This window comes from Zhengella mangrovi, from assembly GCF_002727065.1.
Classification (GTDB): Bacteria; Pseudomonadota; Alphaproteobacteria; order Rhizobiales; family Rhizobiaceae; genus Zhengella; species Zhengella mangrovi.
Genome location: NZ_PDVP01000022.1, coordinates 1 through 49762, shown reverse-complemented (window position 1 = coordinate 49762; position 49762 = coordinate 1). Strand labels below are relative to the sequence as shown.

Annotated in this window: 50 protein-coding genes, 1 tRNA gene and 4 pseudogenes; 30 read left to right on the top strand and 25 right to left on the bottom strand. The window is 62.6% G+C overall.

Going from position 1 to position 49762, the window contains the following annotated elements; genetic code table 11:
- Positions 1-286: 286 nt before the first annotated feature.
- Genes CSC94_RS22490 through CSC94_RS22465 form a run of 6 tightly spaced genes read right to left on the bottom strand, consistent with a single transcriptional unit; the run spans position 287 to position 5150 of the window.
- Positions 287-613: a 2Fe-2S iron-sulfur cluster-binding protein gene (locus tag CSC94_RS22490; RefSeq protein WP_099308623.1), complete on the bottom strand. Its 327-nt coding sequence runs from the start codon at positions 611-613 to the stop codon at positions 287-289.
- Positions 610-1833: an acyl-CoA dehydrogenase family protein gene (locus CSC94_RS22485; RefSeq protein WP_099308622.1), complete on the bottom strand. Its 1224-nt coding sequence runs from the start codon at positions 1831-1833 to the stop codon at positions 610-612. Before CSC94_RS22485 ends, CSC94_RS22490 begins: the two co-directional genes overlap by 4 nt.
- Positions 1830-2930, bottom strand: coding sequence for a CaiB/BaiF CoA transferase family protein (locus CSC94_RS22480; protein ID WP_099308621.1), 1101 nt, complete (start codon positions 2928-2930; stop codon positions 1830-1832). Before CSC94_RS22480 ends, CSC94_RS22485 begins: the two co-directional genes overlap by 4 nt.
- Entirely contained in the window at positions 2930-3721 is a 792-nt protein-coding gene (locus tag CSC94_RS22475; protein ID WP_099308620.1) for a citryl-CoA lyase, read from the bottom strand. Before CSC94_RS22475 ends, CSC94_RS22480 begins: the two co-directional genes overlap by 1 nt.
- A 3-nt stretch (positions 3722-3724) precedes the next feature.
- Positions 3725-3928 (bottom strand): ferredoxin, encoded by a 204-nt coding sequence (locus tag CSC94_RS22470; RefSeq protein WP_099308619.1) that lies wholly within the window; start codon positions 3926-3928, stop codon positions 3725-3727.
- A gap of 7 nt (positions 3929-3935) precedes the next feature.
- On the bottom strand, positions 3936-5150 hold the full coding sequence (locus CSC94_RS22465; RefSeq protein ID WP_165784560.1) for a cytochrome P450: 1215 nt from the start codon (positions 5148-5150) through the stop codon (positions 3936-3938).
- A gap of 162 nt (positions 5151-5312) precedes the next feature.
- On the opposite strand from CSC94_RS22465, the gene CSC94_RS22460 reads away from it, so the two are divergent.
- Both CSC94_RS22460 and CSC94_RS22455 read left to right on the top strand, forming a co-directional pair.
- Positions 5313-6125 carry an enoyl-CoA hydratase/isomerase family protein gene (locus tag CSC94_RS22460; RefSeq protein WP_099308626.1) on the top strand — a complete coding sequence of 271 codons (813 nt, stop codon included), beginning with the start codon at positions 5313-5315 and terminating at the stop codon, positions 6123-6125.
- A 47-nt stretch (positions 6126-6172) separates the two neighbouring features.
- Positions 6173-6865 carry a TetR/AcrR family transcriptional regulator gene (locus CSC94_RS22455; RefSeq protein WP_099308617.1) on the top strand — a complete coding sequence of 231 codons (693 nt, stop codon included), beginning with the start codon at positions 6173-6175 and terminating at the stop codon, positions 6863-6865.
- Here the strand turns inward: CSC94_RS22455 and CSC94_RS22450 are convergent.
- The gene (locus CSC94_RS22450; RefSeq protein WP_342585972.1) at positions 6767-7330 is read right to left on the bottom strand and encodes a DUF3320 domain-containing protein; all 564 of its coding nucleotides are present in this window, start codon (positions 7328-7330) and stop codon (positions 6767-6769) included. The genes CSC94_RS22455 and CSC94_RS22450 overlap by 99 nt on opposite strands.
- 194 nt (positions 7331-7524) lie before the next feature.
- On the opposite strand from CSC94_RS22450, the gene CSC94_RS22445 reads away from it, so the two are divergent.
- Both CSC94_RS22445 and CSC94_RS24735 read left to right on the top strand, forming a co-directional pair.
- Entirely contained in the window at positions 7525-8751 is a 1227-nt protein-coding gene (locus tag CSC94_RS22445; RefSeq protein ID WP_099308616.1) for an ArsB/NhaD family transporter, read from the top strand.
- 267 nt (positions 8752-9018) lie between these two features.
- Entirely contained in the window at positions 9019-9189 is a 171-nt protein-coding gene (locus CSC94_RS24735; protein ID WP_165784559.1) for a hypothetical protein, read from the top strand.
- A 38-nt stretch (positions 9190-9227) separates the two neighbouring features.
- Here the strand turns inward: CSC94_RS24735 and CSC94_RS24345 are convergent, their stop codons facing one another.
- Positions 9228-10175, bottom strand: a complete 948-nt coding sequence (locus CSC94_RS24345; RefSeq protein WP_133123010.1) for a hypothetical protein — start codon at positions 10173-10175, stop codon at positions 9228-9230.
- 912 nt (positions 10176-11087) lie between these two features.
- On the bottom strand, positions 11088-13148 hold the full coding sequence (locus tag CSC94_RS22440) for a M13 family metallopeptidase (RefSeq protein WP_099308615.1): 2061 nt from the start codon (positions 13146-13148) through the stop codon (positions 11088-11090).
- 1020 nt (positions 13149-14168) lie between these two features.
- Between CSC94_RS22440 and CSC94_RS22435 the strand changes: the two genes are divergently transcribed.
- Genes CSC94_RS22435 through CSC94_RS22425 form a run of 3 tightly spaced genes read left to right on the top strand, consistent with a single transcriptional unit; the run spans position 14169 to position 16387 of the window.
- Positions 14169-14702: a hypothetical protein gene (locus tag CSC94_RS22435; RefSeq protein WP_099308614.1), complete on the top strand. Its 534-nt coding sequence runs from the start codon at positions 14169-14171 to the stop codon at positions 14700-14702.
- A gap of 24 nt (positions 14703-14726) precedes the next feature.
- Positions 14727-15323, top strand: a complete 597-nt coding sequence (locus CSC94_RS22430; protein ID WP_099308613.1) for a L,D-transpeptidase — start codon at positions 14727-14729, stop codon at positions 15321-15323.
- Positions 15324-15355: 32 nt separating this feature from the next.
- Positions 15356-16387: an amino acid ABC transporter substrate-binding protein gene (locus tag CSC94_RS22425; protein ID WP_099308612.1), complete on the top strand. Its 1032-nt coding sequence runs from the start codon at positions 15356-15358 to the stop codon at positions 16385-16387.
- 59 nt (positions 16388-16446) lie between these two features.
- Here CSC94_RS22425 and CSC94_RS22420 read toward each other — a convergent pair.
- From CSC94_RS22420 to CSC94_RS22405, 4 genes and pseudogenes are all read right to left on the bottom strand, one after another.
- Positions 16447-16614: pseudogene (locus CSC94_RS22420) on the bottom strand (IS3 family transposase); the annotation flags it as partial.
- A gap of 49 nt (positions 16615-16663) precedes the next feature.
- Positions 16664-16946, bottom strand: a pseudogene (locus CSC94_RS22415) (transposase); the annotation flags it as partial.
- Positions 16947-17303: 357 nt separating this feature from the next.
- The gene (locus tag CSC94_RS22410; RefSeq protein ID WP_099308610.1) at positions 17304-18752 is read right to left on the bottom strand and encodes a sulfatase family protein; all 1449 of its coding nucleotides are present in this window, start codon (positions 18750-18752) and stop codon (positions 17304-17306) included.
- On the bottom strand, positions 18745-19260 hold the full coding sequence (locus tag CSC94_RS22405) for a MarR family winged helix-turn-helix transcriptional regulator (RefSeq protein WP_099308609.1): 516 nt from the start codon (positions 19258-19260) through the stop codon (positions 18745-18747). The genes CSC94_RS22410 and CSC94_RS22405 overlap by 8 nt, the downstream gene beginning before the upstream one ends.
- A gap of 112 nt (positions 19261-19372) precedes the next feature.
- Here CSC94_RS22405 and CSC94_RS22400 point away from each other — a divergent pair, with 112 nt between their 5' ends.
- The 9 genes and pseudogenes from CSC94_RS22400 to CSC94_RS22360 all read left to right on the top strand — a co-directional run bounded on the left by CSC94_RS22400 (position 19373) and on the right by CSC94_RS22360 (position 27604).
- Positions 19373-20326, top strand: coding sequence for a tripartite tricarboxylate transporter substrate-binding protein (locus tag CSC94_RS22400; protein WP_205853390.1), 954 nt, complete (start codon positions 19373-19375; stop codon positions 20324-20326).
- A gap of 43 nt (positions 20327-20369) precedes the next feature.
- Positions 20370-20927 carry a hypothetical protein gene (locus CSC94_RS22395; protein WP_099308608.1) on the top strand — a complete coding sequence of 186 codons (558 nt, stop codon included), beginning with the start codon at positions 20370-20372 and terminating at the stop codon, positions 20925-20927.
- Complete coding sequence (locus CSC94_RS22390; protein WP_099308607.1) at positions 20924-22546, top strand: tripartite tricarboxylate transporter permease; 1623 nt, start codon at positions 20924-20926, stop codon at positions 22544-22546. The genes CSC94_RS22395 and CSC94_RS22390 overlap by 4 nt, the downstream gene beginning before the upstream one ends.
- A gap of 575 nt (positions 22547-23121) precedes the next feature.
- Positions 23122-23496 (top strand): annotated as a pseudogene (locus tag CSC94_RS25105) (EamA family transporter); the annotation flags it as partial.
- A gap of 133 nt (positions 23497-23629) precedes the next feature.
- Complete coding sequence (locus tag CSC94_RS25100) at positions 23630-24040, top strand: EamA family transporter (RefSeq protein WP_342585971.1); 411 nt, start codon at positions 23630-23632, stop codon at positions 24038-24040.
- A gap of 434 nt (positions 24041-24474) precedes the next feature.
- The gene (locus CSC94_RS22375) at positions 24475-25059 is read left to right on the top strand and encodes a permease (protein WP_099308606.1); all 585 of its coding nucleotides are present in this window, start codon (positions 24475-24477) and stop codon (positions 25057-25059) included.
- Positions 25060-25560: 501 nt separating this feature from the next.
- Entirely contained in the window at positions 25561-26850 is a 1290-nt protein-coding gene (locus CSC94_RS22370) for a hypothetical protein (protein WP_099308605.1), read from the top strand.
- 73 nt (positions 26851-26923) lie between these two features.
- On the top strand, positions 26924-27154 hold the full coding sequence (locus CSC94_RS22365) for a helix-turn-helix transcriptional regulator (RefSeq protein ID WP_099308604.1): 231 nt from the start codon (positions 26924-26926) through the stop codon (positions 27152-27154).
- Between the two features lie 138 nt (positions 27155-27292).
- Positions 27293-27604, top strand: coding sequence for a hypothetical protein (locus CSC94_RS22360; protein ID WP_099308603.1), 312 nt, complete (start codon positions 27293-27295; stop codon positions 27602-27604).
- A gap of 445 nt (positions 27605-28049) precedes the next feature.
- Here the strand turns inward: CSC94_RS22360 and CSC94_RS22355 are convergent.
- From CSC94_RS22355 to CSC94_RS22340, 4 genes are all read right to left on the bottom strand, one after another.
- Positions 28050-28126: transfer RNA gene (locus CSC94_RS22355), tRNA-Arg, on the bottom strand.
- A gap of 142 nt (positions 28127-28268) precedes the next feature.
- Positions 28269-29768 carry a sensor histidine kinase gene (locus CSC94_RS22350; protein ID WP_099308602.1) on the bottom strand — a complete coding sequence of 500 codons (1500 nt, stop codon included), beginning with the start codon at positions 29766-29768 and terminating at the stop codon, positions 28269-28271.
- Between the two features lie 21 nt (positions 29769-29789).
- Entirely contained in the window at positions 29790-31217 is a 1428-nt protein-coding gene (locus CSC94_RS22345) for a dihydrolipoyl dehydrogenase family protein (protein WP_099308601.1), read from the bottom strand.
- 22 nt (positions 31218-31239) lie between these two features.
- A complete protein-coding gene (locus tag CSC94_RS22340) occupies positions 31240-32025 on the bottom strand; it encodes a TVP38/TMEM64 family protein (RefSeq protein WP_099308600.1) in 786 nt (261 codons plus the stop codon).
- 328 nt (positions 32026-32353) lie between these two features.
- Here CSC94_RS22340 and rpmH point away from each other — a divergent pair, with 328 nt between their 5' ends.
- From rpmH to yihA, 6 genes are all read left to right on the top strand, one after another.
- Positions 32354-32488 (top strand): 50S ribosomal protein L34, encoded by a 135-nt coding sequence (rpmH, locus tag CSC94_RS22335; protein ID WP_099308599.1) that lies wholly within the window; start codon positions 32354-32356, stop codon positions 32486-32488.
- Positions 32489-32510: 22 nt separating this feature from the next.
- Positions 32511-32870 (top strand): ribonuclease P protein component, encoded by a 360-nt coding sequence (rnpA, locus tag CSC94_RS22330; protein WP_099308598.1) that lies wholly within the window; start codon positions 32511-32513, stop codon positions 32868-32870.
- Positions 32860-34683 carry a membrane protein insertase YidC gene (gene yidC, locus CSC94_RS22325; RefSeq protein WP_099308597.1) on the top strand — a complete coding sequence of 608 codons (1824 nt, stop codon included), beginning with the start codon at positions 32860-32862 and terminating at the stop codon, positions 34681-34683. The genes rnpA and yidC overlap by 11 nt, the downstream gene beginning before the upstream one ends.
- A 212-nt stretch (positions 34684-34895) precedes the next feature.
- A complete protein-coding gene (locus CSC94_RS22320; protein ID WP_099308596.1) occupies positions 34896-35543 on the top strand; it encodes a CatB-related O-acetyltransferase in 648 nt (215 codons plus the stop codon).
- Between the two features lie 113 nt (positions 35544-35656).
- On the top strand, positions 35657-36274 hold the full coding sequence (locus tag CSC94_RS22315; protein ID WP_165784558.1) for a fasciclin domain-containing protein: 618 nt from the start codon (positions 35657-35659) through the stop codon (positions 36272-36274).
- Between the two features lie 57 nt (positions 36275-36331).
- The gene (yihA, locus tag CSC94_RS22310) at positions 36332-36985 is read left to right on the top strand and encodes a ribosome biogenesis GTP-binding protein YihA/YsxC (protein ID WP_099308594.1); all 654 of its coding nucleotides are present in this window, start codon (positions 36332-36334) and stop codon (positions 36983-36985) included.
- Here the strand turns inward: yihA and CSC94_RS22305 are convergent.
- From CSC94_RS22305 to CSC94_RS22295, 3 genes are read right to left on the bottom strand one after another with little or no spacing between them, the layout of a single operon-like run.
- Positions 36966-38360: a sensor histidine kinase gene (locus tag CSC94_RS22305; RefSeq protein ID WP_099308593.1), complete on the bottom strand. Its 1395-nt coding sequence runs from the start codon at positions 38358-38360 to the stop codon at positions 36966-36968. The two genes, yihA and CSC94_RS22305, sit on opposite strands and share 20 nt — an antisense overlap.
- On the bottom strand, positions 38357-39016 hold the full coding sequence (locus CSC94_RS22300; RefSeq protein ID WP_099308592.1) for a response regulator transcription factor: 660 nt from the start codon (positions 39014-39016) through the stop codon (positions 38357-38359). Before CSC94_RS22300 ends, CSC94_RS22305 begins: the two co-directional genes overlap by 4 nt.
- A 1-nt stretch (position 39017) precedes the next feature.
- Entirely contained in the window at positions 39018-39359 is a 342-nt protein-coding gene (locus CSC94_RS22295) for a PepSY domain-containing protein (RefSeq protein ID WP_099308591.1), read from the bottom strand.
- Positions 39360-39489: 130 nt separating this feature from the next.
- Here CSC94_RS22295 and CSC94_RS22290 point away from each other — a divergent pair, with 130 nt between their 5' ends.
- The 3 genes and pseudogenes from CSC94_RS22290 (at position 39490) to CSC94_RS22280 (ending at position 42132) form a co-directional block, all read left to right on the top strand.
- Entirely contained in the window at positions 39490-39777 is a 288-nt protein-coding gene (locus CSC94_RS22290) for a PepSY domain-containing protein (protein WP_099308590.1), read from the top strand.
- A 79-nt stretch (positions 39778-39856) separates the two neighbouring features.
- A pseudogene (locus CSC94_RS22285) lies at positions 39857-40420 on the top strand (cytochrome b/b6 domain-containing protein).
- Between the two features lie 212 nt (positions 40421-40632).
- Entirely contained in the window at positions 40633-42132 is a 1500-nt protein-coding gene (locus CSC94_RS22280; protein ID WP_099308589.1) for an amidase, read from the top strand.
- Positions 42133-42138: 6 nt separating this feature from the next.
- On the opposite strand, the gene msrB is transcribed toward CSC94_RS22280, so the two are convergent.
- The 4 genes from msrB to CSC94_RS22260 form a co-directional block, all read right to left on the bottom strand.
- A complete protein-coding gene (msrB, locus tag CSC94_RS22275; protein ID WP_099308588.1) occupies positions 42139-42639 on the bottom strand; it encodes a peptide-methionine (R)-S-oxide reductase MsrB in 501 nt (166 codons plus the stop codon).
- 166 nt (positions 42640-42805) lie between these two features.
- On the bottom strand, positions 42806-43357 hold the full coding sequence (locus CSC94_RS22270; protein ID WP_099308587.1) for a fasciclin domain-containing protein: 552 nt from the start codon (positions 43355-43357) through the stop codon (positions 42806-42808).
- Between the two features lie 105 nt (positions 43358-43462).
- Positions 43463-44182, bottom strand: coding sequence for an anti-sigma factor (locus tag CSC94_RS22265; RefSeq protein WP_099308586.1), 720 nt, complete (start codon positions 44180-44182; stop codon positions 43463-43465).
- A complete protein-coding gene (locus CSC94_RS22260; protein WP_099308624.1) occupies positions 44179-44724 on the bottom strand; it encodes a sigma-70 family RNA polymerase sigma factor in 546 nt (181 codons plus the stop codon). Before CSC94_RS22260 ends, CSC94_RS22265 begins: the two co-directional genes overlap by 4 nt.
- Before the next feature lie 125 nt (positions 44725-44849).
- On the opposite strand from CSC94_RS22260, the gene argB reads away from it, so the two are divergent.
- The 5 genes from argB to CSC94_RS22235 all read left to right on the top strand — a co-directional run bounded on the left by argB (position 44850) and on the right by CSC94_RS22235 (position 49453).
- On the top strand, positions 44850-45749 hold the full coding sequence (gene argB / locus CSC94_RS22255; protein ID WP_099308585.1) for an acetylglutamate kinase: 900 nt from the start codon (positions 44850-44852) through the stop codon (positions 45747-45749).
- Positions 45750-45920: 171 nt separating this feature from the next.
- The gene (locus CSC94_RS22250; protein WP_099308584.1) at positions 45921-46940 is read left to right on the top strand and encodes a TRAP transporter substrate-binding protein; all 1020 of its coding nucleotides are present in this window, start codon (positions 45921-45923) and stop codon (positions 46938-46940) included.
- Positions 46941-47012: 72 nt separating this feature from the next.
- Positions 47013-47558: a TRAP transporter small permease gene (locus CSC94_RS22245; protein WP_099308583.1), complete on the top strand. Its 546-nt coding sequence runs from the start codon at positions 47013-47015 to the stop codon at positions 47556-47558.
- The gene (locus CSC94_RS22240; RefSeq protein ID WP_099308582.1) at positions 47555-48850 is read left to right on the top strand and encodes a TRAP transporter large permease; all 1296 of its coding nucleotides are present in this window, start codon (positions 47555-47557) and stop codon (positions 48848-48850) included. The genes CSC94_RS22245 and CSC94_RS22240 overlap by 4 nt, the downstream gene beginning before the upstream one ends.
- Positions 48851-48988: 138 nt before the next feature.
- Positions 48989-49453 (top strand): DUF3237 domain-containing protein, encoded by a 465-nt coding sequence (locus tag CSC94_RS22235; protein ID WP_099308581.1) that lies wholly within the window; start codon positions 48989-48991, stop codon positions 49451-49453.
- On the opposite strand, the gene CSC94_RS24730 is transcribed toward CSC94_RS22235, so the two are convergent.
- On the bottom strand, positions 49406-49762 hold a 357-nt coding region (locus CSC94_RS24730; RefSeq protein WP_165784557.1), incomplete at its 5' end, for a hypothetical protein. The two genes, CSC94_RS22235 and CSC94_RS24730, sit on opposite strands and share 48 nt — an antisense overlap.

Below are 49762 nucleotides of genomic sequence, written 5' to 3'. Positions count from 1 at the left end.
AGCCCATCGGAAACGTCCCGCCAGCAGAGGCCGAAGCAAACTTCTATGCAGCTATGGAAACCTCAGAAATGGCCGCGTAGCTTATATCAACCAGCCTCCGGCAAACCCGGTGCGGTTCAGAATTCATCTCGCAGTCCCTCCATTGCGAAGGTCCTGCGTTCCGGTCACCTGCTTCAGATCCCTCATGTTTTCCTCCCGTTTGATTTATCAGTCGGGCTTTTTTTTAGGCACTTCTCGTCTTGCGTCCGAGGTCTCTCCTTGTTCTCCCGTGTCCGCCGCAGGCCTGTCAGAGCCCTTGGGACGGGGGCAAACGCACGATTAGTCCGTCCATGTCTTCGGTTACCGTTATCTGGCATGTCAGACGGCTCGTCGGTTCAACGTCGAAGCAGCCGGCCTCGATCATTTCTGATTCATCCGGTGTTGGTGGTGGAACGCGATCCGCCCATTTCGGATCGACATATCCATGACACGTGGCGCACGTTCCCGCGCCACCGCAGTCGGCGACAATACCTGACACCATTTCATTGACCGCTGCCTGCATCACCGTCTCGCCCGGCTTTGCGTCGGCGGCATGATCGCGTCCGTTGCGATCGCGAAAGATGATCCTGGTCACTGCTTCATCTCCATTGCTGCGCGCGGCTCCCGGGGTTCCTTTCCCCTTTCGGCTTTCGTTGCGGACCAAGCCAGTTCACCACGAAGGGCTCGGCGGCCGGCAACGAGGTTATTGAGAACCGGCGTACCATCGACGACGGCCATCATGGCCGCATCGTTGGCCAGCCGGCGGATCGGATGCGACCGTTCCAGCGCGGCTGAACCGATCGTGTCGCTTGCCCACCGACACACTTCCACTGCCAGACCGCAACACAATGATTTTGCAGCTGATGCACCGGCTATCGCGTTCTCGGTGTCGAGTTCTTCTATCGACTTCAAGGCGAGCAGCCGGGCGGCATGACAGCGGCCGACAAGGCTCGCATAGCCGTCCTGAACCAGCGCGCTTGCCGACAGGGGACCGTTCGCAACCATCCGGTGGCGCAGGAAATCCCCGACGACATCAAGAGCGGCCCTCGCAATGCCGATCGACTGGAGGGCCGCGAGAACCCTCGCAATCGGAAATGCCTTCTTTGCGCCTGATGTCCCCTCTCCTTCCGCCCCCAACCGGAGATCCGGGGAAATTCGGCAGTTCTCCAGCGTGATTTCCGCGAACGTCAGGTGACGCAAGCCCCGTGGATCAAGCGGGCGGCGGATTAACCCCGGTGTTTCCACGGGCACGATGAACCGCGTCGGCATTGCTCCGCCGCCCCCGTTGTCCAGGCGCGCTAAAACGATGGCAAAGGACGCATGCATGCCGTGGGTGACCCACGTCTTCCTGCCATTCAATTCATACCCGTCGTCGATTCGGCGCGCGGTGGTTGCTAGACCGCCAAGGTTTGACCCCGCACCCGGTTCGGTAATCGCGATCGCCCCGATGTCTTGACCGGACAGCAAACCCGGCATGAAGCGAGCACGTTGTTCATCGCTACCAAATTCGTGGAGGTAGCGTTGGACACTGTGATTGCCGATCAGCGTCAGTTCGGGCGCGAGACCTTCGACCAGGGCGGCGAATTGAAGCGGGGTCAGAGGCGCACCGCCGGCATCGGCCGGCAGCAGCGAGCCGAGGTAGCCGAGCGCAGCCAGTTCCTGGAAAACCGCCGAAAGCTGCTTTGGTCCAAGAGGACGGTTAGCGCCAGGCGCATGACGGCGGGCAATTGCCCTGGCAGCATCGAACAGCTCCCATTCCCTGGCATCGTAGCCGAAACGGGCGGAGGTGATGCTGCGGGGTTGCGCGACGGTCATTGGCCGGCCCTCAACGGACGTGAAGGATGCGCTGGCGGCCTTGGCGCGGAAATCTTCAGTGTCGAGAACTCCAGGGGCATGGCCACCTGTAGGCTCCCCCCGTTTTCCGGAAGCCGGTAGAGCATTTCGCGCTCGTAGAGCGTGCGATCGCTTTCGACTTCTGCGTAGGAGCGTTCCGGAGCGCAGGGGAGCCGTTCGGCCCGCAGCCGTTCGACCCATTCGGTCCGCGTTCTCTTTCGCGTCATCGGATCGACGCGCGCTTCCAGTTCATTCTGCAATTCGCAGCGCTTTTCGTTGCTGTCGAACATCGCATCCTCGAACAGTTCGGGTGCCCCGATCGCGGTGCAGAAAATCTGCCAGTGGCGATCATGCAGGATGGTCGCCATGAAGCGTCCGTCGCTGGCCTGGAACATCGGCGTACAGGAGACGACCGAGTGGTTGCCGTTCCGCCGAACGGTGGCTGGCGATGCGTCATGCATCGTGACATGCGGGTATTGAAGATAGAGACAGGCGTCGGCCAGCGAGGATCGGATCTCGTCGCCCATCCCAGTCTGTCGACGGTTTTCGAGTGCTGCCAGCACACCGAGGGCCGCCCAGGTTCCGGTGGAAACATCGACGATCGAAGGACCCGTCCTGTAGCCTGGCCCTTCCACTGGACCGGTGGCCTCCATCATGCCCATCGCGGCCTGGGCGAGACCATCCGTTCCTGCAGGGCCGCCGGGGCCGAACCCCGTAATGGTAACGACGATCAGGGCAGGGTTCCGCTCCCGTAGCGTCGTAGCATCGAGGTGCGCGCGCTTCAGGAGAGCAACATCGAGGTTTGTCACCACTACATCAGCCGACATGGCCAGTTCGACCGCGTCGTCTGCCTCCGTGGCGTCATTGAGATCGAGGGTCACAATTTCCTTGTTTCGATTGGTCGATGCATAGAGAGCCCCCGTCCCGTTGACCCTTGGTCCGATGCGGCGGGTGATATCGCCTTGTGGCGGTTCCACCTTGATGACACGTGCGCCGAAGTCACCCAGGATCATGCCGCAGGCAGGCCCTGCCACCATGTGCGTGAACTCGACCACTTTCACACCGGAAAGAATGCCCATCACCGCGTTCCCTTCAGCGGGCGCAAGGGCGGGCCGTCATATTTGACCTTCGAATCCGGGACATGGCGCCAGCCGGCTTCACGGGTCATTTCCTCGACTGCATGGACCGCCAGACCGGCACTCCTCGGCACGAATGCAAGCGCCCGCGCCAAGCGCCAGTCCAGGCCGAGGTCGAGCCCCAATGCAGCCAGGGCGCCATCCTGGTTCATCGGCAAGCGCCGGCCTTTCCGGCTCTCCAATTCCTGTTCGACTTGCTTGGCGAGCAAGGAGAAACGGCCCGTCACACCGTTCGCATCCGCTACGGCGTAGAGGCGGTCAACCCGCGGATCGCCATGGGGATGAAGGGCATGGCCGAAGCCCGGAACCTTATGGCCAGATCCAGCGAATTCCTGGATAATTGACTGGGCAGCGCTTGCCTGGTCGCGCTTTCCGTCCTGAATCTCTGATCCGCAACGCCAGAGGGAACGTGCGAGCTGTTCGCAGGCACCGCCATAGGTATCGCCAAACGTCATGACTCCGCCGGCCACGGCGACCTGCAAGGGATTGCCCGATGAAGCAAGGTAACGGCTGACGATGCTGGACGGGACGATGCCGTGATCCAGGACCGAGACGAACATGGCGTCCAGGAGCTTCGCATGGCCCGCGGGCGGGAGTTCTCCCGTGGCGAGCAGCAGGAACGCCTCAGCGAAGCCCAGGTTTCCCACCAGTTCACCCAGGTCGTAGCCACGTATGACAACCTTGTCAGTGTCGCCGTAGGCCAATGCCGTGCGCCAGTTGTCAGTCGTTGCCATGGTTCAGTCCTCGTTGATCAGCTCGATTGCCGAAACCGGGCACAACTCGGCAACGTCACGTACGGTGTCGGGGTCCAGCGCATCGCCGACAAATTCCGCATGCCCGTCGGCGCGCATGCGGAAGGCATCGGGCATTTCCAGGATGCACATGGTCGAACCGACGCAGAGATCGGGGTTGACGCGGGCGCGGAACCGTTTCGTTTCCATCCCGCCCTCACTGCAAAGCAATGTTGATGGGCGCCTCGATGCTCCGGCCAAGGATTCTCGGATCCCATTTCACCTCGCTGAGGAGGTGCATCTTTGGGAAGCGGCGCAGAAGTTCATTGAAGGCGATCTCCATTTCCATTCGCGCCAGTGGCGCGCCGAGACAGAAATGCAGGCCGTGGCTGAACGACAGATGGGGATTTGGATTCCGCGTCACGTCGAACTGCTCCGGATTCTCGAACTTCGCCGGATCCCTGTTTGCGGCTCCCATCAGCAATAGCAGTCGATCGCCCTCACGAACGCGGCTGCCAGCGATCTCCATGTCCTTTCCGGCAATCCGCATCGTCCCCTTGAGGGGACCGTTGAAGCGGAGGCCTTCCTCGATACCGGTTTTCATGTGCTGCGGATTCTCGCGCAGAAGGTCCATCTGATCCGGAAGCTCCAGCAGCGTGGTCAATGTGTTGCAGATCAGGTCCTGCGTCGTTTCATGCCCGGCATTCAACAGCAGGATGCAGGAATGCAGGACATCGTCTTCCGTCAGCGTGGGGTCGTTCTGCTCGACCTCCATGAGCCAGCTCATCATGTCATCGCGTGGCTGCTTCAGCCGCTCGTCGTACAGGCCCTTCAGGTAGGCTTTGAACTCGACCAGCGCGTCCTGCGCGCGATCCATGCGCTGGTCCTCACCGACGCCGGCGAGAAGCAGGTTGGTCAGACCATCGGCCCAGCCGTGAAACCGATGCACATCTTCTCTTGGAGCACCGATGATGGAAGCGATGACGTTGGCGGGAAAGGGATAGGCAAAATCCTTGTTGAGATCGACGACGTCGCGCCCATCCCAATTAGCAAAGAACTCCTGAACATATCCCTCCACCACACCGCGCATGGTCGAGACGGCCTTCGGCGTAAAGGCCCGGCTGAAGATCCGCCGCAAATGGGTATGCCGCGGCGGGTCCAGGAAAACGACGAAGGAATGCAGCACTTCGTATGTCAGAGCGAAGCGCCTCTGCTCTTCGGCCGATAGGCGATGGCGGAAGAACGGGGTGATGCGATCGGCCAACATGTCCGTGCTGTGGAGAGCGCCATAGACGTCCTCGTAGCGACTCAGGACCCAGCCCCGCCACCGTTCGTTCCAATAGCAAGGATGCTCTTCGCGCAGGACCTTGTAGTAGGGGGACGGATTCTGCACGATCTCGGGATCGAGCAGATCATCATTGATCTTTCCCATTTTCCACTCCGTCTGCAGCGCCCTGTCATATCGTCCAGAAAAAAGGTGGTAAGCGAGCGCTTGCTTATCTTGTTGCATTTACTAAGCACATGCTTATTATCCCGTCAAGCCGCGCTCGTTGCGGCTGGCACGGAAACGTTCGCAATGGGAGAAGGATCGGCCATGACCGCCATCAACTACGAAAGCTACAAGAGGCTGATTTTCGACCGGCCCTATCCGGGCGTTCTCAAGGTGACGCTCTCCAACCCAGGCAAGAAGAATTCGATCGACGAGATCATGCACCCCGAAATGGTACGGGTTTGGCACGATATTTCGGCAGATGATGACACGGCCGTCGTGATCCTCACCGGCGACGGTGACGCCTTTTGCGCGGGTGGCAATTTCGACATGGTCAGGCAGATGGTCGAAGACCACGAAATCCGCATGAAGAACCTGCGCGAAGCCCGCGATGTCGTCTACAATATGATTAACTGCACAAAGCCGATCATCAGTGCGGTGCGCGGGCCGGCCGTTGGTGGCGGCCTGGTCTGTGCCCTCATGTCGGACATTTCGGTGGTTGCCAAGGATGCGAAACTGATCGATGGGCATACGCGCCTAGGCCTTGCGGCCGGCGATCATGCCGCGATCATCTGGCCACTTCTGTGCGGGATGGCGCGGGCGAAGTATCACCTGCTCATGTGCACGACCATCAGCGGACAGGAGGCCGCCGATATCGGGCTTGTCTCCATAGCGGTCGAAGACAAGGACCTTGACGACAAGGCGCTCGAGATCGCCTCCCAGCTTGCCGACGGCCCCCCGACGGCCATTCGGCTCACAAAGTACACGATGAACCACTGGCTGCGCATGGCAGGACCAATTTTCGACGCGTCGCTGGCGTTCGAGTTTCATGCTTTTACGGGCCCGGAAATGCGCGAAGGCATGGCTTCGATCCAGGAGAAACGAAAGCCGGTCTTTCCCAGGCACAGTGCATTCTGATAGCTAGCATTCGAAAACGCCGAAGGCATGAAAGCAGGAATATCCTGATGGCAAGAAAGACACCGGCGGCCGCAGTTTCCGGGAGCACTCCGAAAGACCAGGAAAAAGGCAGGACCAGCCGTTTGCCATCTGTCCAGTCGGCGACAAAGGACCTGTTTCGCAGGGAAATCGAGAGCCCTACGATCCAGCGATTGCTGATCGCCGCGGTGGACTGCTTCTGGAAAAGCGGTTTTCACGCCTCCAGTACCCGTGACATTGCAAAGAAGGCCAACCTGAGCCCGGCGGCTGTCTACGTCCATTTCAAGTCGAAAGAGGATCTTCTGTTCAGGATCATCCAGATCGTCGCCGGTGATGTCCTGCGGCAAATTCAGGAGACCGCAGCAATGGACGGCGACCCCAGGATCAGGCTTTGGCGGATCGTCCAGGCTTCGGTGGCCCTTCCGGCGCGCGTCTACAAGGCAGCCACGGTCGTGAACACGGAATTCGCCGTGCTCAGCCCGGCGCAGCGCAAGTATGTCATGCAGATCCGGGATGCGCTCGATGACATCGTGGAGTCGTGTCTGAAAGAGGGATGTGCGGCAGGTCAGTTCCAGATTGACGACTTGCCGGTCACCAAAACCGCGATCGTTGCTCTCTGCCGCTCAGTCTTGACCTGGTATTCGCCGCGGGGGTCCCTGTCGCCGGAAGATTTGGGAGCGGCTTACGGGGATCTTGTCATCCGCATGGTGAAGGCTGACTGACGCGGTGCGGCTGCCCTCAACTGGAATGTGCAAAGAAAAGTATGCCCGTTCATCTCTCGATATGTAGACGAGCGTAGGCAATCGCTTCATCGAGGCGGGCACGGGAAGATGCCGCCAATCGCTCCAGTCCGAGAATACGTGCGAGATCGTGTGCCGGATCGGATTGATCAAGAAGGTCCGGATATGCGAGCACGACAGAGGCAGTTCAGCTAGCGAGATGTCGGCGACGCTACGTCGGTTGTCTTCGTCGGCAGGAGGGCGGTAATCGACAACTGCGGCTACGCTACCCTTGCTCCAGATAGACTCCCCGCTCGATTCCATGGTTTTGTCTGCATCTCGCAAGTGCTGTTCAATACGCTCGCGAATCCTAGCCCCTGTACGTAGCCAGCCATGTGCCCTTGCTACACGCTGAGCAAGAATATGGGTTCTCAGTGGTGCTTCCTGTGCGATGACGGCATCGAACATGCCGCGAAGTGTGGCCTGACCGCTCCCCTGAATGATTCTCGTTTTTTGGTTAGCCTGCCCCTGACGAAGGAGACAGGCGATATTCCGATTCCAAAGTGTTCCGTTTTTCGGTCCAAGCCAAGGGCCTCATTTTTGCAAAGCCGCTGACTTCGAGCCGTTGTGGCGTCGCGACCAATTTCTGCTAGCAAGGGATTATGACTGCATTCGTCACCATCCTGTTTTGTCTGACCTATCTAGGTATGGCGGCGGGCCGCGTTCCCGGATCGCGGATCGATCGCTCCGGCATCGCCATGATCGCCGCGGTACTGCTGGTTGCGACCGGGGCGCTGACAAACGGTCAGCTCATCGACAGCATCCATTTTCCGACCTTGATGTTGCTGGGCGGACTGATGATCCTCTCGGCGCGGGTTCGCGCGTCTGGCCTTTACGACGCGTTGGCATTGTGGATTGCGCGACGCGCAGGACGGCCGCTTCATCTTCTCGCCTTGACGATCGCGATCACCGGCGTGCTGTCGGCGTTTCTGGTCAACGATGTGGTGGTGTTCGCGATGACGCCGCTGTTGTGTCGAGGCCTTTCCGCGCGAAATCTCGATCCGTGCCCCTATCTGTTTGGGCTGGCTGCGGCGAGCAATGCTGGGTCTGCCGCCACCTTGATCGGCAACCCGCAGAACATATTGATCGGCCAGATCGGCGGGCTCGACTTCTGGAAGTACCTTGCCTTCGCCGCCGTGCCGGCGCTCGCGAGCCTTCTTGTCACCTTTGCGTGTATCGCATTCGTCTGGCGAACAAGTTTGGAGCAGGAGCCCGAAAAGGCCTGGATCGAACCGCAAACCGTCGACCGCCCAGAGATCGCCGTGAGCGGCGTAGGACTCATTATCCTTCTCACCCTCTTTGCCACCCGTTTGCCGCGTGAAATTTCCGCTCTTCTCGTGGCAGCCGGCCTGATGGTCAGTCGCAAGATACCGAGCCGTCAGTTTCTGGATGAAATCGATTTGCCGTTGATCATCCTTTTCGGCAGCCTTTTTATCGTCATTGGCGCCTTTTCGGCGACGGGCCTGCCGCAATTCGGCATCGACTGGCTTGCCAATGCGCGCCTCCTTCCCGACACGGCGTCGCTTCTGGCGCTGTTTTCGCTTGTCGCCAGCAACACCATTGGCAATGTGCCCGCCGTCGTGCTGCTCCTTAAGGTCTGGCAGGGGATGGATCAGGATGTCCTGACCGGCCTGGCGATTCTCTCCACGCTCGCCGGCAATCTGCTTCTGGTAGGTAGCCTCGCCAATCTGATCGTGGCAGAGCGGGCGCAAGACCTCGGCGTCAGATTGACCTTCTGGGACCATGCCAGAGCCGGAATCCCCATCACCCTTGCTTCTCTGCTTTTCGCCGGCGTGTGGCTGGTTACATGGGGATACCTCCCGATGTAGATGAAACCATCGAAAATGCCGAAGGACCAACCCGATGCTCCGGCTACATCGCAGCGAACGGCCGCTCTCAGGACTTAGCGTCGGCACAACAAACACCTGATATGGCGGCGCATCGCTGACTGGCAGACACGGGGCCGACCACGGTCAGGCAGGAGTAGGCACGGACCATTGCGGAAGCAGACATTGAATTGCCGTCCCGGCACAGGCCTGTTCACACAGCCCGGTTTGAGTTTGTAATGTCGCGCGAAAGATGTAGGAGCGCGTCACATGCCCAAGCCAGAGGACGAGGTTGAAATCACGATCTCCATTAGCCGGGAAGCATACGAGAAAGCCGCCCGCATGATCCATGAGGATCATGGGCCCGGCGGACAGCATGTGAGGTTCATGACCACTGAGGAATATATCGAGCAACTCGTCGAGACGGCTTTGGCGGATTGACCGACGCGAAGCTTGGTTCAGACCCTCACCTGCCAAACCTACTCTCGCACTTTGAAATCGCGCAATTCGTATCCTGTGATTTCCACGTCGCTATTGACGAAGACAATGAGCTGGTTGGTTAAGCGATTTACGTCCTTGCAACCGGCCGCATATGTGGTGCTGCAATAATATGAGACCTGCGCTCTGCACGATGAGCCACTGCCAGATGTATTGGGCGAACACGTCAGAGTTTCTTGAAGCTCCGGTTTGACAAAAATTTCACGCATCACGGTTGGTCCGTAGAACGAGCAACCGCCGACTTGGTCAATCGCAACGCCAAACGTTCCTCCCCTGTATGAAGGAAAAATCGACCCCAGCCTCCTCCCCAATGTCACGCAATAATCTTTCTTGTTGGATTCGAAGTATTTCTGAAATCTCAAGGTCGAAATTGTCAAAGCGTCGCTTTTCGGTGATTGCCCATTGCGATGTTTGCTGATGGATAGCGATACGCTCTTGAGGAAGGAATTGTACTCGGCCTCCGAATTGAAATTCACCGCGTTGGTGTCGAACGAAACATCGAAAAACACATTGCCATCAGCCGAGAGACCAATCGCACGAAACTGAAAAACGCGGGTCGGGTCGTACCGATCAAAGTTGCAGAACCAGTTACCGTTCTCATAGGAAAAAACAACGAGAGCTTTGATGATTGCGAATGCAGCAGTCTTGTCGTCTTTGGGCGGTTCCAAAAATTTCAGATAAAAGACCTTACGCTGAGAAAGGTTATTGCAGTTGAAACCTGGATCAGCAAAAAGTTGTACTTTCCAATATTTGCCATACTCCCGGTATGTCTGAGAACGCGGACTATTCATCCCGCTTGTGTCCAATGCCTCAGAGGCGTTAGGCAAGCCGACAAAGATGCAGCATATTGCAATTGTCGGTAAGATCAGCCTTTGAAAGAAAAGCTGTCTTGCCATTGGCAAGACAAGCCAAATCAGTTTTCTCGCCATGTGTTATACGCGTCCTAGCAAGATGACATTCGTGCTTCAATTTGGTTTCTTGCAATCTGCTCACCAGAATTACTCATAGCAGAAAGAAAGATTGATCGAAATGGACTTGTATGCGTTGTCGATCGCCGCATAGAGGTAAAGCTTACGCTCGGTCTTTTACGCGGAGGCAATATCAACTGAAGTGGAGCCCGATTTTCGACCAACCGGCTGGGGAATTTTCCCGGGGTGTACTCACGGCGGACCGGATGCGCGGGAGGCATTCATGAGCGATATCGGCGGCCTGTAGCCGATGGCGCTGTGCGGCCGAGAAAGGCTATTCGGCAGCCAAGTCACCCAAACACATCTTCTGGCACTCTTAGGCTCCCTGGTTCTATGCGCAGACACGGGACGTAGTTCGGCTTGCGCACGAAGCAGGCCAGGAAGAGCCAAGAGTGGCAACGATAAGTAAGGTTGGCTACTCTAGATCTAGGTGAGATAGCCCGAGTCGAAGTGCGGGCGTTTGGTACCTCGACATCAGGAATAGAGTGTTCGGCAACTGCGCAGGTGCACTCATTGCCGGCATTCGGCACGCCACGCACAAATGGCTAGAGAGGGGCCGTATCCGGTCCGGCGGGTTATGGACGCCGATCCGGGTGAAGCAGACGTTTGCCCTCGCTCGGCACAATGGCGTTTCCGGCCCCATAGCGACCTTTGGTCAGCCCTCCAGCGAACGGCTGCCGTCCGTTTTCCGTGCCCTGTCGCGACGACCATTCGGTCGGCCCTGAAGCTTCTGTATCCCGAAGGACGTTGGAGGCATACTCGAAGGACGCAGAGGACCAGCCCAAGCCGTGACAGGTCTCTCGTCCCGCACTCGCCAAGCCGCCGACCGATCAAAGATATCTATCGAAAGGGCCGACTGCCCGCCATCGTTCTTTACCAGGCCCGGGCGCGCTTCTCCGGCGGCAGCCACATCGGATCGCCCTCGACGATGCCATACGTCTCGTAGAACGCGTCCACATGCTGGAGCGCCGCCACCGACCGGTAGTAGTCCGGGGCATGGCCGTCGTTCGTGACGATGGTGTGAAGGAACTGGTCCGTCTGCTTGGACGCCCAGAACTGGGCCCAGCCAACAAAGCAACGTTCGACGGGCGACATGCCGTCGATCTCGACATTCTCCTCCGGGTGCTCCTCAAGATAGACCTTCAGGGCCTCGTAGGCGAGCGTGATGCCCCCGACGTCAGCCATGTTCTCGCCGACGCCGAGCGCGCCGTTGATGTGCAGCCCCGGCAGAACCTCGAAGTGGTCGGCCTGCTCGATCAGCTTCTTTGCCTCGACGATGAAGGCCTCGGTGTCCTCCGGGGTCCACCAGTCACGCAGGTTACCGCTCGCGTCATACTGGCGTCCGCCGAAGTCGAAGCCGTGGGTCATCTCGTGCCCGATCACCGCGCCGATCCGGCAGAATTTCAGGGGTGCGTCCATGTCGGGCGACAGGGCCGGGGCCATGGTGATCGCGGCCGTGACCTCGAACCCGTTGATCTGCGGCGTGTATGCCGCGTTCATCGCGATCGGCAGGGTCGATGCACCGTTGAACTCTTCATGCTCGGGCGGGCGGGTCAGGTTGTCGATGGTGCGTTCCATTTCGAAGCGGCCAAGGGCGATCATGTTGGCGACCGGATCGTGGCCGATCTCAACACCGCTGTAGTCGATCCATTTGTCCGGATAGCCGACCTTGTAGTAGAACTTGTCGACCTTCTTCAGCGCCTCCGCCTTGGTAGGGTCGGACAGCCACGGGCTGGTTTCGATCCGGTGGCGGAAGACAGCCTTGATCCGCTCGACCATGTCGAGCACCTCTTCCTTGGTGCCCTTCGGGTAGAAACGATCGACGAAGACCTGGCTGGCCGGATGACCCATCTTTTCCTTCAGCAGGTCATAGACCTGTTCGGACCGGGGCTGGTCGGGCCGGGCGCCGATCAGGGCCTGGAAGAGGTCGAGCTTGGGCTCCAGAAGCCTGGTGTCGAGGAAGGGCGCGTAATTCTGCACGATCCGGTAGGTCATGTAGTCCTTCAGATCGGCGAGAGGTGTCTCACGCAGAACTTCGGACAAGCGAGTCAGAGCGCGTGGCTGGAACATGACGAATTCGTCCGGCTTCTCGAAGCCGTTCATCTCCAGATACAGGGGGATGTCGATTTCGGGTACCTGGGCGGCGACCTCGTCGAACGGCAGCTTGGCGGACCGCATCCGCGGGTCCTTGAACTCTTCCGGGGTCAGGAACCCGCTGTAGAGCGCCGTCTCGATGACGATGGAGTTATCGGCGATCCGCGCGGCGTCGTCCGGCGCGTAGCCCGCGATCTCCATCAACTTGCGGACATATTCGTGGTAAGGGATCAGCGCGCTGTCGCCCGGTTCGGTTCGCAGAAGCTCGAGAAAATGGCGGTCGATCCCGAAACTCTGACCGACGGCATAAAGTGCGAACCTGCCGCTGTCCTCCGGGTCCTGTCCTGGCCCAAAGAGGACAAATAGCCCCGGACCGGCCGTCGCCGCCTGTGACGCCATGAACGGCGTGATATCGGCCACCGAGGAAATCGCCTCGATCTCGCTCAGCATAGCACGGATCGGGTCGATCCCGGCGGCGTTGATGGCCTCGACATCCATGAAGGCGTTGTAGAAATCCCCGACTTGCCGGGCAGGAGACCCCTTGGGCAGAGTTGCCGTGGATTGCCCGGCCTCGGCGGCGGCAAGGGCAACCTGCTTGGTCAGCCGGTCATTCATGATGGTGAAGATGCCGTAGGTGGGGAAACGGGCCGGACGCTCCACCCGGTCCATCCATCCGCCCGCCGCGTAGCGATAAAAATCCTGCCGGGGATCGGCGCTGCGATCCATGTTCTCGATCGAGAAGACCAGGTCGTCGGGGGTCAGTGAAGGCAATTCCTCTTGCGCACTGGCAGGAACAACGAGGGCGCAAAGCGCTGCAGTGGCGATAAGCGGACGGATCATCGGGGTCTCCTTGATCAGGCTACGGCATCGGTCTTCGGTGGTCTGCGGCGAGGCAGAAAACTGCCTCTTGAGACGTCTGTCGGACCGCCGGAACAGCGCGCGGGCAAAGCTTTCTGTTCAAACTGCTGAAAGGCGCCGGATCATCCGTCCTGCATAGCGGGCGACTAGGCTGAGGTGTTGGTTGGCACGAAGTTCAGTTGCATGCTCTGCCTCGCCAATACACGAGAGTTTAGATCGATGATCTTCTGGGCGTCTATCTATTGATAATACCATGCTGCGGTTGATCAGCCTAACGTCGACTATCTTATGCATTGACTAGGCCCCGATGCGGCTCACGATCGAAAGCGGAATGCAGCGAACGCCCACATCGTTTGCGAAACGGTCGTTAATCAGCGCCGCAACGAACGACCGCTCTCCGCCCTGTCGGGGCCTTCATCAGCAGGATGTCAAATGGCCGGTTTTAGCACCCGACTCTGAGATCGTGAGCGCCCGGTTAGAGGGAGCGCATTTCCAACGTGCAGATTAAGGGCCGTGCGCCAACATTCCGGTTCTGGCAAACATTCTCGACATTCTGCCATTCAGCATCTGCCTAGTGTTTCGGTCGCCGAGAGGCTTACGAACACTCGCTGGAAGAGGTCCGATTGCTAGCCGGGGGATAGAAGCGAGTCCGTTGTTTTCCATTGTCTGGACACCTCCGAAAACCGCCCTGTCCGAACGCAATCGCCCAAACGGCGCTCTCAATGCGCGCTATCGGCTCATGCGCGACGGTAATTGACGGTTTCCGGGTGTGTCCATTCTATATGGAACCTGAGTCTGCGCATCCAGAAATAGATTACCAAGCATCTAAATCGAAAATTCCAAAATAGCAGCAACAGGATAAAAAGAATGCGGATATGTCCTCTCAACCGCCTGATATGAGAAGATGAAATCACTTATTTTCGCCAAGATAGGCGTTGTTGCTTTTCCTTTTTATCGTTTACACTACGGATAGCAGGTGGCTTGATAGGCGAGGATTATCCTATGGCAGATCCGGATCGCGCAAGATCGAATGTCCCGATTTCCCGCTTCCGGGCGGTTGATATTCACAACGTTCCCCGGCTTATCCTGTTGGGAATTGTCTTGTTATCTCCTCTGCCGATCTCATCCTGCACGACGATGACGCCCGCTTCGAAAGCGGAGCAGGAGATGCAGCCCGCAAAGGTGTCCGTAGACATGGCGAGACTGCCAGGAAACTACGGACTTGCCTCCTACCACCAGGAAGAAGACCGCGAACGAACCCTGGCCCAGGCCAGGCTTGCCTGCAATAATCCCTATTCGATCGGGGCGGGCCCGAATGGTGGTGTGATGTTGCATGCCGTCGGACAGTCGGCCCCTACGGAGATGTTTTTAAAGACAGATCGGGAGGGAAGAAGTTTTCTCGGGCCAAAGGGGCCGGCTGGGATCCCCCAGGACAGACTTGTTGTCTCTTATGACAACGGGATTCTTGAGACCGTCTGGATCGAGAAGCGGGCACGGGACGTCTATGGAACTATGCTTTTTATTCCCTGCACATGATGGCAGCGAGCGGAGACAACCAAGATGCGTTTAAAGGCAGTATTTGCAATCTCCTGGATAGTCGCCCTTGTATGTTCTGTCGTGGCTCAAGGTGGACAGGCCAAAGAAATCAACGCTCCCGAAAAGCCGGGTTATGTTCCGACGCAAGAGGAAGAACGCCTTCCAGCTGAACTTCGCCCTCAGCCTGTGTTCTTCCGGACGAACGAACCGGCTGGCACGATCATAATCCACACAGAAGAGCGCTTCCTCTACCATGTGCTGGGCCACGACAGAGCCATTCGCTACGGCGTGGGAGTTGGGCGTCAGGGTTTCGAGTGGCAGGGTATCCACAAGATCAGTCGAAAGCAGGAGTGGCCAGACTGGCGCCCCCCTGCGGAGATGATCGAGCGCCAGCCATATCTTCCGCGTTTCATGGCAGGCGGCCCTGGAAACCCCCTAGGCGCGAGAGCGCTTTATCTCGGTGATACGGTTTATCGAATTCATGGGACCAATCAGCCGAAAACGATTGGTCATGCGATGTCTTCGGGCTGCTTCCGAATGATCAATCCGGATGTCATATCACTATACGAACAGGTGCCCGTCGGCACGCGTGTGGTTGTCCGCCAGTCGCCGAAACTTTAACTGGCGACAATACGCGAAAGAGGAACCGTGCAATGAGAAACCGAATCGAAAAGGTTGCCGCTTCGCTTGTCCTGATGGTTCTTGCGTTGACCTTCGGACCAAGCGCTGTAGCCAGGGCAGCGACGCTCGACGATGTTGCGAAGCGTGGCCATCTGCTTTGCGGCATCAACAGCGGACTGCTGGGCTTTGCAAGTCAGGTGGGCGGCAAGTGGGAGGGTTTCGATGTCGATTTCTGCCGCGCCGTCGCGGCTGCAATTTTCGAGGATGACACGAAGGTTGATTATGTGCCGCTGTCTGCAGAAGAGCGGTTCGATGCACTTCGTGCCGGCAAAGTGGACCTTCTGTCCCGAAATTCGACATGGACGCTTGGTCGTGAGGTAGCCTACGATCTGACTTTCGCTGGCGTTTGGTACTATGATGGCCAGGGGTTCATGGTGCCCCGGACGGCAAATGTCGTATCGTCGCTGGACCTTGCAGATTCAACGGTTTGCGTTCTGCGCGGAACGACCAGCGAGAACAATCTCGCTGACTATTTCCTTGCCAACAATATGGCCCATGAAACCATTTTGACAGGCAATGCGACGGAAGCGTTGGAGGCCTATGGCAGCGGCAAATGCGGCGTGATCACGAGCGATATGTCACAGCTCTATGCCTGGCGCCTGCAACTTGCCGAACCGGATGAGCACATTATTCTTCCCGACGCAATATCCAAGGAACCGCTCGGACCGGTTGTCCGGCAGGATGATCCTGCTTGGGCGACGCTCGTCAAGTGGGTCATGTTCACTCTACTTAACGCCGAGGAAATGGGTGTCTCCACTCAGACGATAGATGACGCTATGGCTTCTACGAAACCGGACGTCAGACGTCTGGTAGGAAATGAAGGCGATCTTGGCAGCAAGCTGGGTGTCAGGAATGACTGGGCAGTCGATGTCATTCGCCACGTCGGAAATTACGGCGAGATATTCGAGAGGAATCTCGGCGCCAACAGCAAGCTCGGCATCGCCCGAGGCATGAACCAACTGTGGAGCCTCGGCGGAATAATGTATGCTCCGCCTTATCGCTGATATGTTGTCCCGAAGTTTGAGTATTGGTCTGGACTTGCCCGGATTTAGTCGAGAGGCTTTCACTCTGCGATGACCATCTCGGCCTCGAATGATCCCGTCGATTTGCATCCCGGAGCGGAATGTCGCCGGCGCGGCTTGTAGAAGCCGTCGATGTATCGGCCAAGGGCCAATTCAGTGGCGGCGCGGGTCTGGAAGATCGTTCTCCAGACCAGTTCGTTCTTGATCGTCTAGAACCTGGGACTGTCAGGAATCATCTGTCAGGGGGCCGGTTGATCGTCATTCGGTGGCGAACCGTTCCTGGAACTGGATCTTTGCTTCCCTCCATTCCCTTGGCTGTATTTTCCGTTGCGCACTGACATCGCGCCAGACCAGGAACATCATTTTCATCGCGGCATAAATGTTCGGAAAGGGGCCCCGGGTTTTTGACGGCGCGCCGTAGCTTCGACTTCAGCGCCTCGACGGCGTTCGTCGTGTAGATGATCTTGCGCACAGCCTCACTGAAGGCAAAGAACGGGATGACCCTGTCCCAGTTGCGATGCCAGCTCTGGGCGATGGCCGGATCAATGCCCAGAACCTTGATGTTCATCAGATGCTCCTCTCTCCACCTATGCCCACAACGATAGCAGCGGATTGGTGGGAAGGCAGTTCATCCCATTAGGTCAAAGTCAATCGAAGCAAACCGGACATCCGTCTGAGTCGCCGTCGGGATATGTCGGCATGCAGGGAACATCCGCTTTGCAGTTTCTTGGATCGCCCCGGAACGGCTGGAATGGCGGCGCAGAACGGCCTGGCATATTTCAGGCGTCGACCTGGCAACTGCGGACGTTCGCCCGCAGTGGGCAGATGGCTGGGAATGAATGAATCTGGCCAAAGGAACCAGTGGTACCCTTTGGTCATGCCCGACCATGGGCAGCGATCATACCTCTGGCGGCGGGGTCGCTGCCGGCGCGCCGATGTGCATCGCTTTCTCCCGGCCGCCGTAGCTCTCGATCATCGCGTCCTGGTCGGCAAAAGCCTGTTCGTTGGTGGCGTCGGGATCGCAGATCCCCTGCAGGATTGCACGCAAGTCCGCCAAGACCGCCGCGCAGTCCGCATCCCCGGCGCGGTTGACGGTCTCGTCCGGATCGTTCCCGAGGTCAAACAGTTCGGGCTCGAATCCCACATAGTGGATGTATTTCCAGCGCCCCTTGCGCACCATGTAGCAGGCAGAGACGGCACCCACCGCATGGTATTCGCTGAAAATGACGCGGTCGGGATCAGCCGGTTCGCCGGCAATGTCGTAGAGTGAGCGGCCGGGTCTCTCGCCCTCCAGCGACGCGCCGAAATGATCGATGATCGTCTGCGAAACGTCGAGCAAGCTGACGGGCGTCGCGCAGATGGCCCCGGACGTCATGGCATCGCCGCTCGCCTTCGGTGGCGCGACGATCATCGGAACAGCGACCGATTCCTCGTACATGTTCGACTTTCCCCAAAGGCCACGGGCGCCGACGTTGTCGCCATGGTCGGAGGTGTAGATGACGGTCGTGTCCCCGGCCATTCCGCTGTCCTGCAGGGATTGCAGGATAAGGCCGACGTTGTGATCCAGCCAACTGCAGAGCCCGAAATAGCAGGCGATGGCCATCAGGCGTTCCTCGTCATCGCGGAATGCCTTGTCGCCGGCCAGCGCGGCGTCCTGCAGGGCAACCCAGGGATGATGCCGGTAGCCGTCTCGGGGATGAAGCTTCAGCGGCGGAAGGGAGTCGAGGGGATAGAGATCGAGGAACTCCTGCGGCACGATCAGCGGGAAGTGCGGAGCGACAAGCCCGACGTAGAGGCACCAGGGGCGATTGTCGGCGGCGGCATCGGCAAACCACTTGCCGCTCCGCGACACGACCTCGGCGTCGTAGCGCGTGTAGGGGCTTTCGCCAGGGCCGATATAGGTGCCCAGCATCCGGCCGTCCTTGTAGACGCGCTCGTCCTCCCGGCGGATGGACCCCCAGACCATGCCGGTGCCGCCGACGACATTCATCGGGATGTGCTCGACATCGAAGCCTGCCGGGTCTTCGGCATGGCGGTAGTGGAGCTTCCCGATCGATTCGACGCGGATGTGACTGTCCTGGAGCGCGTGGCCCCATCCGCGCGGCGTGCCGATGTAGGGCATGGCATTGTCCCACAGACGGATATCGTGGACGTAGCGGCCGGACGCGAAGGCGGCGCGCGCGGGCACACAGATCGGCGACGGCGTATAGGCATTGGCGAACCGCGTTCCCCGCGCGCAGAGCGCGTCCAGGTTCGGTGTCTTCACGACGGGATGTCCGGCACAGGACAAGGCGCCGGACTGATGTTCGTCGGACATGATGACCAACAGGTTTTTTGACCTACGCATTGTCCTGCGTCCCCTTGCTGTCGATATCGAGGTTGAATTCCGTTTGCTCCGCAGCGCGGGCGAGCGCGCGGATCGCGCTGTGGATCACCGCCCGTTCGGCGGGCGAAAGCGCGCCGAGCAGATGGCGCTGGCGCGCATCGAGTTCCGGCGCCAGGCGGTCATGAGCGGCATGTCCCTTGGACGTCAGCGAAATCTCGAACTGGCGCCGGTCCTCGCTCGACGGGTGGACTTCGACAAAACCGTCCTCGACCAGTGCGTTCACCGTGCGCGAGAACTGGCTCTTGTCGATGCCGGCGGCCTTGCGCACCGCGGTCGATCCCGTCGCCACCTTCATCCCGACGACGCGGATGATGCGCCATTCCGGCAGGGACAGGGTTCCGTGGCGCGCGATGATGGCACGCGCCTGCGCCGCCAGTTTCGCGTTCAGTTGCGAAATCTGGAATGGCAGCAGCAGATCGATGTCGATCGGCGGTTTGTCGTCGTCTTTCGGATTTTCCGAACCATGCATGACCGGGGCTCCTCCAAGGTTCAGACTCCATGCAAAACGTGGATATGTCAACCAAGACGTTGACATATCCACCTTATACTGGCAGGCTTCGGTTCAATCTGGGAGGATCAACATGAAATCTGTACTTGCTTCGCTGGCCCTTGCGGCCGCGCTCGTTTCCGCGCCTTTCCACGCATGGGCCGACGGCTGGGCGCCGCCCGGACCCATCAAGATGCTGATCGGTTTTGCGGCCGGCGGCGGTGCCGACACCCAGGCCCGCCTGATCGCGCAGGGTCTGGAGAAAAAGTACGGCTGGAAGGTGCTGCCGGAACAGGCGCCGGGCAATAGCGGCCTCAACCTGGCCAAGCAGTTGGCAAGCGAGCCGGCCGATGGAACGGCCTTCGGCATGGTGGTGACCGAAACGCTTGCTTACAGCGCGGTTGCCAGCAAGAACCCGGATTTCGAGCTTTCCAAATTCACCTCGCTGGCGACGACCGCGCGCTTCCAGCTCGGTCTGGTGGCCATGAAGGGCGGTGAATTCGACAGCTGGGACAAGGTGAAGGCTGCGGCCGCCGCCGGCAAGCCGATCCGGTTCGGCACGGCCTCCGACCGCCAGGCCGACGTCGCCTACCATCTGGGCCAGAAGACAGGGATCGATTTCAACATCGTCCCTGTCAAGGGCGGGGCCGGCGTGATGAACGGCCTGCGTGGCGGTGATCTCGATATCGGCTGGGTCGCGGGTGCCCAGTCCAAGCCGGTCAAGCAGGGCGAGATGATCAACATCGCCAGCGGCATTCCCGCGGCGCTGATCGACAACCCGGAAGCGCCGAAGATCACCGACCTCGGCAGCGACTTCAACCTGGACGGCTATTTCATGTTCATCGCGCCGGGCAACATGGCGCCGGACGTGCGCAAGGCGCTTGGCGATGCCATCCGCGATGTTCTGACGGACAGTTCCACCGAAGCCTATGCCTTCGCCCAGAAGGCCTTTGGCGGGGCGAGCGTCGTGACCGGTGAGGAACTGGATGGCTACATGGCCGATTCCGTCGACGCATCGAAAAAGCTGATCAAGGCCGTTTCGAACTGATCGTTTCCAACGGGGCGCAAGCCTGCCCGCCGGAGGTGCTTCGATGTCGCTGAAACAGGCAAACATCGTCTTCGGCGGGCTGGCGCTTCTGGCGGCCATCCTGGCCCTGCTGCTCTGGCTGCCGAACGACACGGGTTCGGCGATGATCGTTCACGTGCGCGGCCGCGTGAAGATCGGCGATGCCCTGGCGCCCGCTGTTGCCCTGGCCATCCTGGTCGCGGCCGGCCTGCTCATCATGGTGGAAGCGCTGAAACAGGGCGGTTCAGCCCTGCCCTCGGGCGACAACATCCGCTTCTGCGCCGTCCTGTTCCTGCTGTTTTCCGGCGCAATCGTGCTGATGCGTTGGACCGGGCCGCTGGCAGTCTGGCTGGCTGGGCCCGGAGAGGGCATCGGCTACCGGGAACTGCGCGACTCGGTTCCCTGGAAGTACCTCGGGTTCATGACCGGGGGAACATTTCTCGTGGCCGGCCTGATCAGCCTGGCGGAATGGCGCATCACCTGGAAGGCGGTGATGATCGGTCTGGCCGCAACCATCCTGCTCATCCTTCTTTACGATCTGCCGTTTGACGATCTCCTGTTGCCGCCCAACGGTGACGTATGAGCGATGTCCTCCACTATATCTGGCTGGGAATCCTGGCGGTCTTTCAAGGCCCCGCGCTCTTTCACCTGCTTGGCTTTGCCCTGCCGGCGGCGCCGGTCATGCTCTTCTTCGGTCTGCTGACGGGGATCGCGGTCGGTGCCACGCCCGGGCTGGCCGGCCCGATGGCGATGGCGATTTCCCTGCCGATCCTGATCTCCGTCTTCGGCTTCACCCCGGATGCGCTGCTTCCCGTCTTCGGCTTCCTGATCGGCATCATGAAGGGTGCGACCGTGGGCGGGGCCGTGCCTGCGATCCTGTTCAACACGCCGGGAACGCCCGACGCGCTGATGACAACGCTCGACGGCCACCCGATGGCCCGGGCCGGCCAGCCGCGCCGCGCACTGCGCATCGCTCAGATATCGTCGGTTGCCGGTGACACGTTCTCCGATCTTGTGCTGTTCGTCTGCGCCCCTTTCCTAGCCATCCTGGTCGAACGCGTCCTCGACCTGCCGGAAAAGACGGCCCTGCTGGTCCTCTCGCTGTCCTTCGTGGCGGCGGTCATGGGAAAATCGCTCGGGCGCGGCCTCCTGTCCGTCAGTATCGGCCTGCTCGCAGCCTATGTCGCGACCGGTCAGGATTTCTACCCGCGGCTCACGATGGGGCTGCCGGGACTTGAAAACGGCTTTCCGATGGTCGCCGCAGTGCTTGGCGTGCTGATCGTCGGCGAGATTTTCTGCTCCATCGAGGACCTGCTGCGCGCTGGTACGTCCAGGGCCACAGCGGACGGAGGACCGGAGAAACGGACAAGCGACGGCCTGCAACCCGGCGACCTGAAACGGATCACGCCCTATATCGCGCGTTCCGCGATCATCGGGACGGTCATCGGCGCGATGCCCGGCGTCGGGTCAACGCTGGCAGCGATGCTGGGCTACACGTTCGGAAAGCGCCGGCACGAGGCACGTCGCGGACCGGCGGACACGCCGTTCGGGCAGGGTGCGCCGGAAGGCATCGCGGCCACCGAGGCGGCCAACTCCGCCGTTTCCGGCGCGAACCTGATCCCGGTGCTCTCGCTGGGCATTCCCGGCAATGCCGCAGCCGTTTTCCTGATCCTCGCCGCTGACAGCATAGGTGGTTTCAACCCCGGGCCGGCCGTGTTCCGCTTCACGGCCCCGGAGGTCAATCCGGAACTGGTGATCGCCTTCGGCATCTTCACGCTCATGTCGCTCGGCAATATTCTGAACTGGACGATTGGCGGTGCCTTCATGCGCTCGCTGGGCGTGCTGGCCCGGATCCCGAACCGCTACCTGCTGCCGGTCGTTCTCCTCGTGACGCTGACCTCGATCTATGTGCAGGAGACGAGCTTCTTCGCCCTCTGGGTGACGTTCGGCTTTGGCATCCTGGGTTACCTGTTCCGCCGCGCGGCGGTTCCGGTCCTGCCCTTTGTCATCGCCTTCATCCTGGCAAAGCCGCTCGAGGAGACCGCACGGGAAGCCTTCGCGGCCACCGGCGGCGATCCGCTGTTCCTGTTCCGCAGCCCGGTCTCACTGCTGCTGTTTGGCGCGACGATCGGATCGATCATCTTCCTGCACCGGACCTCCGACCGGCACGAGCCACCATCCGGACCGCGCGAAACCAGATGACGGAGAGGCGGCGTTTTTCCCGTCGACTTCTCGTCGATCGTACGGAACGACCGGCTTTAGGAAACGCACGTTTGATCTCGCATGGACGATACGGGGGCGCGACACTGCGGCCAGCCTTGCTGCCTTCAAGGCGAGGTACGGCCCAACTGCGCGCGGGGCCGCTCACGATCAAATCTCGGTATGCTCTGCCAACTCCAGGGCGTCTTCGATGTCGACGCCAAGGTATTGGACAGAGCCCGGTCGCGCATCCGTCCTTCCCGATCAAGGAAAAAGCGGATCGCCTGGATGTGGCGCTGTTTAAGTGGATTCCTTGCGCCGACCGTGCGACCGGCGTTCCATGCCGGCCGGCCGAGCGCGGCAGGATCGTATTGTGCAATTCCCATTCTCATACTCCTTCGGCCACGATTGGCCATCGGGAGGATAGGCGTGGACAATGAACCAACATGGCCGGCTGCGGACTGACAGGTCCAAGCAAGTTGCCCAATTGCTTTCAGCCCCTAGAAGATGGACCCTGCAGCATTCGAGGACACCGTCCCGGATATCGAGAGTGATCCGGACATCAGCAGCGGCATGGCATGATCAGGAAACAGTTTCAGGAGTTACCGGACAACATCAAGGGCGCGCTTGTGCTGATGATCGCTGCCGCCCTCTTCTCTGTGATGACCGTGCTGATCAAGCTTCTCGGCAGTCGTCTGCATATCACGCAGATCCTGCTCGTCAGGCAGGTGGTCATGACGGCGATCGTGTTGCCCTCGATCCTGAGGGGGTTCCCCGGCGTGTTGCGAACGAAACAACCAAAACTCCAGATCGTCCGCATCGTGCTCGCTGTTGGAGCAATGGTGATGGGCTTCTCTGCGATCATCCATCTGCCCTTGGCGGAGGCGACCGCGCTGGGCTTCGCCAAAAGCTTCTTTGTCACGATCTTCGCCATTCTGATCCTCCATGAAACGGTCGGCATCAGGCGGTGGCTGGCCGTGATTTTCGGATTTGTCGGGGTCGGGATCATGTTGATGCCCGGAACGGAAAGCTTTTCTCTCTACGGGCTGATGGCGATCGGGGGGGGCGGCATGTGCCGGAGCCGTGATGGTCATCATCCGGCTCATGTCGCGCAGCGATGCACCCACAACCATTCTGAGCTGGCAAGCCATTGGCGTGGGTCTCGCGACTGCCCTGCCCGCCATCTGGTTCTGGAAATGGCCGACCGCAACCGAATGGCTGCTGCTCGCAGCAATGGGGGTGACCGCGTTTGCAACGCAGATGAGCAACATCATTGCCTACAAATGGGGTGAGGCCTCGTTGCTCGCGTCGCTCGACTACATCCGGCTCCTCTACGCCACACTCCTTGGCTGGCTGTTTTTCTCCGCGCTTCCGCATCGGTTCACGCTGGCCGGCGCAGCGATTATCGTTCTGGCATCCATCTACACCATCTGGCGGGAACGGCAACGCAAGCAGGAATTGACACGGTCTGTGCACGGACGTGATCTCTCGGCCTGACCTTGCCGAGAGGGATGTTGCCTTTGAAAACTCTGCATTCGAACGATCCGGTTTTCAGGGAGCCTGAGCAGTATCTCGAACGGCGCGCCACCATCCATTCAAGATTGAATATCAAGTATCGGAAATTGTCCGTTTCCCATTTGAGAACGACACTTCATTCTCGTACCCAACGTCATCGCTCGACAAGGGCGATCATTTCCAAACGTGCATCGGGCCGAACTCCCGAAATGTTGTTTCACGTTCCTTTTTGTGGCGTGCGGCCTGGGGAACATCGGAAGCAACGCCTGGAATGACCGGTTTGCTTGACGCTCCGGTCCGTTGGCTACCCGGAAAGGAAAAACGGACATGGAATTCATCCTCGGGACACTGTTCTTCGTCATCATCATCGGCTGGCTCGACTCGGCAATTCCCTGGCAGGACAGGGAGGCGGGCAAATGATCGTCGGGCATTTTGGTCTGGCCGCCGGCGTCAAGGCACGCGAAACGAGCGTCCCGCTTTGGTCACTCATGATGGCGACCGTCTGGCTCGACATCGCTTTCGTACCACTCCTGCTCTCCGGGATCGAGGCAATCGAACCGGTCCCGGGAACGGCTGGAGCGTTTGGCCAGATCATCATTCATGCCGACTGGACCCATTCCCTTGTCGGAGCTGTCTTCCTGTCAGCCGTTCTTGGTGTCATTGCAGGGCTGGCTTGGGGGCGCCGTGCCGGTTGGGTTCTGGGTGGTGTGTCCTTCTCCCACTGGCTTCTGGATTTGATCGTGCACCGGGCCGACATGCCTGTCCTGCCGGGCAACTGGGGCGGAATTCCCCGTCTAGGGCTGGGGCTATGGCAGTATCCGTTTGCCGAAATCATCGTGGAGGCGGCGATAATCGGGGGCGGGGCGTTTCTCTACTACCAAGCGGCAAGGAGCGCCGTCACATCATCGGGAGCTTCATCGGCGCGCCCGGCAATGGTCGCAGGATTGATAGTCGCAGGCGGCGTTGCGATTCTTGCCTACCAAGCTTCGACCTTGTTTTGATCAGCTTCATCCAAGCGGTTTTGTTCGATTGAAAGTGCATCACTGCTAATCGAACCAAGTGCTGGATGTCAGTGCCGCGAGCTCCCGCTTCCTTCTTTTGAGAATTGCCATGATGACGGGGAAAACAGCCGCTTTCGGGAAGGCAATATCTGATTGTGAATGATGCTTATCTTCACTCCAAGGTTCAGAACGATGGTTTGAATATCCGCTGCCATCAATCGGCTGTGAAAGTTAGCTGATCGCGGCTGAACTCCATTCAGACTCCTCCCCGGCCGTCAAAGCCCGTTGCATCGGTACTCTTCGTTTAGCTATAATGGTAACGTTAGGACATCTCCCTCTTCCAGTCTGCTGAAGCGGGCATGCATCTTGCGGACCCGGGCACGTGTTCTGACGCCGCGGGGTGCAGTCTGTCGCGGTCCGTTCTATGGTTTGCGATCGGGTCGCATCGGTATTGCGCTTTTGGGCAATCCCGTGCGGTCATGCGATGCGACGAGGACGACGATGGATGTCAGCCCGGAGATCCTGGCGGAATATCAGCGTGGCCTGGCTGAACCGCCGATGCGCCTGGACCAGTACAAGACAGAATTCGCTGGCGAAGGGCTGTTGCTGGGGGAGGCGTTTCGCATCCTCGTACTCGAGGACAAGCAACTACAGGCTTTAGGGGATGGGACATCGGGGCCTCAATGGTCCGTCGTCCTGCCCGGCATTCAAGCGGCGGCACAACCGCAAGTGCCGAAGGGCCGCCGCAACCTCTCCGATCCGGGTCCGAGGCGGACGGAACCTCCGGAAAGCATCCGATGGCGTGTCTGCCTGACCGGGTTGACGGAAGGGTTGCTGGCGCTGCTGCGTGACGGCACGCTTGGTGCAACCGGAGAACTTCCGGACACGGGCGAACGGAAGTCAATCGATCCCGGCTACTGGAGCACATCGACTTACCGCTTCAACACCAGATCCCACGAGCTTCTGAGGGCGAACCGCAAGGACCGTGTTGCCGCGTTCCGGCTGGTCCGCGTGTTCCTGCCAGCCAGTCAGCGCATCGATCCGGGCGCGATGCATGGGCCCTTGGGCGAGGTGTTTCGGGAACTGGTCCTGCGGGATCCTGGTGTCCGGCGGCTTCAACCCTTGGCTCTCGGTAGCGTCGACGGCCCGGACCTTGCCGGGATCGAGGGGCAGCCATGGCCAATCAGTCCTGAGAGACTGAGCGACGGCAAGAACGCTTGTCCGGAGCCGTTGCAAGTGGCGGCTGACAATCCATATCGATCGGACCTGTCGAGCGCCCTCTCGGAGCGCATGGACGGGTTCCTCGCTCCGCTTCGTACGGGCCAAGTCACGGCGCAGGGGCAGTCGACTGGCAAGTCGGGGCCGGAGCAGATCCCGCCGGCCACCTGGGACAACGACGATACGTGGATCGATCCGGTCAATCACCGGGTTGGCCTCCTCACCAACCACAAGAACAGCACGTCGATCCAGTGGCTCTGGGAGAGCGTGAGCCTCGAGCCGGAGGACGCCCGAAGCATCGCTGCCGAAGCCGATGGTGCCGGCAAGGCTCGGTCAAAGGGCGGGCGCCCGACCAAGTATCCGTGGGAGGAGGCAATGGAACGCCTCACCATCAGGCTTGGAGACCAAGGCCATCCGGAAAGCGGAGCAGAACTGGCCCGGATGCTGATCAACTGCATGGAGGAAGCCCGTTGTGCAAAGCTTCCTTCCGAGGACCAGGCCAGCACCTGGCTCAAGAACCACCGTCTCTCTCTTTGGAACCACGTCACCGGTAGGGGTCAAAACCGGTTTTGACCCCTTTTGACTACCGGGTTTTGCCCAATCGCAGGACGCTGCACGTCATCGAACACGATACGGAGCAGTGACAATGACTTCAGAAACGACGACCAGGAACACCCTTCTCCTGACCGAAACCGATGTCGCCCGGCAGCTCGGCGTCTCGGTGCGCACGCTGCAGAGCTGGCGGGTCAAGGGCGGCGGGCCAGTCTTCTCCAAGCTGGGACGCTCGGTGCGTTATCGCCCTTCCGATGTCGATGCCTGGGTGGCAGGCAACCTGACCACCAGCACGAGCCAGGTCACGGTCGGCCACGACAGGTGATGAGGTTCGGCGCCTGCCTGGCGACCCGGTCGTCTGCTTCTCCCGCGATCGTCATCCACCCACAGCCGGCACGGAGCAAGGCTTCGCCCTGAACGAGGGCTCCCATTCCCTTGCCGGTATCGATACTGCGAGGTTCACATGATGGCTGGAAGAATTGCCTTCCGCAGGATTGCAGCGATGGCCCTTGGCCGTGGCGAAACCCTGTGCCGCCACTGGCTGCCCGACGGGCGGCGCGTGGGGTCGGAGTGGGTTGCACGAAACCCGTGCCGTGCCGACCGCCATCCCGGCAGCTTCAAGATCAACCTTCGGACCGGGTGCTGGTGCGACTTCGCGACTGGCGACAAGGGCGGCGACCTCACATCGCTTGCTGCCTACCTGTTCGGCCTCTCCCAGGCCGATGCCGCCCGGAACCTCGCCCGCATGCTTCGGATATCGCCCCATGAACAATAACCCGTTCAAGCTTCCCGCAAACGGTGATGGACCCGCCATGACGGACCCAAAGCGCCCGTCCGGGATCATCCTGGTTCCTGTTCCGCCCAAGGCGCCGGGGCTGCCGGATTGTCATCCTTCGCTTGGTGCTCCGTCGCACACGTGGACCTATCGCGATGATTCAATTGAATTCTTGACGGCCCTGGCGGCTTTGACAACCAGTTCCTAAAACAGAAAAGAGGTATGAAATCAGAAAGGTAAGCCGTTCAGACAGGCGGTATCGACTGCTTAGAATACGCTTACAAAGACAATCAGGGAGTTCAGGGCAATATAGCCAAGTAATTGAAAAGAATGGCGCGCCTGGGTGAAGAAAATTCGAACGGCTCTCATCGTTTGTTCCAATCGATTGCCGCCGAAAACCCTGAGGAAGATGTCATCCATATTTCGCTTCGCGAATTATGTGAAATGGCGCACCCGAAAGGATTCGAACCTCTGACCCCCAGATTCGTAGTCTGGTGCTCTATCCAGCTGAGCTACGGGTGCGCGCCTTGCCATGACAGCAAGTGACGAACCGGCACGTGCCGTCCGCCGTGGGCAGCTACCTAGCGGCTGACGCGGACAATTGCAAGCACCCTTCATGACAAAAATGCAAAACGCCCGGAAGCGCCGGGCGGCCGCCAAACGCCTATCCGGCGTGGCGGTGGCGCTGGCCGCGCAGGCTATCCAGGCTGACCGGCTGATCGGGGATGGAGATGGCGAACTCGGTATGCCCGCCGCGGCTTTCCACCAGGTCAAGGGTGCCGCCATGGGCGCGCACGAGCTCCAGGGCGATGGCCAGGCCGAGCCCGGTGCCGCCACTGCGCGCCGAGCCCTTGAAGGCGGCGAAGAGATTGTCCCGCGCCTTCTTCGGCAGGCCAGGCCCGGTATCGACGATGCGGATGACGGAGACGGCGCCCTGACGGCTCGCGCTCACGCTCAGCCGCTTGACGACGGCGGTGTCGGTCTCGGCCAGCAGCGCCTGGATGGCATTGCGGCACAGGTTGGTGAGCACCCGGAACATCTGCTCAGCGTCGCAATCGACCTCGAGCCGCTCGTCGACCCCGTTCTCGAAGCGGATCGCCGTGCCGTCATCGATGGGAAGCACGGCATGCACGTCCTCGACCAGCTGACGCAGCGCAACCTTGCGGCGCGCCGGCGGGGCCTCCTGGGCGCGGCCGTATTCCAGCACCGACTGGGTGTAGGTCACGGCGCGGTCCAGCGTGCGCACGAGGCGCGGGGCGAAGGACTGGATCTTCGGGTCGTTGGCGGTCGTCAGGCGGTCGGACATGAGCTGGGCGGCGCCGAGGATGTTGCGCATGTCGTGGTTGATCTTGGAGACGGCGAGACCGAGGTCGGCCAGGCGCTTGCGCTCGCCGAGCGTCTTCTGCAACTCGCTCTGCATGGCCGCCAGTTCGCGGGTGGCGATGCCCAGTTCGTCGTTTCGATCTTCCGGGCGGATGATGCGGGCCGGATTGTCGGGCTCGGCGGCGAAGGCCAGCATCGAGCGGGTCATCGAGCGGACCGGCCGGATCATGACCCGGTTGAGCACGGCGAAGACAAGCACGGCGGTGAGGACCGAGATGAACAGCGACAACAGGACGATGTTGCGCGTGTAGACCAGGAGCGCGTTGCGCAGTTCGGCGTCGGGAATGACGATCTCGAATTCCTGGTTGGCGGCGCCGACGCGGCCATAGATGCGCAGGATGCGGTCGCCGCCGGTCACCAGGGTCGATATCGCGGCAAGGATCGACCCGACCGGCCTGATCGGGGCGGACATGTCGAGGTGCTCGTCGACCATGGGCACCTTGCCGGCAGAAACCAGCATGCGCGACATGCCATCCTCGCGCACGGCGATCTGCAGCACGCCGGTGGCCGCCAGGATCTCCTCGCGCAGGTTGCGGGCCGTTTCCTCGGATTTCTCGCCCATCAGGAAGAGGCCGGCGACCGCGGCGGTGTTCAGCTTGTCGCGGGCCCAGCGTTCGCGGAAGTTCGCCGCCGACGGCGGGAAGATCAGGCTTTCGGCGATCAGCACGAAGACGGCGGTGAGGACCAGCAGCTTGACGGAAAGGCCACGGCCGAGCGGCACCCGCCCGACCGGATCGGCGATCGAGGCGCCGTCCGTGTTCTCCTGGCATTGTGCGCTCATGGCGCCTCCGCGTGTTTCCCGTCAGCCGAACATCCGCAGGAAGGCAATCAGCCGGCGCACCCACGGATTGCGAGTCGAAGCGGAATAATAGGAGACCGCGGCGCGTTTTCCAATTTCGCTCATCGTCGGATATGGCGCCACGTAGGCGGTGATGTCGCGCACCGTCATTCCCTTCGACAGGGCCAGCGCCCAGAGGCTGATCATCTCGCCGGCATGGGCCCCGGCGATCGAGGCGCCGAGGATGCGGCCCTTGCGGTCGGTCACCACCTTGATCAGGCCCTCGGTTTCGTGCTCGGCCTGCGCCCGGTCGTTTTCGGCGTAGGGCCAGCGCAGGACCGTGATGTTCTTGTGCTTCTGGCGGGCGGCATCCTCGGTCAGGCCGACGTGCGCCAGTTCGGGATCGGTGTAGGATGCCCATGGAATGATGGACGTGTCGACGCGCAGCGGCAGGCGGAACAGCAGCGGACGCAGCACCTGGCCGCCGTGAAAGCCTGCGACGTGGGTGAACTGCAGCCCGCCGGCCACGTCTCCGATGGCGTAGACCCGGCGATTGGAAGTGCGCAGGCCGGCGGACACCTTGATGCCGCGCCGGTCGTGCACAATGCCGGCGGCGTCGAGATCGAGGCCCTCGACGTTGACGGCGCGGCCGACGGCCACGAGCAGGTGCGTCCCGTCCACTTCGGCGGCTCCATCTGCGGTCTCGACATGGACGCGGACGCCGGCCTTGCCGCGCGGCTCGACGCTGGTGACCTTCGTCTGCTCGCGGATGTCGACGCCCTCGGCGCGCAGCCGCCGGAGAACGACGGCGGCCAGTTCCGGATCATCCTTGCCCATGGCACGGGCGGCTTCCAGAACCGTGACCTCTGCGCCGAGACGACGATGCGCCTGTGCCATTTCCAGGCCAATGGGACCGCCGCCGATGATCACCAGGTGGCCCGGCTTGCGGGTCTGGTCGAACAGCGTCTCGTTGGTCAGGTAGTCGACCTGGTCGAGGCCCGGGATCGGCGGTACGAGCGGCGAGGACCCGGTGGCGATGACGAAGCGGCGGGCGCGGATCTCCACGTCGCCGGCGACGACCGTCTTCCTGTCGGCGAAACGGGCCGGGGCCTGAATGACACGGACGCCCAGCGCGGTGAATCGCTCGACGCTGTCATTCGGCGCGATGGCGGCGATGACGCCCTGGACATGGCGGTTGACGTTGCCGAAATTGACCTGCGGCTCGACGTCGGCGATGCCGAAACGGGAGGCATGGCGCATGGCCTCGGCGTGGCGGCCGGCAGCCAGCAACGCCTTTGAGGGCACGCAACCGTAGTTGAGACAGTCGCCGCCCATGCGGCCCTTTTCGACCAGCACCACCTCGACCCCGAAGGCCGCGGCGGCGGCGGCAACGGTCAGGCCGCCCGATCCACCGCCAATGACGCAGATATCCGGGGTCAGGACCTCGCTCATTCTGTTCCTCCGTCGGCCGCGATCAGTCGCGCCGCATGCGGGCGCGGTTGCCGCGCCATTTCCTGACGATCGCCGGTATGACCGCAACCACGGCCAGCGCGACGAAGGCGATGGTGATTTCCGGCGTCACCAGGTCCTTCAGGGACACCGGCCCGCCATCCCTGTCGGCGGCATCCAGAACCGAGCCGATGCCCTGCCCCAGCCAGGCATAGGCGAAACAGCCCGGCAGGATGCCAAGGAATGTCGCCGCAACATAGGTCCTCAGCTTCACGCCGAACAGCGCGGGCGCGATGTTGATCACAAAAAAGGGAAAGAACGGGGCCAGGCGCAGGACAAGGAGATAGCTGAAGGCGTCTTCACGGAAGCCGTCGGCGAGGCGGGCGCCGAAGCCGCCCACCTTCTCGCGCAGGAAATCGCCGAACGCACTGCGGGCGGCGAGGAAGAGGATCGATGCGCCTGCGGTGGCGCCGAAGGCGACGGCGATGCCGGCGACCCACCAGCCGAACAGGAAGCCGCCGAAGATGGTGAGAACGGAGGCCGCGGGGAAGGAGAAGGCGACCGCCAGCACGTAGAGCAGGGTGAAGGTGACCAGCGCCATGGCGTAATTCTGCCCGACATAGGCGGTCAGCGTCTCGCGCTGCTCGGCCAGGAAGTCGAGCGACAGATATTCATGCCAGCCCATCGCGTAGCCCAACGCCAGCCCGAGCGCGATGACGGCGATCGGACCGAACCGCTTGAGAGCATTCGCCCTGGCTGGCTTCGCGGGTTTCATGACCGTTCCATCCTCGATCGCGCGCATTTCACTCATCTCGTCTTCGCCGTGCCTGCTGCTGTCCGGTATCCGGACACAGTTGACCGTCCACGGCTGCCGATGCAACCGCATGACGCGGGCCCTCACCGGCAATTGAGCCCGCGACACCGTGTTCTCACCGGCCCGTGACCGCCCCGTGACACGCCGATCCTACAGGATTGTAGGCCGGATGATTGACATTTGCGGCCGCATGAACCTATAAGCCGCGCGACGTCCGGGCACCAACGGCCGGGCACGGGAATTCCGTGCACCGCCGGCACCGGGCAAAACCGCTCCTGAATTCATTCAGATCCAAGAAGGGCCGCACTCCGCGGTATTGAAACAAATGAAGCGTACCTATCAGCCCTCCAAACTCGTCCGGAAGCGCCGTCACGGCTTCCGTTCCCGCATGGCCACCAAGGGCGGCCGCAAGGTGATCGCAGCCCGCCGCAACCGCGGCCGCGCGCGCCTCAGCGCCTGACCGGGCGCGGGAGGCCGGGCCGGTGGACAACCGGCAACACGACCCGAAGCCCGGGCGGTTGACCAAACGGGCCGAATTCCTGGCCGTCCGCCGTGGCGAAAAGCGACGCGGGCGGTTTTTCCTGCTTGAGGTGGCCGACCGCGGCGACGACGGGCTGCCGCGCGCCGGTTTCACGGTCACCACCAAGCAGGGCAACGCGGTCGAACGCAACCGCATCAGACGGCGGCTCAAGGAAGCCCTGCGGCTCAAAGGCCGCATGGCAATGCAGCCCGGACATGACTATGTGATCGTCGGGCGCAGGGATTGCCTTGGCGCCTCCTTCACGGACCTGAGCGACGAGCTTGCGCGGCGAATAGGCGGAAAACGTTTCCATGGAAAATAATCGCAACTTCTTCCTGACGATTGCCATTTCGGTGGTCATCCTCACGCTCTGGCAGGTGTTCTACATGAACCCCCGCATCGAGGCGCAGCGCGAGGCCGCCCGGATCCAGACGGAAGAGCAGGCCAGCAAACAGCCCGCGCAGACCGGCCAGGCCCCTGCCACGCAGCCCAAGCCCGCAGCCGACGGCACGGCCGCACCGCAGCCGGCAGGCCAGGCTGCCACGGGCGCCGACGTGCCCGGCGGTACCGCGGCGCCGGCGAGCGATGCCGCCGTTCGCGTGGCGATCGACACCCCGTCGCTTTCCGGCTCGATCAACACGGTGGGCGCACGGCTCGACGAACTGGTCCTGAAGGACTATCGCGTCTCGGTCGACAAGAATTCCGCCAACATCCAGTTGCTGCACCCGTCGAGCGACGACAACGGCTATTTCGCGGAACTCGGCTATGCCGGCTCCGACGCGACCGGCGCCGTGCCGGGCCCGGATACCGTCTGGACCGTCGAGGGCGATGCGAAGCTCACCCCGCAGACGCCGGTGACGCTGACCTTCACCAACGACAAGGGGCTGACCTTCAAGCGGACGTTCTCGGTCGACGACGAGTACATGTTCACTGTCTCCGACACGATCGCCAATGCCTCCGGCGCCGACGTGGCCCTGCCCGCCTATGGCCGCGTGACGCGCTTCAACAAGCCCGACACCCATTCCACCTACGTTCTCCACGAGGGCCTGATCGGCGTGACCGGCGACGAAGGCCTGCAGGAAATCAAGTATTCCAAGATCGAGGACGAGAAGCGCGTCGTGCCGGGCAAGTCCAGCAATGGCTGGCTGGGCATCACCGACAAGTACTGGGCGGTGACGATGATCCCGCAGGCCGGCGAGACGTTCCAGCCGCGTTTCGCCTATTTCGATGACGGCCGCTCGCGTTACCAGGCCGACTTCCTGACCGATGCGGTGGCCGTCCCGGCGGGCGGATCGACCACGCTGAAGACGCAGATCTTCGCCGGCGCCAAGGAAGTGAACGTCATCAACGCCTACAAGGACAAGGACAACATCCGCGAGTTCGACCTGATGATCGACTGGGGATGGTTCTACTTCATCACCAAGCCGATGTTCTGGCTGATGGACCACCTGTTCAAGCTGCTTGGCAACTTCGGCCTCGCCATCCTGGCGACCACGGTCATCGTCAAGCTCATCTTCTTCCCGCTGGCCAACAAGTCCTACACGTCGATGGCTAAGATGAAGCAGGTGCAGCCGAAGATGACCGAAATCCGCGAGAAATACGCGGACGACAAGATGCGCCAGCAACAGGAGATGATGGAGCTCTACAAGACCGAGAAGATCAACCCGATCGCCGGCTGCTGGCCGGTGCTGCTGCAGATCCCGGTCTTCTTCTCGCTCTACAAGGTGCTCTACGTGACCATCGAGATGCGGCACGCGCCGTTCTACGGATGGATCCACGACCTCTCGGCACCGGACCCGACCTCGGTGTTCAACCTGTTCGGCCTGCTGCCCTACGACGTGCCGTCCTTCCTGATGATCGGCGTCTGGCCGCTCATCATGGGCATCACCATGTTCCTGCAGATGCGCATGAACCCGACGCCGCCGGACCCGACCCAGGCCATGATCTTCACCTGGATGCCGGTGATGTTCACCTTCATGATGGCGGCCTTCCCGGCCGGGCTGATCATCTACTGGGCCTGGAACAACACGCTGTCGATCATCCAGCAGGCTGTGATCATGAAGCGCCAGGGCACCAAGATCGAGCTGTGGGACAACGTCAAGGGCCTGATCAACCGACGAAAACCGGCCGAATAGCCGGCGGACGATCCAGCGCCACACGTTCAGGACGGCCGGGAATTTTCCCGGCCGTTTTGCATTTCACGACCCGCTGTACTAGGTAATGGCGAAACGAGCAGACAGAGGGAGTGCCCTGCGATGATCCACTGAGCTCCGGTCCCGCGCCGCGGCATCCGCGCCGTCAGGACCCATGACATCCCGACGCCTCATGCCATTCCAGGAGCTCAGCCATGCACGGCCCCTCGCCCGATACCCTCTACCCGCTGGCCGGTTTTCCCCGCGCCGTCTTCCTGAAGAACGTCATCACGCGCCCGAACATCATCGTCGGCGACTACAGCTATTACGACGACCCGGACGGGGCCGAACGCTTCGAGGAGCGTAATGTCCTGCACCACCACGCCTTCCTCGGCGACCGGCTGATCATCGGCCGGTTCACCGCCATCGCCAGCGGCACGCGCTTCATCATGAACGGCGCGAACCACGCCATGGGCGGGTTCTCCACCTACCCGTTCAACATCTTCGGCAACGGCTGGGAAACGGGCTTCGATCCGGCAACCTGGACCGAACAGTCGAAGGGCGACACCGTCATCGGCAACGATGTCTGGATCGGCATGGACAGCATGATCATGCCGGGCGTAACCATCGGCGACGGCGCCATCATCGCCAGCGGCTCGGTCATCACCTCGCATGTCGCGCCGTACACGATCGCCGGCGGAAACCCCGGCCGCGCGATCCGCAAGCGCTTCGACGACGGCGTGATCGCCGAACTGCTCGAGATCGCATGGTGGGACTGGAGCGCGCGGAAGATCTCCGCCTCGCTCGACGCGATCCGGGGCGGTGACATCGCGGCGCTGCGCGCGGCGGCCGCGCACGACTGACGCCGAGGGGCGGCCGGTACGGCCAAACGGCTTTTTCCGGCTGCCCGCCCTTGCGCGATGCAACCATGAGAATACATCTTCACGGATCGCCACGCCGGTTCCTGGAGTGTCCCGTGTCCCGCCTGTTTCGCCTGATCGTTCCCGTTGCCGCGGTCCTGTTTTCCACCATGACGCTTGCCGCCGCAGCACAGGGCACCGTCACGACCGGCACTGCCGCCACGACAGACGCCGGCAGCATCGAAGCCCCTGTCGGGGACGGCGAGGACGCCCTGCCGGAAGCGACCCGCTCCGTTCTCGACATCCTGTCCTCCGAACCGCGGTTCTCGCTGTTCCGAACGCTGGTCGACCTGGCCGGGACGCCGGACGTCTTCACCGAAGGCGGTCCCATCACCGTCTTCGTGCCGACCGACGACGTGCTCGCCTCGGCCTTCGAGGCCTACATGAAGGGCTTCAAGGGAAAGGCCTATGACAAGCGGGTGCGCAAGCTCGTGCTGGCGCATGTGCTGGACGCCCAGTTTTCGCCGGACGACCTGATCGCCAACATCACCCACAGCCGGCGGCGGCGCGACAACATGGGGACCGTCAGCGGCGACAACGTCACGCTGACGATCGTCGGCGAGCAGATCTGCGTTTTCGACGAGAGCGCGCAGGTGCTGCCGGTTTCGCTGGTCGAGACGGGGACCGACGGCACGGTCTACGCGCTCGAAACCGGCATGATTCGTCCGCGATGAGGCGCTACCGGCGTGTTCCGGCTTGACTTGCCGGGCACAAACGCCGATGCGAAACCCATGACAGCCGAGATTTCCGAAGAGACCCGCACCCTGTTCGCCCGACCGTGGATCTTCATCCGCGGCGTGCCGGCCATGAAGTTCCTGCCGCCGGAAGGCCCGCCCGAAATCGCCTTCGCGGGCCGGTCGAACGTCGGCAAGTCGTCGCTCATCAATGCGCTGATCGGCCAGAAGGGCCTGGCGCGCACGTCCAATACGCCGGGACGGACCCAGGAACTCAACTATTTCGTTCCCGACGGTTTTTCCGGCGCCAAGGACGACCTGCCGCCGCTGGCCCTGGTCGACATGCCGGGCTACGGCTTCGCCCAGGCGCCCAAGGACCTGGTCGACCGCTGGACCAAGCTGGTCTTCGACTACCTGCGCGGGCGGGTCACGCTGAAGCGCGTCTACGTGCTGATCGATGCGCGCCACGGCATCAAGAAAATCGACGGCGAGGTTCTCGACCTGCTCGACAAGGCCGCCGTGTCCTACCAGATCGTGCTGACCAAGACCGACAAAATCGGCGAGAAGGCCGTGCCGCACCTGATCAGCGACACGCTGGCGAAGATTTCCAAGCGTCCGGCCGCCTACCCGGAAGTGATCGCGACGTCTTCGGAAAAGAACCGCGGACTGGACGAGTTGCGCCAGGCAATCGTCACGGCAACGGCGGGCTGACGCTTCCCGCCGACCCCGGCGCCGGCAGGCGGACCGTCACGGAAAGGCCACCCTCGCGGCCTGTCGCGAAGACCGGGCGGCGGCCGTAGGCGGAAAGAATGTCGGAAACGATGGCCAGGCCCAGGCCAGCGGAGCCGCCGCGCTCGTCGTCGCGCATGCCGCGCCGTGCCAGCCGCTCCAGCCTGTCATCGTCGACACCGGTTCCGTCATCGGCAATTTCCAAGACCACGTCCGCGCCCTCGCGCCGGACAGAAACGGTCACCGAGGACCGGGCATGGCGGGCGGCGTTTTCCAGAAGGTTGCCGAGGATATCGTTCAGGTCGTCTGTCTCGATCGCCGCCGACACGGTCCTGTCGCCTTCGAGATGAAAGCCGATCCGCTCGCCCTGTGGCGTGCGCGAGACGATGCGCAGGATGGACGATACGGCCGGCAGGACCGCGACGGGGCGCGCGGTGCCGGGCCGGTTGCGCAGGCGGGAGCGGGCCAGTTCGCGCTCGACGGTGCGGCGCATGCGCTGGGCGACGTCCTCGACCGAACCGGCGATCTTGCCCTGCCCGGCAGTGCGCAAGGCCTCGACGTCGGCGGCCAGCGCCGTCAACGGCGTCTTCAGTCCATGGGCGAGATCGGCCGCCCGGTCGCGGGCGCGGCGCATGTCGGTTTCCTGCCGTTCAAGCAGGGCGTTCATCTCCTCGACGAGCGGCGATACCTCGCGCGGGACCGTGGTGCCGAGGCGGTGGGAGCGGCCCTCGCGAATGTCCTGCACGCCGGCGCGTACGGCGTCCAGCGGCTTCAGGCCGGCTCGGACCTGGGCCCAGGCACCCGCCAGCAGGACGAGCGCGAGAAGCACGAGTGCGGGCATCAGGTCGCGGTTGAAGCCGGCTGTCAGCTCTCGGGCGCCGGCACGGTCCATGGCCACGGAAATACGCACGGTATGGGCCGGCCCCTCGCCGCTCTCGATGCGATAGACCGCCTCGCGCAGCATGAGTTCCGCCCCGTCGGGGCCGGTGATCGCATGCTGGTGGGTCTCCCCCTGCACCAGGGTGTCGGCGGGCAGTTTCAGCTCGCTGTCCCAGAGCGAGGGCGAGCGCATGACCGGCTTGCCGCCATCGGTGCTGACCTGCCAGTAGAGACCGGAAAAAATATCGGCGAAGCGCGGGTCCGGCGGCGTCTTGCGCATGGTCAGGCCGCCGCCGGGCTGGTTGGTCAGATTGCCGGCGATGTCGCCGATCACCGCATCGAGCTCCTGGGCAAGGCCGCGTTCGAGATGGCGGGTGAACAGGGCCGACAGGCCGAGGCCGGCCAGGGCCAGGGCAACCACGATCCCGGCCACGGCAAGGGCGAACAGGCGGAGCCGGATCGACCCGGCCGCGTTCATGCCGGCTCCACGATGTAACCGAAGCCGCGCCGGGTCTCGATCAGGCCGCCGCCGAGCTTGCGGCGAACGCGGCCGACCAGCACCTCGACGGCATTGGACTCGCGCTCGTAGTGCTCGGCCTGCAGATGCTCGGCCAGTTCCTGCTGGCTGACCACGCGGCCGGCATGGTGCATGAGATAGGAGACCAGGCGGTACTCCTGCGGTGTCAGCGACACGGGCACGCCGTCGCGGGTGACCCGCATCTGGCGCGTGTCGAGAACGGTTCCGCCGATGGCGATGACCGGGCTGGCAACGCCCGCTGCGCGGCGCAGGATGGCGCGCAGGCGGGCGGAGAGTTCCTCCATCTCGAAGGGCTTGGGCAGGTAGTCGTCGGCACCGGCATCGATGCCCTCGACCCGCTCGGTCCAGCCGCCGCGCGCGGTCAGGACGAGGACCGGCATGGTACGGCCGTTGGCGCGCCAGCGCTTGAGGACGGACAGGCCGTCCATGCTCGGCAGGCCGAGATCGAGGATGACGGCGGCATAGTCCTCCGTGTCGCCGAGGAACCAGGCCTCTTCGCCATCGGCCTCCAGATCGACGAGATAGCCCTGGGCTTCCAGCGTGGTCCGCACGCCCGCGGCGATGCGCGGATCATCCTCGACAAGCAAGATGCGCATGTCAGTCCTTGTTCTCCTGCCCCAGGAACGCCCCTGTCCGGGCATCGTACTCCACCTCGACCACACGGCCCGAGGGTTGCAACACGTAGAATTCGTAGATCGGATTGCCATTGTCCTCGAACTCGATCTCGAGAACCTTTCCGGGGAATTTCGCGTGCAGCGCCTTCAGGATCTCGGCAAGGGGAAGCAGTTCGCCATCCTTGCGGCGCTCGGCAATGCGTTCGTGCCGGTCCCTGCGCGTGTCTCCGTCATGATCCGACCGGCCGTCATCCGCCTGGGCCTGGAGCACCAGAAGGACCACGGCGCCAAGCATCCCGGCAATCTTGAGAACGGTCGCGCGCATGACATTCCTTTTGCCGGCGAGCGAATGACAGATTGCTGAACGGTCGTCTCAGCGGCCTGTCACCCGGGCAGTGCGAAAACGGCATCACCGCAACGACGGTACGAAACCAAACGCACAAAGGAAACCTCCCATGCGCCTTCTCCTGACCGCTCTCGCCCTCTCCGCCACGGCCGTCGCCTTCCAGCCGGCCCTCGCCTCCGAAAGTGGCGAAGCGAGCTGCGGCAACGCTCCCCAGAGCCAGTGGATGAGCAAGGACGACATCACCGCCAAGGCCACCGAAATGGGCTACCAGGTCCGCTCGGTCAAGGTCGAGGACGGCTGCTACGAAGTCTATGCCAAGACCGCCAAGGGCGAGCGCGCCGAAGTCTACATGAACCCGGTGACCGCCGAAGTCGTGCGCACCAAGGCGAACGACTGACGCTCCGACGGGCAGCGCGAATGCCGGCCGCCCTTCGCGCTGCCTGATCTGCTCCCGCGGCCATGACAAGGCTGAAACGATGACCTCCGCCCTCTCCTCCGACACGCTCGATCCCGCCGCGGCCAACCGGACCGTCAAGGTCTGGGATCCGTTCGTCCGCCTCTTCCACTGGTCCCTGGTCGCCGGGTTCGCCGGCGCCTAGATCACCGGCGACGAGTTCGGCAAGGTCCACGAACAGATCGGCTACGCGATCATCGGGCTGATCGCGGCACGTGTCGTCTGGGGATTCATCGGAACCCGGCACGCCCGCTTTTCCAGCTTTGTCTTCGGCCCCGGACGCGTGCTGGGCTTCCTGCGGCAAAGCCTCAGTCTCTCGGCGCCCCGCCACCTCGGCCACAACCCGGCGGGCGGCGCCATGGTGTTCGCCCTGCTGGCGCTGATCGCGGTCATCTGCGGCTCCGGCTATGCCATGACAACCGACGCCTACTGGGGCGTGGAATGGGTGGAAGAACTGCACAAGGCTGCCGTCTGGGTCACGACCGGCCTGGTCGTCCTGCATGTGGGCGGCGTGATCCTGGCCTCGGTCGAACATGGCGAGAACCTCGTCCGCGCCATGGTGACCGGGCGCAAGCGCGCGGAATAGAGCAATTCCGCAATTCCGGACGCGAAACCGCCTCCCGCTTTCGCTGGAATTGCTCTCGCGGACCCCCCTCTCCCCTCCGCGCGCCTGCCGCCGGCCGCCGCCCGTGTCGCAAGGGGTGGCGGCCGGCATGCGTTTTCGGCCCCCCGCGCCCGTTTTCATTGGAGCGGCATCCGGAAAATGGTCTACCATCGTGACCGTGGGGAGGGATCATCATGGGTATCGACACGGACTACCTGCGGCTTGACGCGACCGGCCTGGCCGACATGGTGCGGCGCAAGGAGGTGACGCCGGGCGAGCTCCTGGAAGCCGCGATCGCGCGGACGGAAGCGGTGAACCCGCAGATCAACGCCGTCGCCGAGACATTCTACGACAAGGCGCGGCAGGACCTGGCGACGATCCCCGCCGATGCTCCCTTCGCCGGCGTCCCGATGGCGATCAAGGACCTGGCCGTCAGCCTTTCCGGTGTGCCGATCCACGCCGGCAGCGCCATCGGCGCCCGCACGGCGTCAGAGGACGCCACGGTCATCCGGAACTACCGGCGGGCCGGTTTCCTTCCCTTCATCACCGCGACGACGCCGGAATTCGGGCTGCGGCTGGTCACCGAGACAAGACGCTTCGGCATCACCCGCAACCCCTGGAACACCGGGCATGTCACCGGCGGGTCCTCTGGCGGATCGGCTGCCCTCGTGGCGTCGGGGGCCGTGCCGGTGGCCCATGCATCCGATGGCGGCGGATCGATCCGCGTGCCTTCGGCCTGCACCGGGCTGGTCGGCCTCAAGCCGTCGCGCGGGCGCGTGCCGCTGACGCCGGATGCCTCGGAAAGCTGGCACGGCTTCACCGTGCAGCATGCGCTGTCGCGCTCGGTGCGCGATTGCGCCGCGCTGCTGGACATCGGGTCGCAGCACGATGCCGCATCGCCCTACCAGGCACCGGCGCCGAAAGGATCCTTCCTCGCCGCCTGCGCCGCGAACCCGGGATCGCTGACGCTGGCCGTCTACCGGCAGTCGCCGCTCGGGCTGGAGATTTCCGCCGAGACGATGAAGGCGCTCGACACCGCCGTGGCGCTGGCGCGGGACCTCGGGCACACGGTCGAGGAGATCGACCTGCCGATGGTCAACCGCGATTTCATCGCCGATTTCGCACGCTGCGTGGCGAGCGCGCATGCAGGGATCATACGGATGGAGGCGACGCGGCTTGGCAAGCCGGTGCTGGGCGATCTCGAACGGATCACGCGGATCATGGCGCGGTTCGGCGAGGTCCAGCGGGCTGCCGACATGGAAGCCGCGCTGCAGCGGCTGCAGGCCGCCTCGCGCGCCTTGCTGGGCCAGACAGCGCGGTTCGATGCGGTGATGATGCCGATCATCGCCCATCCGCCGCTGGCCTGCGGCGCCATGGACGCGACCGGCGCCGATGCCCTGACGGAGGCGCTGCTCGACCGGCTGCGGCTGACGTTCCTGCTGAAAATGCGGCCGTTCCTCGACCAGATGCTCGACAAGAGCCTGTGGTTCACCCATTGGCCGGCGATCCAGAATGTCACCGGCCAGCCGTCCATCGCACTGCCGGTGCATGTCACCGACGGCGGTCTGCCGCTTGGCATCCAGGCCGCGGGACGGATCGGCGACGAGGAAACGCTGCTCGCGCTGGCCGCCCAGATGGAAACGGCCAGCGGCTGGCTCGACCGGCGTCCGCCGATGGTGCGCGACGCCCTTTGAGCGGGATCAGGAGGCGGTCTTCTCGTCGGGGACAAAGCCCAGGGCGAGGCCGTTCATGCAATAGCGCTTGCCGGTCGGCTTCGGGCCATCGTCGAAGACGTGGCCAAGGTGGCCGCCGCAGCGCCGGCAATGGACCTCGGTGCGCGGGAAGATGAGCGAATAGTCGCTGCGGGTGCCGACGGCGTTTTCCAGCGGCGCCCAGAAGCTCGGCCAGCCGGTTCCGCTTTCGAACTTGGTCTCCGAGGAAAACAGCGGCAGATCGCAGCCCGCGCAGGTGAACTTGCCCTTGCGCTTCTCGTGCAGCAGTTCGGAGGAGAAGGGCGGCTCGGTGTCCTCCTCGCGCAGGACGGCGAACTGCTTGGGCGAAAGACGCTTGCGCCATTCCGCCTCGGTGAGCGTGATCTCGAATTCCTCGGCGGCAGCGGCGCTGCCCCGGCGGCCCAGGAGCATGGTTCCGCCGAGCAAGGCGGCGGCGGCTCCGGCCAGAAGTGTGCGACGGTTGGTCATTTCAGCTCTCCCGTTCTGAAACCTGTCTCATGCCAATCTAGGGGCGTTGCCCGCCGGAGGCCAATCAATCGGGTGCGACTGGCAGTCAACCGGCGGGCAACATTTCGTGATCGGGCGGCCCCACGGGATGGGCGCAAACTAGCCGCCCGTCACGATGGCCTGAGCCTTACGACGCGGGCAGGAGAACGGTGTCGATCACGTGGATGACGCCGTTGGACTGCTTCACATCGGCGATGGTGACCGTGGCGACATTGCCCTGGCCGTCCTTGATCATGATCTTGCCGTCCTTCTCCATCGCGGTGAACTCGCAGCCGCCGACGGTCTTGACCGGGTGCATGCCGCCGTCATCGGAGATCATCTTCTCGATATCGCCCGACATGGCATTGGCCGCGACCACGTGGCAGGTCAGGATCTTGGTCAGCTTGTCCTTGTTCTCCGGCTTCAGGAGTGTCTCGACCGTGCCGGCCGGGAGCTTCTCGAAGGCTTCGTTGGTCGGCGCGAAGACCGTGAACGGACCCTTGCCGGACAGCGTCTCGACGAGGCCGGCGGCCTTGACGGCGGCGACCAGCGTGGTGTGGTCCTTGGAATTGACGGCATTCTCGACGATGGTCTTGTTGGCATACATCGGCGCGCCACCGACCATGGGGTTCTCGGCCCAGGCGGCGGTGGACATGGCGACGGCGCCAGCAAGCGCGATGGCGATGGACTTGATCTGCATGGTTTGACTCCCAGTGGAATGAATGTTCACGACGCTCGTCGTTGCGAGGTCGGATACAGTCACGGAGAGCGGGACCAGGAAGTTTCAGGCGAACGCGAAAAAAAATCAGATGCCGCGCATTTCGCCAAGCGCGAGGACGGCACCGGTCGGCGCGCCGGTCGGCGAGCCGCCGGCCGGTTCGTCGGAGATGGCCAGGGTCGCACCGGACGAAACCAGCGAGGCCAGTTGCTGCGACACCGGCACCCGGGCCGTTTCACCGGCCGGCAGGACGCCGAGCGAGCGCGGCGCGTTGCCGCCCTCGATGAGCCAGAGCTCGAAATCGCGGCCGCTTGCCGGCTCGCCGGACAGGCGTGTCAGGTCGATCATGCCGGTACCCGACTGGTAGAGCGCGACATAGCGCACCGGCGAGGCATCGGCCTGCATGGCGGCGACGAAACGGGCCGACGGCTCGGTCGGCGGCGGCACGGTGAAGGGCACGATCAGCACGACGGCGAGGCTCGCCAGTGCGGCGACGGCCAGGCCGCGCCAGAAGGCGAGGCTCTGCCAGAGGGCGGGACGGGCCGTTTCCCGTGCGGCCGGTCCGCCGAACAGGCGCCGGTCAAGGGCTGCCTTCGCGGACGCGGGCGCGGCCGTCTCGCCATAGTCGTCGTTGAGCGGCGAAAGACGGATTTCCCAGGCCGCGACCAGGGCCCGCAACGGCGGCTCGGCTTCCAGGCGCGCGGCAAAGGCCATGCGCGCGTCCAGCGGCAGGACGCCGAGCACATATTCGGCGGCCAGCAGCTCGTCGCCGCCGTCTTCCATCCTGTCCTCTGCTTCCCCGGTCATCGTTCCAGGCACTCTTTCAGTTTCATCAGGCTGCGCCGCAGCCAGGTGCGCATCGTGTTGAGAGGCACACCGTGGCGTCCGGCCAGTTCCTCGTAAGAATAACCCATGACATAGGCGGCGCGCACGGCCTCCGCCCGGTCGGTTTCCAGTTCCTCCATGCAGGCGTCGATGCGCCGCCCCTCGCTCGACAGTTCGGCGAGGCGCTCCGGACCCGGCTCATCGGCGGCCAGGTCAAAAGCCTCCTCGACCGGACGGGCCGGCGCCTTGCGGGCGCGCAGCCGGTCGATGCAATGGTTGCGGGCGATCGCAGCCAGCCAGGAGATCGGGCTGTGATGGGACGCGGCAAAGCGGTCGGCCCTGGTCCAGACCCGGACAAAGACCTCCTGCAGGGCGTCTTCCGCCTCTCCCCTGTCCCGCAAGACACGAAGGCAGATGGCAAAAAGTTTCGCGCTGGTGGCTTCGTACAGGCGATCGAAGGCAGACCTGTCCTTCAGGCCGGTCCTGACGATGAGTTCCGTGATCTGATCGGCCTGCCCTTGCATCGTCACAGGATAGGGCAAGGATGTGACGGCGACAATGGCGCCAGGGCGGTCCGGCTGATTGCGAGGCCGTTTCATTCGCGCTATCAGACCTGCAACCTTTTCACCGCTCAAGGACCGATGCCGCCATGGCCGACGAACTCGACCTCACCCCCGCAGAAACGCAGGCCCGCCTGCTGTCCCAGGCGCTGCCCTTCATGCAGCGCTACGAGCACAAGACGGTGGTGGTGAAATACGGTGGGCACGCCATGGGCAATGCCGCCCTCGGCCAGGCTTTCGCGCGCGACATCGCGCTTCTGAAGCAGTCGGGCGTGAACCCGATCGTGGTGCATGGCGGCGGCCCGCAGATCGGCGCCATGCTGACCAAGATGGGGATCGAGTCCAAGTTCGAGGGCGGCTTGCGCGTGACCGACGCCAAGACCGTGGAAATCGTGGAAATGGTGCTCGCCGGCTCGATCAACAAGGAGATCGTGCGGATGATCAACGCCGAGGGCGAATGGGCCATCGGCCTGTGCGGCAAGGACGGCAACATGGTGTTCGCCGAAAAGGCCGCCAAGACCATGCGCGACCCCGACAGCAACATCGAGCGCATCCTCGACCTCGGCTTCGTCGGCGAACCGGCGGAAGTGGACCGGACGCTGCTCGACCTGCTGGCCCGCTCGGAGATGATCCCCGTCATCGCGCCGGTGGCGCCCGGGCGCGACGGCCACACCTACAACATCAACGCCGACACGTTCGCCGGCGCCATCGCCGGGGCGGTCGAGGCAACCCGCCTGCTGTTCCTGACCGACGTGCCAGGCGTGCTCGACAAGTCCGGCACGCTCATCGACGAACTGACCGTGGCCGACGCGAAAGCGCTGATCGCCGACGGAACCATCTCCGGCGGCATGATCCCGAAGGTGGAAACCTGCATCGAGGCCATCGAGCGCGGCGTGCAGGGCGTGGTCATCCTCAACGGGAAGACCGCGCACGCGGTGCTGCTGGAACTGTTCACCGAGCACGGCGCCGGCACGCTTCTCGTGCCGTGAGGCGCAAATCACCGCGCGATGAAGAAGCCGGGGCAACCCGGCTTTTTTCTTGCTCAAGAGAAATTGTTTGCTACCATAACAATTACATCGGTGCAGGGAGAGCGCCGGTGCCGCCAGCATGGCGGGAGCCGAAGGCCGCGAGAACGGTCCGGCACAAACGGGAGGAAAACCATGAAGACCATTCGCATGGCCGCTCTGGCGGCCGCCACCGCCCTGGCCACCTGGACCGCGGCCCAGGCCGCAGAGGTCGAACTGCGCCTGTCGCACTGGGTGCCGGCAACCCATCCGATCCAGACGCTGGGGATCGAGCCCTGGGTCAAGTCGATCGAGGAAGCCTCGCAAGGGCGCATTCACATCACCATCTTCCCGGCGCAGCAGCTGGGCGCGGCGCCGGACCACTACGACATGGCGCGCGACGGCATCGTCGACCTGTCCTACACCAACCCGGGCTACCAGGCCGGGCGTTTCCCTCTGTACAGCCTGGTCGAGATCCCCTTCCACATGAACAACGCGGAACGCGGCGCCGTGGCCATGCACGAGTGGTATGCGCCGATCGCCAAGACGGAAATGTCGGACGTGATCTTCTGCCTGGCCAATCCGCATGATCCGGGCACCATCCACTCCAAGGGGCCGATCCACGTTCCCGCCGACATCAAGGGCCTCAACGTGCGCCCGGCGCATGCCACCATGGCGCGCTTCATCTCCAGCCTCGGCGGCGCGCCGGTGCAGGTGCCGGCCCCGGAAGCCCGCGAGGCGATCGCCAAGGGCGCTGCCGACGCCATCACCTTCCCGTGGAACTCGATCAACATCTTCGGGATCGATTCGGAGACCAAGTACCACCTCGACATGCCGTTTTACATCTCGGCGCAGCTGATGCTGATGAACAAGGACAGCTACGCGGCGCTGAGCGAGGAGAACAGGAAGGTCATCGACGATCACTGCACGCCGGAATGGTCGGGCCGGTTCTCCAAGGGCTGGGCCGAGAACGAGGCCTCCGGCAAGCAGAAGATGATCGATGCGGGCGGCCACACGATCTACGAGCCAACGTCGGACGAGGTGCAGCTGTGGCGCGATGCCTCGGCGCCGCTCATCGACACGTGGAAGGAAGAGGCCAAGGCCAAGGGCGTCGATGCGGACAAGATGTACCAGGATTACCTGGAAGCGCTTGGCCGCCACGACGCCAAGTTCTGATCCCGCCGACCTGATCGCGCAATCGCCGGCCGGCGCCGGCGGTTGCGGCTTTCCTGCTTTCGGGAGCCTGCCATGACCAAGCCGAAGATCGGCCTGCTGGAACGGATTTCGCTTGGCATCGAGACCGTCGCCGGCGTCCTGCTTGCGCTCATCACCGTCCTCATCGTCGTCTCGGCCATCGGGCGCTACCTGCTGGCCTGGCCGGTGCCGGACGCCTTCGACCTGTCGCGCTTCCTGATCGGCGCGGCGATCATGTGGGGGTTTGCCTCGGTCGGCTTCCGCGGCTCGCACATCAAGGTCGACATCTTCGCCGAGATGCTACCCGCCGGCGCGCGCCGGTGGATCGACAGTTTTGCCTGGGCTGTCCTGCTCGCCTTCTCGCTGCTCCTGACCTGGAAGATGCTCGGCCGGGTCACCAGCGCCTTTTACAGCGGCGAGGCCACGTTCGACCTGCGCATGCCGGCCTGGATCTTCCTCGGCTTCATCTGGCTGGGCGTGGCCTTCGCGAACATCGCCATCCTTGCCCGGCTCATCCTGGTGGCCAGCGGGCGCGCCACGCTGGAACATTTCGAGACAGTGGACATGGCAGGGGATGACGCCACGGAGGACCGGGCATGACCAGCGCCGACCTGATCGCCGTTTCCGGCTTCATCGTCCTGTTCGCGCTGATGCTGCTGCGCGTACCGATCGGCGTTGCCATGGGGCTCGTCGGCGTCGGCGGGTTCGCCGCCATCACCGGCTGGAAACCGGCCCTGAACCTGCTGGCGCAGTCGCCGGTCCGCACGATCACCGATTTCAACCTCAGCCTCATTCCATTCTTCATCCTGATGGGCGTGCTTGCGACCAATTCCGGCATGTCGCGGGAACTGTTCCGCACCGGGCAGGCGTGGTTCGGCTCGTTCAAGGGCGGCATGGCGCTGTCGACCGTCGGCGCCTGCGCCGGCTTTGCCGCGATCTGCGGTTCCTCGGTGGCGACCGCTGCAACCATGACCAAGATCGCCCTGCCCGAGATGAAGCGCGTCGGCTATCGCGACGACATCGCCACCGGCGTCATCGCGGCCGGCGGCACGCTCGGCATCCTCATTCCGCCCTCGGTCGTGCTGGCCGTCTATGCCTTCATCACCGAGCAGGACGTCGGCAAGCTGTTCATCGCCGGCATCGTGCCGGGGCTGCTGGCCATCCTGATGTACATGCTGACCGTGCGCATCGCCTATGCCCGGTCGCTGCCGGCGGGCGAGCCCTTCGACCTCGGCAACGCCATCCGGTCGCTCGGCGGCGTCTGGGCTGTCCTGTTGCTGTTCATTGCCATCATCGGCTCGATCTACTTCGGCGTCGTCACCGCCACCGAGGCGGCGGCGGTCGGCTCGCTGCTCACCGCCCTGATCGGCATCGCACGGGGCCGGCTCGGGCCGCGGCTGATCCTGGAAAGCCTGGTGGAGGCGCTGCGCACCTCGGTCGCCATCTACACCATCCTGATCGGCGCCATCCTGTTCGGGTATTTCCTGGCGATCACGCAGACGCCGCAGAAAATCACCGCCTTCCTGGTCCACCTCGATCTCGGCGCCTACGGCACGCTGGCCATCATCCTCGGCTTCTTCCTGCTGATGGGCTGCATCCTTGACGCCATGGCGATGATCATCCTGCTGGTGCCCATCGTCTTTCCCGTGGTGACGCAACTGGGATTTGATCCGATCTGGTTCGGCGTCATCATCGTCATGACAGTGGAACTGGGCCTGATCACGCCGCCGGTCGGCATGAATGTCTTCGTCATCAACACGATCGCGCGCGAGGTGAAACTGCCGACGATCTTTCGCGGCGTCATGCCCTTCGTCGCGGTCGACGTGCTGCGCCTGATCCTGCTCGTGGTGTTTCCGTCGCTGGTGCTGTTCCTGCCGATGACCATGAAATAGACGCATCGCACCAACAGGCCATTTCCGCCATTCCCTGGATCGCCCCGATGCGCCAAAACGTTCTTATTGCGTTGTTCCGGACACGAAACCGGTTCCCGCTTTCGCCGGACTTGCCCCGGCCCCACAGGAGTTTTTGCCATGAATGTTGCCGCCCCCGCCCTGAAGCACCTCTGCGACCTGAAGGTGGAACTGGCCCCGATCATGGACCTGGGCGACGCGCCGCGCGGGCGGCGGAGAATCATCCCGATCATCGGCGGCACGGTGACGGGCGAGCGGCTGAACGGGAAAATCCTGAACCTCGGCGCCGACTGGCAGACCATCCTGGCCGATGGCACGGCGGAGCTGGACACGCGCTATTCCATGCAGACCGATGACGGCGCCATCATCGACATCCGCAATTTCGGCTACCGGCACGGCCCGGCCGACGTCATCGCGGCGCTCGGCCGCGGCGAGGTGGTCGACCCGTCACGCTACTACATGCGCACCCATCCCCGCTTCGAAACCGGCGACGAGCGCTATGCCTGGCTGAACCGCATGATCTGCGTCGGCACCGGCTCAAGGCAGGCGGATCACGTCCGCATCACCTTCTTCGAAGTGCTCTGACCCGCCTGCATTTCCCGCCCGCAATTTCGCGAGCGCGAAAGTCTGCAACTTTCGCTGAAATTGCTTGTCGATCACGTCCGCATCACCTTCTTCGAAGTGCTCTGACCCGCCTGCATTTCCAGGCCGCAATTTCGCGAGCGCGAAAGTCTGCAACTTTCGCTGAAATTGCTTGTCGATCACGTCCGCATCGCCTTCTTCGAAGTGCTCTGACCCGCCTGCATTTCCCGCCCGCAATTTCGCGAGCGCGAAAGTCTGCAACTTTCGCTGAAATTGCTTGTCGATCACGTCCGCATCACCTTCTTCGAAGTG

Bases quoted from the DNA above. Each gene is read 5' to 3' on its own strand.
- yidC (WP_099308597.1), top strand. From the start codon at position 32,860: ATGGAAAATAATCGCAACTTCTTCCTGACGATTGCCATTTCGGTGGTC.
- CSC94_RS22450 (WP_342585972.1), bottom strand. From the start codon at position 7,330: ATGTTCGATGCCGTCATCGCACAGGAAGCACCACTGAGAACCCATATT.
- CSC94_RS22370 (WP_099308605.1), top strand. From the start codon at position 25,561: ATGGATGTCAGCCCGGAGATCCTGGCGGAATATCAGCGTGGCCTGGCT.
- CSC94_RS22320 (WP_099308596.1), top strand. From the start codon at position 34,896: ATGCACGGCCCCTCGCCCGATACCCTCTACCCGCTGGCCGGTTTTCCC.
- CSC94_RS22240 (WP_099308582.1), top strand. From the start codon at position 47,555: ATGACCAGCGCCGACCTGATCGCCGTTTCCGGCTTCATCGTCCTGTTC.
- CSC94_RS22475 (WP_099308620.1), bottom strand. From the start codon at position 3,721: ATGGCAACGACTGACAACTGGCGCACGGCATTGGCCTACGGCGACACT.
- CSC94_RS22405 (WP_099308609.1), bottom strand. From the start codon at position 19,260: ATGCATGGTTCGGAAAATCCGAAAGACGACGACAAACCGCCGATCGAC.
- CSC94_RS22295 (WP_099308591.1), bottom strand. From the start codon at position 39,359: ATGCGCGCGACCGTTCTCAAGATTGCCGGGATGCTTGGCGCCGTGGTC.
- CSC94_RS22290 (WP_099308590.1), top strand. From the start codon at position 39,490: ATGCGCCTTCTCCTGACCGCTCTCGCCCTCTCCGCCACGGCCGTCGCC.
- rpmH (WP_099308599.1), top strand. From the start codon at position 32,354: ATGAAGCGTACCTATCAGCCCTCCAAACTCGTCCGGAAGCGCCGTCAC.
- argB (WP_099308585.1), top strand. From the start codon at position 44,850: ATGGCCGACGAACTCGACCTCACCCCCGCAGAAACGCAGGCCCGCCTG.
- CSC94_RS24735 (WP_165784559.1), top strand. From the start codon at position 9,019: ATGCCCAAGCCAGAGGACGAGGTTGAAATCACGATCTCCATTAGCCGG.
- CSC94_RS22400 (WP_205853390.1), top strand. From the start codon at position 19,373: ATGAAATCTGTACTTGCTTCGCTGGCCCTTGCGGCCGCGCTCGTTTCC.
- CSC94_RS22485 (WP_099308622.1), bottom strand. From the start codon at position 1,833: ATGACCGTCGCGCAACCCCGCAGCATCACCTCCGCCCGTTTCGGCTAC.
- CSC94_RS22350 (WP_099308602.1), bottom strand. From the start codon at position 29,768: ATGAGCGCACAATGCCAGGAGAACACGGACGGCGCCTCGATCGCCGAT.
- CSC94_RS22260 (WP_099308624.1), bottom strand. From the start codon at position 44,724: ATGCAAGGGCAGGCCGATCAGATCACGGAACTCATCGTCAGGACCGGC.
- yihA (WP_099308594.1), top strand. From the start codon at position 36,332: ATGACAGCCGAGATTTCCGAAGAGACCCGCACCCTGTTCGCCCGACCG.
- CSC94_RS22410 (WP_099308610.1), bottom strand. From the start codon at position 18,752: ATGCGTAGGTCAAAAAACCTGTTGGTCATCATGTCCGACGAACATCAG.
- CSC94_RS22250 (WP_099308584.1), top strand. From the start codon at position 45,921: ATGAAGACCATTCGCATGGCCGCTCTGGCGGCCGCCACCGCCCTGGCC.
- CSC94_RS22305 (WP_099308593.1), bottom strand. From the start codon at position 38,360: ATGAACGCGGCCGGGTCGATCCGGCTCCGCCTGTTCGCCCTTGCCGTG.
- CSC94_RS22245 (WP_099308583.1), top strand. From the start codon at position 47,013: ATGACCAAGCCGAAGATCGGCCTGCTGGAACGGATTTCGCTTGGCATC.
- CSC94_RS22340 (WP_099308600.1), bottom strand. From the start codon at position 32,025: ATGAGTGAAATGCGCGCGATCGAGGATGGAACGGTCATGAAACCCGCG.
- CSC94_RS22480 (WP_099308621.1), bottom strand. From the start codon at position 2,930: ATGGGCATTCTTTCCGGTGTGAAAGTGGTCGAGTTCACGCACATGGTG.
- CSC94_RS22395 (WP_099308608.1), top strand. From the start codon at position 20,370: ATGTCGCTGAAACAGGCAAACATCGTCTTCGGCGGGCTGGCGCTTCTG.
- CSC94_RS22235 (WP_099308581.1), top strand. From the start codon at position 48,989: ATGAATGTTGCCGCCCCCGCCCTGAAGCACCTCTGCGACCTGAAGGTG.
- CSC94_RS22265 (WP_099308586.1), bottom strand. From the start codon at position 44,182: ATGACCGGGGAAGCAGAGGACAGGATGGAAGACGGCGGCGACGAGCTG.
- CSC94_RS22435 (WP_099308614.1), top strand. From the start codon at position 14,169: ATGGCAGATCCGGATCGCGCAAGATCGAATGTCCCGATTTCCCGCTTC.
- CSC94_RS24345 (WP_133123010.1), bottom strand. From the start codon at position 10,175: ATGGCGAGAAAACTGATTTGGCTTGTCTTGCCAATGGCAAGACAGCTT.
- CSC94_RS22445 (WP_099308616.1), top strand. From the start codon at position 7,525: ATGACTGCATTCGTCACCATCCTGTTTTGTCTGACCTATCTAGGTATG.
- CSC94_RS22300 (WP_099308592.1), bottom strand. From the start codon at position 39,016: ATGCGCATCTTGCTTGTCGAGGATGATCCGCGCATCGCCGCGGGCGTG.
- CSC94_RS22280 (WP_099308589.1), top strand. From the start codon at position 40,633: ATGGGTATCGACACGGACTACCTGCGGCTTGACGCGACCGGCCTGGCC.
- CSC94_RS22270 (WP_099308587.1), bottom strand. From the start codon at position 43,357: ATGCAGATCAAGTCCATCGCCATCGCGCTTGCTGGCGCCGTCGCCATG.
- CSC94_RS22430 (WP_099308613.1), top strand. From the start codon at position 14,727: ATGCGTTTAAAGGCAGTATTTGCAATCTCCTGGATAGTCGCCCTTGTA.
- CSC94_RS22425 (WP_099308612.1), top strand. From the start codon at position 15,356: ATGAGAAACCGAATCGAAAAGGTTGCCGCTTCGCTTGTCCTGATGGTT.
- CSC94_RS22465 (WP_165784560.1), bottom strand. From the start codon at position 5,150: ATGGGAAAGATCAATGATGATCTGCTCGATCCCGAGATCGTGCAGAAT.
- CSC94_RS22375 (WP_099308606.1), top strand. From the start codon at position 24,475: ATGATCGTCGGGCATTTTGGTCTGGCCGCCGGCGTCAAGGCACGCGAA.
- CSC94_RS22455 (WP_099308617.1), top strand. From the start codon at position 6,173: ATGGCAAGAAAGACACCGGCGGCCGCAGTTTCCGGGAGCACTCCGAAA.
- CSC94_RS25100 (WP_342585971.1), top strand. From the start codon at position 23,630: ATGGTCATCATCCGGCTCATGTCGCGCAGCGATGCACCCACAACCATT.
- CSC94_RS22460 (WP_099308626.1), top strand. From the start codon at position 5,313: ATGACCGCCATCAACTACGAAAGCTACAAGAGGCTGATTTTCGACCGG.
- CSC94_RS22365 (WP_099308604.1), top strand. From the start codon at position 26,924: ATGACTTCAGAAACGACGACCAGGAACACCCTTCTCCTGACCGAAACC.
- CSC94_RS22470 (WP_099308619.1), bottom strand. From the start codon at position 3,928: ATGGAAACGAAACGGTTCCGCGCCCGCGTCAACCCCGATCTCTGCGTC.
- CSC94_RS22345 (WP_099308601.1), bottom strand. From the start codon at position 31,217: ATGAGCGAGGTCCTGACCCCGGATATCTGCGTCATTGGCGGTGGATCG.
- msrB (WP_099308588.1), bottom strand. From the start codon at position 42,639: ATGACCAACCGTCGCACACTTCTGGCCGGAGCCGCCGCCGCCTTGCTC.
- CSC94_RS22440 (WP_099308615.1), bottom strand. From the start codon at position 13,148: ATGATCCGTCCGCTTATCGCCACTGCAGCGCTTTGCGCCCTCGTTGTT.
- CSC94_RS22390 (WP_099308607.1), top strand. From the start codon at position 20,924: ATGAGCGATGTCCTCCACTATATCTGGCTGGGAATCCTGGCGGTCTTT.
- CSC94_RS22360 (WP_099308603.1), top strand. From the start codon at position 27,293: ATGATGGCTGGAAGAATTGCCTTCCGCAGGATTGCAGCGATGGCCCTT.